46 protein-coding genes and 1 tRNA gene (1 of these 47 running past the window's edge) are annotated in these 57671 nt (G+C 63.9%); 28 read left to right on the top strand and 19 right to left on the bottom strand.

Going from position 1 to position 57671, the window contains the following annotated elements:
- Together AC3WL8_RS21465 and AC3WL8_RS21460 are read left to right on the top strand one after the other, a co-directional pair.
- A protein-coding gene (locus AC3WL8_RS21465; protein WP_340530978.1) for an enoyl-CoA hydratase-related protein crosses the window boundary here: on the top strand, positions 1-526 show its 3' portion. It extends 254 nt beyond the left edge of the window; the window shows 526 of its 780 coding nt (coding positions 255-780); its start codon lies off the left edge, out of view; its stop codon occupies positions 524-526.
- Between the two features lie 26 nt (positions 527-552).
- Positions 553-1389 (top strand): crotonase/enoyl-CoA hydratase family protein, encoded by an 837-nt coding sequence (locus AC3WL8_RS21460; RefSeq protein ID WP_492378769.1) that lies wholly within the window; start codon positions 553-555, stop codon positions 1387-1389.
- A gap of 10 nt (positions 1390-1399) precedes the next feature.
- Here AC3WL8_RS21460 and AC3WL8_RS21455 read toward each other — a convergent pair whose 3' ends face one another.
- From AC3WL8_RS21455 to AC3WL8_RS21445, 3 genes are all read right to left on the bottom strand, one after another.
- Positions 1400-1768: a DUF2784 domain-containing protein gene (locus AC3WL8_RS21455; RefSeq protein ID WP_013958343.1), complete on the bottom strand. Its 369-nt coding sequence runs from the start codon at positions 1766-1768 to the stop codon at positions 1400-1402.
- A 17-nt stretch (positions 1769-1785) separates the two neighbouring features.
- Positions 1786-2706 carry a LysR family transcriptional regulator gene (locus AC3WL8_RS21450; RefSeq protein WP_010812145.1) on the bottom strand — a complete coding sequence of 307 codons (921 nt, stop codon included), beginning with the start codon at positions 2704-2706 and terminating at the stop codon, positions 1786-1788.
- A gap of 148 nt (positions 2707-2854) precedes the next feature.
- The gene (locus AC3WL8_RS21445) at positions 2855-3550 is read right to left on the bottom strand and encodes a hypothetical protein (RefSeq protein WP_211980407.1); all 696 of its coding nucleotides are present in this window, start codon (positions 3548-3550) and stop codon (positions 2855-2857) included.
- 283 nt (positions 3551-3833) lie between these two features.
- Here AC3WL8_RS21445 and gcl point away from each other — a divergent pair, with 283 nt between their 5' ends.
- The 7 genes from gcl to AC3WL8_RS21410 all read left to right on the top strand — a co-directional run bounded on the left by gcl (position 3834) and on the right by AC3WL8_RS21410 (position 15125).
- Positions 3834-5618, top strand: a complete 1785-nt coding sequence (gene gcl / locus AC3WL8_RS21440; RefSeq protein ID WP_013958346.1) for a glyoxylate carboligase — start codon at positions 3834-3836, stop codon at positions 5616-5618.
- Positions 5619-5729: 111 nt separating this feature from the next.
- Positions 5730-6512: a hydroxypyruvate isomerase gene (hyi, locus tag AC3WL8_RS21435; protein ID WP_013958347.1), complete on the top strand. Its 783-nt coding sequence runs from the start codon at positions 5730-5732 to the stop codon at positions 6510-6512.
- 57 nt (positions 6513-6569) lie between these two features.
- A complete protein-coding gene (glxR, locus tag AC3WL8_RS21430) occupies positions 6570-7484 on the top strand; it encodes a 2-hydroxy-3-oxopropionate reductase (protein WP_010812149.1) in 915 nt (304 codons plus the stop codon).
- A gap of 66 nt (positions 7485-7550) precedes the next feature.
- On the top strand, positions 7551-8873 hold the full coding sequence (locus AC3WL8_RS21425; protein ID WP_211980408.1) for a glycerate kinase type-2 family protein: 1323 nt from the start codon (positions 7551-7553) through the stop codon (positions 8871-8873).
- 108 nt (positions 8874-8981) lie between these two features.
- Positions 8982-10445, top strand: coding sequence for a pyruvate kinase (gene pyk / locus AC3WL8_RS21420; protein ID WP_013958349.1), 1464 nt, complete (start codon positions 8982-8984; stop codon positions 10443-10445).
- Between the two features lie 236 nt (positions 10446-10681).
- A complete protein-coding gene (ypfJ, locus tag AC3WL8_RS21415) occupies positions 10682-11566 on the top strand; it encodes a KPN_02809 family neutral zinc metallopeptidase (RefSeq protein ID WP_492378768.1) in 885 nt (294 codons plus the stop codon).
- Positions 11567-11978: 412 nt separating this feature from the next.
- Positions 11979-15125, top strand: a complete 3147-nt coding sequence (locus AC3WL8_RS21410; protein ID WP_492378767.1) for an efflux RND transporter permease subunit — start codon at positions 11979-11981, stop codon at positions 15123-15125.
- Positions 15126-15283: 158 nt separating this feature from the next.
- Here AC3WL8_RS21410 and AC3WL8_RS21405 read toward each other — a convergent pair whose 3' ends face one another.
- From AC3WL8_RS21405 to AC3WL8_RS21395, 3 genes are all read right to left on the bottom strand, one after another.
- Positions 15284-15697, bottom strand: a complete 414-nt coding sequence (locus tag AC3WL8_RS21405) for a hypothetical protein (protein ID WP_013958352.1) — start codon at positions 15695-15697, stop codon at positions 15284-15286.
- Positions 15698-15978: 281 nt separating this feature from the next.
- Positions 15979-16398, bottom strand: a complete 420-nt coding sequence (rnk, locus tag AC3WL8_RS21400; protein WP_010812155.1) for a nucleoside diphosphate kinase regulator — start codon at positions 16396-16398, stop codon at positions 15979-15981.
- 538 nt (positions 16399-16936) lie between these two features.
- A complete protein-coding gene (locus AC3WL8_RS21395; protein ID WP_013958354.1) occupies positions 16937-17392 on the bottom strand; it encodes a Cd(II)/Pb(II)-responsive transcriptional regulator in 456 nt (151 codons plus the stop codon).
- A 204-nt stretch (positions 17393-17596) separates the two neighbouring features.
- Between AC3WL8_RS21395 and AC3WL8_RS21390 the strand changes: the two genes are divergently transcribed.
- Together AC3WL8_RS21390 and htpX are read left to right on the top strand one after the other, a co-directional pair.
- Positions 17597-17950 (top strand): hypothetical protein, encoded by a 354-nt coding sequence (locus tag AC3WL8_RS21390; protein WP_249221211.1) that lies wholly within the window; start codon positions 17597-17599, stop codon positions 17948-17950.
- Positions 17951-18076: 126 nt separating this feature from the next.
- A complete protein-coding gene (gene htpX, locus AC3WL8_RS21385) occupies positions 18077-18955 on the top strand; it encodes a protease HtpX (RefSeq protein ID WP_013958356.1) in 879 nt (292 codons plus the stop codon).
- Between the two features lie 9 nt (positions 18956-18964).
- Here the strand turns inward: htpX and arfB are convergent, their stop codons facing one another.
- Positions 18965-19369 carry an alternative ribosome rescue aminoacyl-tRNA hydrolase ArfB gene (arfB, locus tag AC3WL8_RS21380; protein WP_018310122.1) on the bottom strand — a complete coding sequence of 135 codons (405 nt, stop codon included), beginning with the start codon at positions 19367-19369 and terminating at the stop codon, positions 18965-18967.
- Between the two features lie 162 nt (positions 19370-19531).
- Between arfB and AC3WL8_RS21375 the strand changes: the two genes are divergently transcribed.
- From AC3WL8_RS21375 to AC3WL8_RS21350, 6 genes are all read left to right on the top strand, one after another.
- Positions 19532-20107: a DUF1294 domain-containing protein gene (locus AC3WL8_RS21375; RefSeq protein ID WP_492378766.1), complete on the top strand. Its 576-nt coding sequence runs from the start codon at positions 19532-19534 to the stop codon at positions 20105-20107.
- Between the two features lie 252 nt (positions 20108-20359).
- On the top strand, positions 20360-21499 hold the full coding sequence (locus AC3WL8_RS21370; protein WP_492378765.1) for a tyrosine-type recombinase/integrase: 1140 nt from the start codon (positions 20360-20362) through the stop codon (positions 21497-21499).
- A gap of 27 nt (positions 21500-21526) precedes the next feature.
- Complete coding sequence (locus AC3WL8_RS21365; RefSeq protein WP_492378764.1) at positions 21527-22027, top strand: very short patch repair endonuclease; 501 nt, start codon at positions 21527-21529, stop codon at positions 22025-22027.
- A gap of 184 nt (positions 22028-22211) precedes the next feature.
- Positions 22212-22550, top strand: a complete 339-nt coding sequence (locus tag AC3WL8_RS21360; RefSeq protein ID WP_492378763.1) for a ParC-related protein — start codon at positions 22212-22214, stop codon at positions 22548-22550.
- Positions 22547-23857: a DNA cytosine methyltransferase gene (locus AC3WL8_RS21355; protein WP_492378762.1), complete on the top strand. Its 1311-nt coding sequence runs from the start codon at positions 22547-22549 to the stop codon at positions 23855-23857. Before AC3WL8_RS21360 ends, AC3WL8_RS21355 begins: the two co-directional genes overlap by 4 nt.
- A gap of 6 nt (positions 23858-23863) precedes the next feature.
- Positions 23864-24937, top strand: a complete 1074-nt coding sequence (locus AC3WL8_RS21350; RefSeq protein WP_492378761.1) for a hypothetical protein — start codon at positions 23864-23866, stop codon at positions 24935-24937.
- A gap of 203 nt (positions 24938-25140) precedes the next feature.
- Here AC3WL8_RS21350 and AC3WL8_RS21345 read toward each other — a convergent pair whose 3' ends face one another.
- The 3 genes from AC3WL8_RS21345 to AC3WL8_RS21335 are packed head-to-tail and all read right to left on the bottom strand — an operon-like array spanning position 25141 to position 32794.
- On the bottom strand, positions 25141-30693 hold the full coding sequence (locus tag AC3WL8_RS21345; RefSeq protein ID WP_492378760.1) for a DEAD/DEAH box helicase: 5553 nt from the start codon (positions 30691-30693) through the stop codon (positions 25141-25143).
- Positions 30690-31628 carry a hypothetical protein gene (locus AC3WL8_RS21340; protein ID WP_492378759.1) on the bottom strand — a complete coding sequence of 313 codons (939 nt, stop codon included), beginning with the start codon at positions 31626-31628 and terminating at the stop codon, positions 30690-30692. The genes AC3WL8_RS21345 and AC3WL8_RS21340 overlap by 4 nt, the downstream gene beginning before the upstream one ends.
- Positions 31625-32794, bottom strand: a complete 1170-nt coding sequence (locus tag AC3WL8_RS21335) for a hypothetical protein (RefSeq protein ID WP_492378758.1) — start codon at positions 32792-32794, stop codon at positions 31625-31627. Before AC3WL8_RS21335 ends, AC3WL8_RS21340 begins: the two co-directional genes overlap by 4 nt.
- Positions 32795-34977: 2183 nt before the next feature.
- Between AC3WL8_RS21335 and AC3WL8_RS21330 the strand changes: the two genes are divergently transcribed.
- From AC3WL8_RS21330 to AC3WL8_RS21305, 6 genes are all read left to right on the top strand, one after another.
- Positions 34978-35715, top strand: a complete 738-nt coding sequence (locus tag AC3WL8_RS21330; protein ID WP_492378757.1) for a hypothetical protein — start codon at positions 34978-34980, stop codon at positions 35713-35715.
- Between the two features lie 112 nt (positions 35716-35827).
- A complete protein-coding gene (locus tag AC3WL8_RS21325; protein ID WP_492378756.1) occupies positions 35828-36793 on the top strand; it encodes a DUF932 domain-containing protein in 966 nt (321 codons plus the stop codon).
- Positions 36794-36869: 76 nt separating this feature from the next.
- Positions 36870-37895 carry a YqaJ viral recombinase family nuclease gene (locus AC3WL8_RS21320; protein WP_492378755.1) on the top strand — a complete coding sequence of 342 codons (1026 nt, stop codon included), beginning with the start codon at positions 36870-36872 and terminating at the stop codon, positions 37893-37895.
- Positions 37880-38788 (top strand): recombination directionality factor, encoded by a 909-nt coding sequence (locus AC3WL8_RS21315; RefSeq protein ID WP_492378754.1) that lies wholly within the window; start codon positions 37880-37882, stop codon positions 38786-38788. Before AC3WL8_RS21320 ends, AC3WL8_RS21315 begins: the two co-directional genes overlap by 16 nt.
- On the top strand, positions 38785-39828 hold the full coding sequence (locus AC3WL8_RS21310) for a hypothetical protein (RefSeq protein WP_492378753.1): 1044 nt from the start codon (positions 38785-38787) through the stop codon (positions 39826-39828). The genes AC3WL8_RS21315 and AC3WL8_RS21310 overlap by 4 nt, the downstream gene beginning before the upstream one ends.
- Before the next feature lie 282 nt (positions 39829-40110).
- On the top strand, positions 40111-40284 hold the full coding sequence (locus AC3WL8_RS21305) for a plasmid related protein (protein WP_492378752.1): 174 nt from the start codon (positions 40111-40113) through the stop codon (positions 40282-40284).
- A 24-nt stretch (positions 40285-40308) separates the two neighbouring features.
- Here the strand turns inward: AC3WL8_RS21305 and AC3WL8_RS21300 are convergent, their stop codons facing one another.
- A complete protein-coding gene (locus AC3WL8_RS21300; RefSeq protein ID WP_492378751.1) occupies positions 40309-40656 on the bottom strand; it encodes a helix-turn-helix domain-containing protein in 348 nt (115 codons plus the stop codon).
- Between the two features lie 159 nt (positions 40657-40815).
- On the opposite strand from AC3WL8_RS21300, the gene AC3WL8_RS21295 reads away from it, so the two are divergent.
- The 3 genes from AC3WL8_RS21295 (at position 40816) to AC3WL8_RS21285 (ending at position 46709) form a co-directional block, all read left to right on the top strand.
- On the top strand, positions 40816-41877 hold the full coding sequence (locus AC3WL8_RS21295) for a toxin-antitoxin system YwqK family antitoxin (RefSeq protein ID WP_492378750.1): 1062 nt from the start codon (positions 40816-40818) through the stop codon (positions 41875-41877).
- 483 nt (positions 41878-42360) lie between these two features.
- A complete protein-coding gene (locus AC3WL8_RS21290; RefSeq protein WP_492378749.1) occupies positions 42361-43134 on the top strand; it encodes a hypothetical protein in 774 nt (257 codons plus the stop codon).
- Positions 43134-46709: a DEAD/DEAH box helicase gene (locus AC3WL8_RS21285; RefSeq protein WP_492378748.1), complete on the top strand. Its 3576-nt coding sequence runs from the start codon at positions 43134-43136 to the stop codon at positions 46707-46709. Before AC3WL8_RS21290 ends, AC3WL8_RS21285 begins: the two co-directional genes overlap by 1 nt.
- Before the next feature lie 177 nt (positions 46710-46886).
- Here the strand turns inward: AC3WL8_RS21285 and AC3WL8_RS21280 are convergent, their stop codons facing one another.
- The 6 genes from AC3WL8_RS21280 to AC3WL8_RS21255 form a co-directional block, all read right to left on the bottom strand.
- Entirely contained in the window at positions 46887-47966 is a 1080-nt protein-coding gene (locus AC3WL8_RS21280; RefSeq protein ID WP_492378747.1) for a hypothetical protein, read from the bottom strand.
- 469 nt (positions 47967-48435) lie between these two features.
- Positions 48436-49944 carry a YfjI family protein gene (locus tag AC3WL8_RS21275; RefSeq protein ID WP_492378746.1) on the bottom strand — a complete coding sequence of 503 codons (1509 nt, stop codon included), beginning with the start codon at positions 49942-49944 and terminating at the stop codon, positions 48436-48438.
- Positions 49945-50246: 302 nt separating this feature from the next.
- A complete protein-coding gene (locus AC3WL8_RS21270) occupies positions 50247-50663 on the bottom strand; it encodes a hypothetical protein (RefSeq protein WP_492378745.1) in 417 nt (138 codons plus the stop codon).
- Between the two features lie 13 nt (positions 50664-50676).
- Positions 50677-50970, bottom strand: coding sequence for a helix-turn-helix transcriptional regulator (locus AC3WL8_RS21265; RefSeq protein WP_492378744.1), 294 nt, complete (start codon positions 50968-50970; stop codon positions 50677-50679).
- Positions 50971-51138: 168 nt separating this feature from the next.
- Positions 51139-52212 (bottom strand): hypothetical protein, encoded by a 1074-nt coding sequence (locus AC3WL8_RS21260; RefSeq protein WP_492378743.1) that lies wholly within the window; start codon positions 52210-52212, stop codon positions 51139-51141.
- A gap of 217 nt (positions 52213-52429) precedes the next feature.
- Positions 52430-52505 (bottom strand) — tRNA-Arg (locus AC3WL8_RS21255).
- 460 nt (positions 52506-52965) lie between these two features.
- On the opposite strand from AC3WL8_RS21255, the gene AC3WL8_RS21250 reads away from it, so the two are divergent.
- Positions 52966-53859, top strand: a complete 894-nt coding sequence (locus tag AC3WL8_RS21250) for a c-type cytochrome (protein ID WP_492378742.1) — start codon at positions 52966-52968, stop codon at positions 53857-53859.
- A 73-nt stretch (positions 53860-53932) separates the two neighbouring features.
- On the opposite strand, the gene hemN is transcribed toward AC3WL8_RS21250, so the two are convergent.
- Positions 53933-55411 carry an oxygen-independent coproporphyrinogen III oxidase gene (gene hemN / locus AC3WL8_RS21245; RefSeq protein ID WP_492378741.1) on the bottom strand — a complete coding sequence of 493 codons (1479 nt, stop codon included), beginning with the start codon at positions 55409-55411 and terminating at the stop codon, positions 53933-53935.
- Between the two features lie 174 nt (positions 55412-55585).
- Here hemN and AC3WL8_RS21240 point away from each other — a divergent pair, with 174 nt between their 5' ends.
- Positions 55586-56728: an ABC transporter substrate-binding protein gene (locus AC3WL8_RS21240; RefSeq protein ID WP_211980412.1), complete on the top strand. Its 1143-nt coding sequence runs from the start codon at positions 55586-55588 to the stop codon at positions 56726-56728.
- Here AC3WL8_RS21240 and AC3WL8_RS21235 read toward each other — a convergent pair.
- Positions 56714-57671: sensor histidine kinase (locus AC3WL8_RS21235; RefSeq protein ID WP_492378740.1), on the bottom strand; the 958-nt coding region annotated here is incomplete at its 5' end. The genes AC3WL8_RS21240 and AC3WL8_RS21235 overlap by 15 nt on opposite strands.

Genomic DNA, 57671 nt, shown 5'->3' with positions numbered 1-57671 from the left:
CCACCCGATCATCATGGCGCTGCGCCAGATGCCCAAGCCGGTCGTCACCGCGGTCAACGGCGTGGCCGCCGGTGCCGGCATGAGCCTGGCGCTGGCGGGCGACGTGGTGCTGGCGGCTCGCTCGGCCAGCTTCCTGCAGGCCTTCTCCAAGATCGGCCTGGTCCCGGACGCCGGCAGCACCTACTTCGTGCCGCGCTATGCCGGCGAGATGCGCGCCCGCGCGCTGGCCATCCTGGCCGAAAAGATCGATGCCGAGGAGGCCCAGCGCATCGGCCTGGTGTGGAAGGTCCACGCCGACGACGCGCTGCAGGACGAGGCCGGCAAGCTGGCCCGCCACCTGGCCACCATGCCGACCATGGCCTACGGCATGATCAAGGAAGCCCTCAACCAGAGCTTCGACAACGACCTGGCCGCGCAGCTCGAAGTGGAAGCCACGCTGCAGTCGCGTGCCAGCCGCAGCGATGACTGCAAGGAAGGCGTGGCCGCCTTCATGGAGAAGCGCAAGCCGCAGTTCAAGGGCCGTTGAGCACCCACATCATAAGGAGCCAGCGCATGAGCGCCAGCAGCAACGAACGTATCCTCGTCACCATCGAAGACGGCGTCGCCGACGTCCGCCTGAACCGCCCCGACAAGATGAACGCGCTCGACCAGGCCATGTTCGACGCACTGATCGAGACCGGCGAGCAACTGGCGCGCATGCCCGACCTGCGCGCCGTGGTCCTGTCAGGCGAAGGCCGCGCCTTCTGCGCGGGGCTGGACATGGGCAGCATGGCGGGCATGTTGTCGGACGGTGGCGGCGAATCCCACAACGACAGCATCGGCGCGGGCCGCCTCGGCAAGCGTACCCACGGCATGTCCAATCGCCCGCAGTACGCGTGCATGGTCTGGCGCGAGCTGCCGGTGCCGGTCTTCGCGGCGGTGCACGGCGTGGCTTTCGGCGGCGGGCTACAGGTGGCGCTGGGGGCGGACGTACGCTACCTCGCGCCCGATACCAGGCTGTCGGTTATGGAAATGAAGTGGGGGCTGGTGCCCGACATGGCCGGCATGGTGCTCACGCGCGGCCTGGTGCGCCCCGACGTGCTGCGCGAGCTGATCTACAGCGCGCGCGTGCTGAGCGGCACCGAAGCCTGCGAACTGGGCCTTGGCACCTACCTGGCCGACGACCCGCGCGCCGCGGCGCTGGAAGCCGCGCGCCAAGTGGCACAGAAGAACCCGGATGCGATCCGTGCGGCCAAGCGCCTGATGGCGGTGGTGGAGCGCGGCGACAATGCCGCCATCCTGCAGGCCGAGTCCGATGAGCAGGACCGGCTGGTCGGCTCGCCCAACCAGCGCGAGGCAGTGCTGGCCAATATGCAGAAGCGCGCGCCGCGCTTCGAGCCGGCGGGCTGAAGCAACGCGCTCAGTGGTGGCGCCGTCGGCGCCACCACAGCACATAGACCGCCACGTTGACCGCCAGCACCACCGCGCCGAGCCACAGTTGCACCGCCGGCGTAAGCCCGGCCGGATAGATCAGCGGCAACAGGTAGCGCTCGACAAAACCGCCGCTGTAGCCCGCCTGCCCGGCAGCCTGGCGCAGCGTGTTTTCCAGCGGCGTCAGCGGGCAGATCCAGCCGGACCATTCGATCAGCACGCCCCATGCCGCCGCGGGCAGGTGCAGCCATGCGACACGCGGCCATCGCAATACCAGCAGTCCGCCCGCCACCACGAACAGGATAAACAGCCCGTGCACGATGACCACCAGGTCGGCCAGCCAGGCTGTGATCGGCATCGCGCTCGGCGGCGGCCTCAGTTGCCGCCCGCCGTGTCCATCCAGTAGCCCGGGCGCGCGAACTGCGCCTTCAGGTGCTCGATGAAGAAACGAATCTTGGCCGGCACCGGGCGCTGCTGCGGGTACACGGCAAGGATGTCGTAGGCCGGCAGCGCGTATTCGTCCAGCACCGTGATCAGCTCGCCGCTCTCCAGCTGCGGCAGGATCTCCCAGGTCGAGCGCCAGCCCAGGCCCAGGCCCTCGCCGGTCCAGCGGTGCAGCAGCTCGCCGTCGTTGCAGTCCAGGTTGCCGTTGACGCGCACGGTCACGGTCTTGCCGTTCTGGCTGAAGTACCAGCCGCGCTGCTGGCCGCCCTGCAGGTTGAACGCCAGGCAGTTGTGCTGGGCCAGGTCGTCCAGCGTCTGCGGCACGCCGTACCTGGCAAAGTACGCCGGCGTGCCGCACACCACGCGCTTGTTCGACGCCAGCTTGATCGCGACAAAGTTCGGGTCGATGGCGCCGCCGATGCGGATGCCGACGTCATAGCCTTCGCGCACCAGGTCGACCACGCGGTCGGTCAGGTTGAATGAGATCTGCACTTCCGGGTTGGCCGAGAGGAACGCCGGCGCGTGCGGTGCCACGTGCTTGCGCCCGAACGCCGCCGGTGCCGAAACGATCAGGTGGCCGGTGGCCTTGTGCTTGCCTTCGGCAATCAGCATCTCGGCGCGGTCCAGGTCGGCCAGCGCCTTCTTGCACTGCTCCATGAACACCGCGCCCTGCTCGGTCACGGCAATGCGGCGCGTGGACCGGTGCAGCAGCTTGACGCCGATGCGGGCTTCCAGCGCGTTGATGCGGCGGCCGATCATCACCGGCGTCACGTTCTGCGTGAGCGCCGCGGCCGCCATGCTGCCGTGCTCCACCACGGCGATAAAGGCTTCGATTTGCTTGAGTTTGTCCATCGGATATTCGTCTCCCGGGCGCCATTGTGCGGCATCCCCGGGGATGTGACATCCCTGCGCGGCTGATGGGCAGGATCGCGGCATCCGCATACGGCCGCGTCAGCGCCGCTGCCAGGGGCACGCCGCGTCACCCGGCGCCGGTGCGGAATCAGCCGCCCGGAGCCGCCCGCGCCCTGACCTGCGCGTTCATCTCGGCCGCTTCGCCCAGCACATGGGCCAGCCGCCGCAGCGGGCGGCTGCATTGCACATGCAGGTACAGGTAGCAGGCCGCGCCGGTCACCACCATCACGCCGTAGATCCACAGCAGCGCCCCGGCCATGGCCTGCTGACGCGGCAGCGCGGCCACCACGGCCGCGGCCGGCGCCAGTGCCAGCAGCATTGCCACGGTGCGCGCAGCACCTTCCCACAACCGCAGTTGCAACACCACGCGCCGCTGGCGCGCCTGCAGCTGCGGCGGCGGGATGCGCGCCAGCCGGCGCAGCAGCGCATCCTCGGCCACACTGTGGCGGTCCATCTCGGCGGCCTGCCAGCGCAGCGGATGGCGCAGCCTGGCCAGCACGGTGCCGGCGCGCGTGAGTCCGGCGCCGACATAGCAGGCGGCGGACAGGGCCAGCAGCGCCTCGAAGGTCCGCAGCGACCACGGCGGCACCGGGTGCTTCAGCCACAGCCGCCAGACGGCCAGGGCCGCGCCGCTCAGGATGGTCGCGACCAGCGCCGCGATAAAGCCCACCCACAGCGCGCGCCCGAGGCGGCCGCCCTGCGCCGCACGGTCGGCGGCCGGCCCGGGCGGGGCGGCGGCAAGCGCTTCAAGCAGTTCGTAGGTAGACGGCAGCCTGGAATACATGATCGGCCCGGATGGCGAGGAATCCCGCCATTTTGCCGCACTGCGCTGCGGCGGCCGGCCGGCGCCGGCCCGTACCCACCGCTGCGCTGCGTGCCCGCACCGTCACACCACATATCCAATTGCGTACCCCGGCGTACCCCCGCCGACCGTCCGATCGAGCTTCCAAGGCGATATTGCGTACCCCAGGTATCGAATCAACTGATCTCCCTTCTGTTTATCCCACCCTGCCTGCGGGAATAGGATCGACTCCAACGGAATTCACACCATCACTGGAGACAAGATCATGGCAAAGATGAGAGCAATCGACGCGGCAATCGCCGTGCTGGAGAAGGAAGGCGTGACCACGGCATTCGGCGTGCCGGGCGCGGCAATCAACCCGTTCTACTCGGCAATGCGCAAGTCGGGCAACATCAACCACGTGCTGGCCCGCCACGTCGAGGGCGCCTCGCACATGGCCGAAGGCTACACCCGTGCCGAGCCGGGCAACATCGGCGTCTGCGTCGGCACCTCGGGCCCCGCCGGCACCGACATGATCACCGGCCTGTACTCGGCCTGGGCCGATTCGATCCCCATCCTCTGCATTACCGGCCAGGCCCCGCGCGCCCGCCTGTACAAGGAAGACTTCCAGGCCGTCGATATCGAATCGATCGCCAAGCCCGTGACCAAGTGGGCCGTGACCGTGCGCGAGCCGGCACTGGTGCCGCAAGTGTTCCAGCAAGCCTTCCACATCATGCGTTCGGGCCGCCCGGGTCCGGTGCTGATCGACCTGCCGTTCGACGTGCAGGTGGCCGAGATCGAATTCGATGTCGACACCTACCAGTCGCTGCAGCCGTACAAGCCGGCTGCCTCGCGCGCCCAGATCGAGAAGGCCATCTCGATGCTGAACGCGGCCGAGCGCCCGCTGATCGTGTGCGGCGGCGGCGTGATCAACGCCGACGCGGCGGAACTGCTGGTCGAGTTCGCCGAACTGGTCAACGTGCCGGTGGTGCCGACCCTGATGGGCTGGGGCGTGCTGGCCGACGACCACCCGCTGCAAGCCGGCATGGTCGGCCTGCAGACCTCGCACCGCTATGGCAACGCCACGCTGCTGGCTTCGGACTTCGTGATGGGCATCGGCAACCGCTGGGCCAACCGCCACACCGGCAGCGTCGATGTCTACACCAAGGGCCGCAAGTTCGTGCACGTCGATATCGAGCCCACCCAGATCGGCCGCGTGTTCGGCCCGGACCTGGGCATCGTGTCGGACGCCAAGGCCGCGCTGGAACTGTTCGTCGAAGTTGCCCGCGAAATGAAGATGGCCGGCCGCCTGCCGTGCCGCAAGTCGTGGGTGGCCGACGTGCAGAAGCGCCGCCGCACCATGCAGCGCAAGAGCGACTTCGACAACGTGCCGGTCAAGCCGCAGCGCGTGTACCGCGAGATGAACCAGTACTTCCCGCGCGACGTGCGCTACGTCAGCACCATCGGCCTGTCGCAGATCGCCGCGGCGCAGTTCCTGTCGGTCAATGAGCCGCGCCACTGGATCAACTGCGGCCAGGCCGGCCCGCTGGGCTGGACCATCCCGGCCGCGATCGGCGTGAAGACCGCCTCGCCGGATTCGGATGTGGTGGCGATCTCGGGCGACTACGACTTCCAGTTCATGATCGAAGAGCTGGCCGTGGCCGCGCAGTTCAAGGTGCCGTACATCCACGTGGTGGTGAACAACTCCTACCTCGGCCTGATCCGCCAGGCGCAGCGCAACTTCGAGATGGACTACTGCGTGCAGCTGGCCTTCGACAACGTCAACTCGCCCGAACTGAACGGCTATGGCGTGGACCACGTCAAGGTGGTCGAAGGCCTGGGCTGCAAGGCGATCCGCGTGTTCAAGCCGGAAGACATCGCTCCGGCCTTCGCCGAAGCGCGCGACCTGATGGCCGAATTCTCGGTGCCGGTGGTGGTCGAGGTGATCCTGGAGCGCGTGACCAATATCGCGATGGGCACCGAGATCGACAACGTCAACGAGTTCGAGCCGATCGAAGACCTCGAGGACATCGAGGAAGCGATCCTGAAGGAAGAAGTGGAAACGGCGTAAGCAGCACCATTCCAACATGGAAGCGCGGGCTACGGCCCGCGCAAATCCAGCGCCCCTGCATCACCGGTTCTGCACCGGCAGAACGACAACACAACTAAACCGGAGAGACTCATGACTAAACTTGCGGCCAACCTCACCATGCTGTTCAACGAAGTGGGGTTTCTCGACCGCTTCGAAGCCGCCGCGCGCGCGGGCTTCCGCGGCGTGGAATTCCTCTTCCCCTATGCCTTCCACGCGGACCAGATCGCTGACCGCCTGAACCGCTTCCAGCTGGACCTGGTGCTGCACAACCTGCCCGCCGGCAAGTGGGAAGCGGGCGAGCGCGGCATTGCCTGCCACCCGGACCGCGTCGGCGAGTTCCAGGACGGCGTGGGCGAGGCCATCAAGTACGCCAAGGTGCTGGGCGTGCGCCAGCTGAACTGCCTGGTCGGCATCCAGCCGCAGAACGTCAAGCGCGAGCAGGCCCAGGAAACGCTGGTGGAAAACCTGCGCTTCGCCGCCAGCGCGCTCGCCGCCGAGCATATCGACCTGCTGGTCGAGCCGATTAACACCTTCGACATCCCCGGCTTCTTCCTGTCGCGCACGCAGCAGGCAGTGGACCTGATCAACCAGGTCAATGCGCCCAACCTGTACGTGCAGTACGACATCTACCACATGCAGCGGATGGAGGGCGAGATCGCCAACACCATCAAGGCCAACCTGCCGAAGATCAAGCACGTGCAGCTGGCCGACAACCCGGGCCGCAATGAACCGGGGACCGGCGAGCTGAACTACCACTTCCTGTTCAAGTTCCTGGACGAGATCGGCTACAAGGGCTGGATCGGCTGCGAGTACAAGCCGAAGACCACCACCGAAGCCGGCCTGGGCTGGCGCGCCGAACACGGCGTGCAGTAACGGGTTACCACCTACGCCAACCAAGACAGACTTAATCTCATTCAAGGAGACATCAACATGGCAAACCAACGCAACGTCGGCTTCATCGGCCTGGGCATCATGGGCGCACCGATGGCGGGCCACCTGCGCGCCGCCGGCCACACGCTGTTCGTGCATGACGTCAACCCGGCCCCGCAAGCGCTGGTCGATGCAGGCGTGACCGTCTGCACCAGCGCCGAGGAAGTCGCCAAGCGTGCCGACATCATCGTCATCATGGTGCCGGACACCCCGCACGTGGAAGCCGTGCTGTTCAGCGAAAAGGGCGTGGCCGCCGCGTTCAAGGCCGCCGGCAAGGAAGCCAGCCACAGCAAGATCGTGGTCGACATGAGCTCGATCTCGCCGATCGCCACCAAGGACTTCGCCGCGCGCATCAACAAGCTGGGCGCCTCGTACTTGGACGCGCCGGTGTCGGGCGGTGAAGTGGGCGCCAAGGCCGCTTCGCTGACGATCATGGTCGGTGGCCCGCAGGAAGCCTATGACCAGGTCAAGCCGCTGTTCGACCTGATGGGCAAGAACGTCACGCTGGTCGGTGGCAACGGTGACGGCCAGACCACCAAGGTGGCCAACCAGATCATCGTCGCGCTGAACATCCAGGCCGTGTCCGAAGCCCTGCTGTTCGCCTCCAAGGCGGGCGCCGATCCGGCCAAGGTGCGCCAGGCGCTAATGGGCGGCTTTGCGGCCTCGCGCATCCTGGAAGTGCACGGCGAGCGCATGGTCAAGCGCACCTTCGACCCGGGCTTCCGCATCGAGCTGCACCAGAAGGACCTGAACCTGGCGCTGCAGGGTGCCAAGGCCCTGGGCGTGGCACTGCCCAACACCGCCACCGCGCAGGAGCTGTTCAATACCTGCGCCGCCAACGGCCTGGGCAAGCAGGACCATTCGGCCCTGTGCCGCGCGATCGAGATCATGTCTAACCACCAGATCGCCAAGTAAGCAGCAACCAAGTCGTCCCCGCCCTGCGGGGACGACTAGCTTTCCCCGTCAGCACCAGGACTTTTCATGCTCGCCACCGAACCTCAAGCCGCCCTGCTCTCGCCCCAGCGCGCCGCAGCGCATCCCGGACAGTCCGAAGCGCGCGCGTTGCTGCGCGACCTGTTCGATACCGCGGTCGCTTCCGTCAGCGCCAGCCACTGCCTGCCGCCGCACCTGCCCACGCCGCCCAAGGGCCGCACGGTAGTGATCGGCGCCGGCAAGGCCGCTGCCGCGATGGCGCAGGCGGTCGAGGCGAACTGGCAAGGCGAGCTGTCGGGCCTGGTGGTGACGCGCTATGGCCATGGCGCCGAGTGCCAGCGCATTGAAGTGGTGGAAGCCGCGCACCCCGTTCCCGATGAAGCCGGTGCGCGCGCCGCGCAACGCATGGTGGAACTGGTGCAGGGCCTGACCGCCGACGACCTGGTGCTGTGCCTGATCTCCGGCGGCGGCTCGGCCCTGCTTGCCGCGCCAGCACCCGGCCTGACGCTGGCCGACAAGCAGGCCGTCAACAAGGCGCTGCTGCGCAGCGGCGCCAGCATCGGCGAGATGAACTGCGTGCGCAAGCACCTGTCGGCGCTCAAGGGAGGCCGGCTCGCGCTGCACTGCGCACCGGCACGCGTCGAGACGCTGCTGATTTCCGATATCCCCGGCGATGACCCGACCCTGATCGCCAGCGGCCCGACGCTGCCCGACGCGACCACCTGCGCCGACGCGCTGGCCGTCATCGCCAAGTACGGCATTGAAGTCCCCGCCAACGTGCGCGCCCACCTGGAAAGCGGCGCCGGCGAAACGCCCAAGCCCGGCGATGCCCGCTTCGAGGGCCACCGCAACGTGACGCTGGCTACCGCGCAGCAATCGCTGGAAGCCGCGGCCGCGCGCGCGCGTGCACTGGGCTACGAGGCCCATATCCTGTCCGACTGCATCGAAGGCGAAGCCCGCGAAGTGGCCGAAGTGCACGCCGCCATCGCGCGCCAGGTCGCGCAGCGCGGCCAGCCCTTCAGCAAGCCCTGCGTGATCCTTTCCGGCGGCGAGACCACCGTGACCGTGCGCGGCAAGGGCCGCGGCGGGCGCAATGCCGAGTTCCTGCTGGCGCTGGCGGTGGCGCTGGACGGCCTGGCCGGCGTGCACGCGATCGCCGGCGACACCGACGGCATCGACGGCTCCGAGGACAATGCCGGCGCGCTGCTGTCGCCCGACACCCTGACCCGCGCCGCCGCGCGCGGGCTGTCGGCGCGCGCGCACCTGGACAACAACGACGGCTACGGCTTCTTTGCCGGCGTGGACGACCTGATCGTCACCGGCCCGACCCGCACCAACGTGAATGACTTCCGCGCCATCCTGATCGTGTAGGCCTGCAGTCGCCAGCGCAGTACCGCCGTACCGAAGCAGTCGTTCACCTGAACAGCATTACCCGGCGCGCCACGTGGCGCGCCGTCCGAGAATGGAAGAGGAGACATCATGAGACGCCAGCGCAAAGCGAAGATCGTTGCCACGCTTGGACCTGCAAGCACCGACATCGCGGTGATCCGCGAACTGTTCGAGGCGGGCGCCGACGTGTTCCGGCTGAACTTCAGCCACGGCACGCACGAAGACCACCGCGCGCGCTACGACGCCGTGCGCAAGATCGAGGCCGAGACCGGCCGCCCGATCGCGATCCTGGCCGACCTGCAGGGCCCCAAGCTGCGCATCGGCACCTTCGCCGCCGGCAAGGTCGCGGTGCGCGCGGGCGATGTGTTCGTGCTCGACAGCGATCCCACCCCGGGCGACGGCACCCGCGTCTACCTGCCGCACCCCGAACTGTTCGCCGCCGCGCAGCCGGGCCAGTCGCTGCTGATCGATGACGGCAAGGTACGCCTGTCGATCGAAGCGGTGACCACCGGCACCATCACCACGCGCGTGGTCAACAACGGCACGCTGTCCGACCGCAAGGGCGTGAACGTGCCCGACGCCGTGATCCCCATCCCCGCGTTGACCGAGAAGGACCGCAAGGACCTGGACTTCGCGCTGGCGCTTGGCGCTGACTGGATCGGCCTGTCGTTCGTGCAGCGCCCGTCCGACATCGTCGAAGCGCGCGAGATCGTCGGCACCCGTGCCGGCATCCTGTCCAAGATCGAGAAGCCGGCCGCGCTGCAGCAACTCGAAGAGATCGTGCGCGTGTCCGATTCCGTGATGGTGGCGCGCGGCGACCTCGGCGTGGAGTTGCCGCCCGAGCGCGTCCCCGGCGTGCAGAAGCGCATCCTGCGCGTGTGCCGCCAGCTGGGCAAGCCGGTGGTGATCGCCACGCAGATGCTGGAATCGATGATCGACTCGCCGGTCCCGACCCGCGCCGAAGCATCGGACGTGGCCAGCGCCATCTATGAAGGCGCCGACGCGGTAATGCTGTCGGCCGAGTCGGCCAACGGCCGCTACCCGGTGCCGGCGGTGTCGATGATGAACCGCATCGTCACCGAGGTGGAACGCGACCCGCTGTACCGCAATCTGCTCGATGCCCAGCATGAGACCCCGCTGAACACGCGCCAGGATGCCATCTGCGCGGCGCTGCGCGAAGTCACGCAGATCATCGGCGCCGCCGCGACCGTGACCTACACGTCCTCGGGTGCCACCGCGCTGCGCGCCGCGCGCGAGCGGCCGTGCGCGCCGATCGTCAGCATCACGCCGAACCTGGAAATCGCTCGCCGCCTGGCCATTGCCTGGGGCGTCCACTCCACCGTGAGCCCGGATGTGCAGAGCGTGGATGAAATGGTCGAAGCCGCCACGCGCGCGGCGGTGGCCGAAGGCTATGCCGTGCCGGGTGACCAGATCACCATCGCCGCGGGGATGCCGTTCGGGCAAGGCGGGACTACCAACCTGCTGCGCGTGGCTGAAGTTGGCGCCAGCGCGGTGGCAACCGCACCGGCTGCGCGTGAGGCTGCTTTGGCGTAATTGCGCTGTTGCGTTCCCGTCCCGGAACGTTCAGGTCATGACGAAACCGGGTGCAAACCCGGTTTCTTTGTTTTGCCGCACACCGCCTGCGTTGCCCGTCTCCAGGGTGAGTGGGTGGTGTTTTTTTGTTGTGCGCCTGGATGCGGCTGGCTGATGGCGGAAGCAGCACCAACCCCCGGATTGCTATACTGATTGCCACCCCCTGCAACTCAACCCCCCCCAATCCCGGAGCCCTCATGCGCCTAGATGACGAAGCCGAAAGCCAGAACGTTGAAGACCGCCGCGGCGGATTCGGCGGCGGGTTCGGCGCCGGGCCAAAGACCATTGGCATCGGCACGATCGTCATCGCACTGGCAGCGTCCTATTTCTTCGGCATCGACCCGATGCTGATCATGCAGGGCGCCTCGGTGCTGCAAGGCTCCGGCCCGCAGCAGCAGCAGCAGCAGCATCAGGTGAACCGCCCGCCGGCGACGGATCAGATGACGGTGTTCACGCGCAAGGTGCTGGGCAATACCGAGCGCACCTGGCAACACATCTTTGAAACCCAGCTGAACCGCCGCTATGCACCTCCCACGCTGGTGCTGTTCTCCGGCGCCACGCCCACGGCCTGCGGCACCGGCCAGTCGGCGATGGGCCCGTTCTACTGCCCCGGCGACCAGAAGGTCTATATCGACCTGGCTTTCTATGACGAGCTGCGCCAGCGCTTCGGCGCCAGCGGCGACTTTGCCCAGGCCTATGTGATCGCGCACGAGATCGGCCATCATGTGCAGAACCTGCTGGGCGTATCGGACAAGGTCGACAGCGCGCGCCGCCGCATGGGCGAGGCGCAGGCCAACCAGCTGTCGGTGCGCATGGAACTGCAGGCCGACTGCCTGGCGGGTGTCTGGGCCGCCACCGCGCAGCGCGCCAACCAGCAGCTGCTGGAGCCTGGCGATGTCGAAGAAGGCCTGAAGGCCGCCGCCGCGATCGGTGACGACCGTCTGCAGCGCCAGTCGCAGGGATATGTCGTGCCGGAGGCCTTTACCCACGGCTCCAGCGAGCAGCGCGTGCGCTGGCTGCGGCGCGGCATTGAGTCCGGCGATATCCGCAAGTGCGATACCTTCGCCTCGCGCGACCTGTAAGCGCGAACTCCACCCCCGACGTCTGAGGGGTGCCGGCAATGTGACGTTTGCGTTGTCCGGACCCTGTTCCCTGTCTATAATCGCCGGCAAGGCCGCATGACGACGGCCAGTCGCCGGCGTCGATCCTCACCGATCCTTCCTGCCGCAGCGCCGGGTTCTCCCCACAGGACCCCTGCAAGCGCCGCGGTGCACGCCGGCCCCGGTCGACGGGCCACGCGCCCCCTGACCGACAGGCGACCCGACCCGCGGCCAGATCGGCACCATCAGCAACATCGGCCCAGCTTTGCCGCGACTTGCCGCCTCTTGCCGCTGAGCCTTGCGGCGTCTCCACACCCAAGCCGTTCCGTTCCAACCGCACCGGAGCCACGGCCGATCTTCACTTGCCGTGCGCCCGTGCCAGCCCTGACCTGACATGGCGTCGTTTTTTCTGAAGCGCCCGGCGTTTGCCTGGGTGCTGGCCATCCTGACCGTGGTAGCGGGCCTGGTGGCCCTGAACCGCATCCCCATCGCCCAGTACCCGGCGGTGGCGCCGCCCACGGTGATCATCTATGCCGATTACCGGGGTGCGTCCGCGCGCACGGTGGAGGACCGCGTCACCGCGGTGCTGGAGCAGCAGATGCATGGCATCCCCGGCCTGCTTTACCTGGATTCCAGCAGCGAGGGCGGCACCGCCACGGTGACGCTGGGCTTCCGCCAGGGCACCGACCCGCAGCTGGCGCAGGTCAACGTGCGCAACCGCGTGGCGCAGGCCGAGCCCTTGCTGCCCGAGGCGGTGCGCCGCGGCGGCGTCTATGTCGACCAGGCCAGCAGCAGCGCCTTCATGTACGTGTCGCTGGTGTCCGGCAGCGGGCAGCTGGACGAGACCGCGCTGGGCGACTTTGCCGCCGGCTCGGTGCTGCCGCTCCTGCGCCGCCTGCCCGGCATCGGCAAGGCCGAACCGTATGGCGCCGAATACGCGCTGCGGATCTGGTTCGATCCCGACAAGCTGCATGCCTTCAACCTGACCACGGCCGAGGTCGAGGCCGCCATCCGCGCGCGCAACGGCAACGTGACGCCGGGCCAGCTGGGTGCCGCGCCTGCGGTGCCGGGACAGCCGTTCCAGGCGATCGTGCGCCCGCCCGCGCCGATGAGCGATGCACAGGCGTTCGGGCGCATCGTGGTGCGCGCGGCCACCGACGGCTCCGCCGTTCTGCTGCGCGACGTGGCGCGGGTGGAGCTGGCCGCCAGCGACTATCGCTACGGCTCCACGCTCAACACGCGCAATGCCGCGTCGATCGGGCTGAAGCTGGCCGACGGTGCCAACGTGCTGCAGACCTCGCGCACCGTGCGCGCGGCGCTCGATGCCGCCAGCAAGGGCTTTCCGGGCGACGTGCGCTATGAGATATCGTATGACGGCGCCACCTTCGTGCAGGCGTCGATCTCGCGCGTAGTGCTGACGCTGGTCGAAGCCACGGTGCTGGTGTTCCTGATCCTGTACCTGTTCCTGGGCAACCTGCGCGCGACGCTGATCCCATGCATCGTGGTGCCGGTATCGCTGCTGGGCACGGTCGCCTGCCTGTACGCGCTGGGGCTGTCGCTGAACGTGATCACGCTGTTTGGCGTGGTGCTGGCGATCGGCATCCTGGTGGACGACGCCATCGTGGTGGTCGAGAACGTCGAGCGCATCATGCGCACCGACGGCGTGGGCGCGATGGAGGCCGCGGCGCGCTCGATGCGCGAGGTCTCGGGCGCGCTGGTGGCGGTGACGCTGGTGCTGTGCGCGGTGTTCGTGCCGATGGCGTTCTTCGGCAGCGCGGTGGGCGTGATCTACCGGCACTTTGCGGTGACGCTGGCGGTGTCGATCGCGTTCTCGCTGTTCTTTGCGCTGACGCTGGCGCCGGCCATGTGCGCCAGCCTGCTGCGCCACAGCGCGGCGCCGGCGCGCGGGCCGCTGGCCTGGTTCGATGCGCGCTTTGCCGCCTTCACCGGGCGCTATGCCGGCTGGGTGCAGGCGCTGCAGCGCAGGCGGCTGCGCTGGCTGGCGGTCTACCTGGCGTTGACGCTGGCATGCGGCTACGCCTTGTGGAAGATGCCCAGCGGCTTCCTGCCGGAAGAGGATACCGGCGAGATCGTGGTCGATGTCGAGCTGCCCGCCGGCAGCACGCAGGCCGACACGCGCCGGCTGGTGGCCGGGCTGGAACAGTGGATGCGCGACCAGCACTACCCGGTGCATTCGAGCTTTGCCGTGCTGGGCTGGTCCAGCGGCGGCAGCGGCGAGCAGCGCGCCAGCCTGTTTATCGGCCTGACCGACTGGAAGGCGCGCGGGCGCAAGCACACGGCCCAGGCCGTGCTGGAGCGGCTGTCGGCCGGGCTGGAAACCTGGCCGGGACGCGGCGCGGCGCAGCTGTTTGCGTACAACAGCTCGGCGCTGCCCGAACTGGGCAGCATCGGTGGCCTCGACATGCGCCTGGTGGCGCGCCAGCCGGTGGGGCGCGAGGCGCTCTTCGCCGCGCGCGACAAGCTGCTTGAGCGCGCCAGACAAGACCCGGTGCTGGGCGAGGTACGCGCCACCACCGGCCAGCCGGTGCCCGCGCTGGACCTGAAGATCGACTACCGCAAGGCCGAGGCCTTCGGCGTCGATGCCGATACCGTGCACCACACGCTGTCGGCCACGCTGGGCTCGCGCTATATCGACGAAGTCGCGCGCGAGGGCCGCGTGCGGCGCGTGATCCTGCAGGCCGACGCGCCCTTCCGCATGCGGCCGGATCAGCTCGCGCGCGTGCACGTGCGCAACGCACAGGGCGCGATGGTGTCGCTGGCCGCGTTCGCCTCGCTGGAATGGGGACGCGGCGAGGTCACGCTCGAGCGCTTCGACGGCTTCAGCTCGGTGCGCATCAATGCCGAGGTGGCGCCGGGCTACACCACCGGCGCGGCCATGACGCGGCTGGCCGAACTGGTGCGCGAGCTCGGGCCGGAATACGACGTGCGCTGGACCGGGCGCGCCTTCGAACAGGAGCAGACCGGCACGCAGGCGCCGTGGCTGTTCGCGCTGTCGCTGCTGTTTATCTTCCTATGCCTGGTGGCGCTGTATGAAAGCTGGACCCTGCCGCTGGCGGTGATCGCGATCGTGCCGACCGGCCTGATGGGCGCGGCCGCGGCGATCTGGCTGCGCGGCATGCCCAACGACGTCTACTTCAAGGTGGGCGTGGTGGTGATCATGGGGCTGGCGGCCAAGAACGCGATCCTGATCGTCGAATATGCCGAGCAGTTGCGGCGCAGCGGTGCGGGCACCATGGGCGCGGTGGAGGCCGCCACGCGCGCGGCGCGCCAGCGGCTGCGGCCGGTGGTGATGACCTCGCTGGCCTTTGTGCTGGGCGTGGTGCCGCTGGCGATCAGCACCGGCCCGGGCGCGGGTGCGCAGCAGGCGGTCGGCACCGGCGTGCTGGGCGGCATGCTGGGTGCGACGGTGCTGGGTACGCTGGCAGTGCCGCTGCTCTATGCAGCGATCGCGCGCAGGTTACCGCGCGCGCAGCCGGAACCCGGACACGACGCGACCGCCACGCAGCCGCCTTCGGCATGAGGGGCATGCCTGCGCGCTGACGCGGTCACGAGCCGACGGAAGAGAAAAGCGCCTGCCTGGCGAAGAGAGAAGGAGGAGGAGGTCAGCCGGGCAGGCGGGAGAGAAAACTTGCGGCCACCGCAGTGGCCGCACGAGGTCTTTGGGAAGACCTACGAGGATCAGACGCGATAGCCGTACAGGGAACCGTCACCCGAGCGGGAATTGTCGAGCGCACGATCGGCAATATCACCGGTGAAGGTGTGCGTACCTTCGCTGAAGGTATCGAACTTGCCTTGCTTGGAGATCTCGCCACTGAAGCTATGCGAGCCTTCGGTGAAGCTGTCGAACTTGCCGTCGCGGCGCGAACCTTCCGAGTACGGGTCGAAGCGGCCGGTGCGGGCTCCGTCCGTGTACGTATCGAACTTGCCTTGCTTGGCGCCGTCCGTATACACATCGTACTTGCCGGCCTTCAGCGCATCGGCATACACATCAAATTTGCCAACCTTGCTGGCAGCGGGGGCAGCCAACGCCACAGCGGACGCGGCGACAGCCGCGAACACGAGCGCGCCGCCAAGGATACGTCTGGCGATCATTTGGGACTCCTTCAACTGATTTCGTCGTTCTTTCTTGTATGGACCGGGATGAGACTCCGGCCGCTCTGCAATCTATGTTGCGATGCGAGCACGGACTGAAGATTAGTCACAGTCCACGCAAGCAGAAATACCGCTGCGACGAATGGTGCGTTGCGAGTCGTGAAACGACTGGCTTGCCGATGAATGGTGTCGATGGATCGCCAGGCACACGCGGCGCAGGACGCGCCGGCGTGGCCCCGGCAGCACGCCTCAGGCGGCCGGGATGCGGCTCGGGATGCGGCTCAAAGCGTGTACTGGCCGCTGGCTTCCGGCTGGAACGCGATCCCGGCGACACTCACCTGCTGCTCGCGGCCGTCGGGCAGCCGGTAGCTGACGGTCTGGCCGGCGCGCGCGCCCAGCAGCGCCTGGCCCACTGGCGACAGCACCGACAGGCGGCCGGCATCAAAGTCGGCCGCGTCGGGGTACACCAGCGTCCAGTTGCGCGGGGCCTGCTCGCCCGGCAGGTTGCAGACCAGGCGCGTGTTCATGGTGACCACGTCGGTCGGGATCTCTTCGGGCGCGACGATGGTGGCGCGCGCCAGCAAGCTGTCGAGCATGTCCTCAAGTTGCGCCGAGCCGGCGCGGCTGGCGATGCGCTCCAGGCGGGTCACGTCGAGTTCGGTCAGGTACAGGGTGGCGGTATTCGTTTTGGTGGCCGTCATGGCGGGTCCTCCGGCAGTCAGGTGGTTGGCGCGGCCCGGCCAGCATGGCAGGCGGCGGCGGTCAGGTCTGGCAGGTATGGCGTTTGCGCGGCAGCGCGGACATCAACGAATCCGGCGCGGGCCTTGCGGCAGTGGCCGGAAAAACTGAAAACGCTGGCTCGGGCCCGGTTCGGCCCGGGCCTCGCTGTGGAGACGAATCAGGCTGGGAACCGGGCGGAATCAGGCGGTGCGCTGATCCGGCGGGGAGAGACTGCGCGCGTGGCGCGCTGGGGAAGGATGTTGGCCGTGGCGATCGCGCACGCGTGCGCGCGGCCGGTCCGCATCAGGCGGACAGGCGCATCGGGCATCGGCGTCAGGCGATCAGTCATGGTCATGCAGAATGTTTGATAAGGGGCAGCGGATGGTTCTCTGAACAGGCGAGCCGCGTAAGTCGTTGCTCACTACATCGCTCACTGGCTGCGCTGCCGCCGGGGCCCGTGCACCGCAGTGGTGCGATCACGGGAACAGCCATCGTAGCACAGCGACGCGCCTGCGCGCCTCACCCGTTGGCAGCATGCCCAGCCTCGTGCGCGCCCGCATGGCATTCACAGGCCGCGCCGGCCGCGGCCTGCTGCAGGTTCTGCAGGATGCCGCACTCACTGGCGGGCTGGTGGTGGTGGCAGGTCTCGCGCAGCGCGCGCAACTGCCCCTCAAGCGCCTCCAGCGCCACCCGCTGCGCATGGATCTGCGCGATCTGGCGGTCCAGCAGCGTATTGATGTCGTCGCAGTCCTGCGACGGATTGCGCTCGAACTCACGCAGCCGCCGTACATCCGACAGGCCCATGCCGAGCGAGCGGCAGTGGCGCACGAAATTCAGCTGGACCAGGTGGCCGTCGTCATAGCGGCGATAGCCGTTGGCCTCGCGCCGCGGCGCGTCGAGCAGGCCTTCGCGTTCGTAATAGCGGATGGTCTCAACATCGCAGCCGCTGGTACGGGAGAGTTCGCCGATGCGCATAATCCATGGTCCTCGCTTTGTACCCTGTAACTACTACAGGGTTAGTGATAGTGTAGGCCAGTCCGGCAGGTCTTGCCAGGGTGCCAGATGCAGCACTTATTGAACGGGTGACGCCGGCGTGCGACGAGCGCTGCGGGCGGCGCCTGCGCCATGCCGCATCCTGTAGAATTCCTTCCACATCTACCGATAAACCGTCCCCCCTTCGTGCGCTCCCTCCGGCTACTCCTGCTGGTCATGATGCTGGCCTTCCTGCCCCTGCCGGGCTGGGCGGCAGCGTTCGCGCACGCCGTGGTGGCCACCGGCGAGATGTCGGCCGCGCCAGCGGCCGGCATCGGCAACGACGACGCTGCCGGAACCGCCGCAACGGGCGAGCCGTCACCCGCTTCCGAAGCCGCCGAGCCGCAGTGGCAGCCCGGCGCCGACCTTGCCGAGCAACTGCTGCCGGCATCTCCCTTGCGCCTGGCCGCCTGGGGCGGCCGCGCCGGACCGCCGCGCTATGCTGGCGCCCCGCTGCCCGACCCCGATCTGCCGCGGCTGCCGCGTCCGCCGAGCGCCTGAGTCCCACCGGCGCGGCCTGGCCGTGCCCCGCCTGTTCCTGCGTGCCGCGCCTGAGCGTGCGGCGCGCGTCTGCGGCCCGTCCGCATCCTGGCTGTACCGCCCTACACACCACTGCTCCACACACACATGAAACGCGTATTGCTTTTCCTGGCGACCAACCTCGCCGTCATGCTTGTCCTCAGCATCACCGCCAGCGTGCTGGGGGTGAACCGCTTCCTGACCGCCAACGGCCTGAACCTGGGCACGCTGCTGGCGTTCGCCGCCCTGATGGGCTTCGGTGGCGCCTTTATCTCGCTGCTGATGTCCAAGACCATCGCCAAGTGGTCGACCGGCGCGCAGGTCATCACCCATCCCAGCACCAGCACCGAGTTGTGGCTGGTGCAGACCGTCGAAAAACTGGCGCAGCGCGCCGGCCTGCCGATGCCGGAAGTCGCCATCTACGATGGCGAACCCAATGCCTTCGCCACCGGCGCGACCAGGAACAGTTCGCTGGTAGCGGTGTCCACCGGCCTGCTGCAATCGATGTCCCATGAAGAAGTGGAAGCGGTGCTGGCGCACGAGGTCGCACACGTGGCCAACGGCGACATGGTCACGCTGACGTTGATCCAGGGCGTGGTCAACACGTTTGTGATCTTCCTGGCGCGCGTGGTCGGCTACTTCGTCGATTCGATGCTGCGCAAGAACGATGAGGAATCGAGCGGCCCGGGCATCGGCTACATGGTCACGGTGGTCATCTGCGAAATCGTGTTCGGCATCCTGGCCAGCATCATCGTGGCCTGGTTCTCGCGCCGCCGCGAATTCCGTGCCGATGCGGGCGCGGCCGGCATGATGGGCACGCCCACGCCGATGGTGGCGGCGCTGCGCCGCCTGGGCGGCCTGGAGCCGGATGGCCTGCCGCAGAACATGCAGGCGATGGGCATTGCCGGCGGCAAGTCGTGGATGGCGCTGTTCTCCAGCCACCCGCCGATCGAGCAGCGCATTGCCGCGCTGCAATCGGCGCGCTGATACCAGACGCTATTCGAACACCCGGCCGCGCAGCGACTTGACCTGGCCGCGCTGGCTCTTGCTGTCCAGCCGGCGCCGGCGCGAGGCCAGCGTCGGCCGCGTGGGCCGGCGCACGCGCGGCGGCGTGGCCACGCTGCGCACCAGTTCGTGCAGCCGCCGCACCGCTTCGTCGCGGTTCTGGTCGAGGCTGCGGAACTGCTGCGCCTTGATCACCACCACGCCGTCGCGCGTGATGCGGTGGTCATGCAGCGCCAGCAGGCGCTCCTTGTGGTCGGGCGCGAGCGAGGAGGCATGCACGTCGTAGCGCAGGTGCACGGCATTGGACACCTTGTTGATGTTCTGGCCTCCCGCACCCTGCGCCCGGATCGCCGTGATCAGGTATTCGTGATGGGGGATGACTAGGTCGTCGGTCATGGCCGTATCATAGCAAGCGCCTCTGCGCCCGCTGCGCGGCGACGATCGCATGCCGGAGCCCGCGCCGGGAAGCGCCCCCGGCTCCCGCCGGAACGAACTGACGGTGGCCGGCCGCAGGTCTTCGCCTACACTTGCTGCCTCATACCAACACTCGGCAAAGATATGCGAAAAGCGGGTCGCATCAAATCGTGGCATGCCGAGAAGGGTTTCGGCTTCATCAACGTCCATGCGGACACGAAAGATGTCTTCTTCCACATCACGGCATTGCAAACGCGCGCCGTGACGCCCAAGCCCTGCGACCGAGTCAGCTTCGTACTCTCCAGGGGGAAGGATGGACGGATACAGGCGCTTGACGTCGCCATCGCCGGCGCGCCCAGGCAGGCCGAAGAGGCAAGCTGGCTGCCAGCGCTGGCCGGCCTCGCGGCCGTGGTGGTCATCACCGCCTGCGCCCTCGGTGGCTATCTGCCCCGGCAGGTCGGCATCGCCAGCCTCCTCGCCAGCATCATCGCGTTCCTGGCCTACGCGGAGGACAAGGCGCGCGCCCGCCGCGACGCATGGCGCATCCCTGAAGCCCATCTGCACCTGCTCGCACTCTGCGGCGGCTGGCCAGGCGCGCTGGCCGCCCAACATCTGCTTCGGCACAAGAACCGCAAGGCGGCGTTCCAGGCAATTTTCTGGGGAACCGTCGGGCTGAACATCGGCGCGATGGTGCTATGGAAGACCGCCCTGGCTGCATGACGGTATCGGGCTTCGGCCCGGCACGCGTGTCCACGACCGGCGTCACCGCACTACACATCGGGAAGAAATTTGGCACGCCCGGCTGGGATCGAACCAGCAACCCCTGCCTTCGGAGGGCGGGAAACGTCGTCTATTGGGGACCGGGCACGTCTCGCAGGTATTTGTAAGTCATTGATTATCCATGATTTTTTATCCATTGACGTCTGGGGATGTGCGGGATAGGATTTTCGTATCATTTCCGTATGAAAAATCATGCCCACTCCGATCAACACCAAGACCGCTCGGGACAAACTTGCTGCGCGGCGCGAACCCTATTTCTCACGCATTCAATCCGGGCTTTATGTCGGGTTCCGCAAACTCACACAGGGCGAAGGTACATGGGTCGCGCGCCGACGCAATGAGAATGGAAAGCAGGAGTACCGCGCACTGGGTACCTTTGCAAGTTACGACGATGCGGTGAAGGCCACGATTGAATGGGCCAACGCTCTGGAGTTCGGCGTCATAGCTAAGAGTCTGACCGTGAAAGACGCATGCGACCACTACGCCAAGCACCTCGGCCTTCATAAGGGTGCAGCAAGCAAGGCCGACGCTGAAGGCCGCTTCAAGCGGCTCGTCTACGAAAACAAGATCGCAAAAGTCGATCTTTCGAAACTTCGAACATCGCATCTCAAGGACTGGCTGGGAGACCAGATCAGCGCAATTGAGGACGGTGCCGAAGACGAAGATGATCTGCGTCGCGCAAAAGACAGTGCGAACCGGAATCTTGCATCCTTGAAGGCGGCCTTGAATCTTGCGCTGCACGATCGGCTGGTGGCGACGGACGCAGGCTGGAAAACGGTTTCAAAGTTTAGGGACGTTGGCCGCAGGCGCCAATCGTTTCTGCCTTCCGACCAGCGTACGGCCTTAGTCGAAGCGTGCGCACTGGACATCCGGCAGCTCGTCAAAGCCATGCTTTTCACCGGAGCCCGCCCAGGGGAGCTTGCCAATGCGTGTGCCAAGCACTTTGACCGGCAACAGGGAACTCTCGCACTTGACGGCAAAACTGGCTATCGGATTGTTTCGCTTTCATCTGCGGCCATTCAGTTCTTCGAGGAACAAATGAAGGACAAGATTGCCGGCGCCCCAATCTTCACGACCGAATACGGTCAGCGTTGGAACAAGGATTCTTGGAAGAAGCCGTTCAAGCATGCAGTCAAGGCGGCGAAGCTACCAGCCTCGGTTGTTATGTACTCTTTGCGGCACACGGCCATCAGTGAAATGATCGCCAGCGGCCTAGACAGCTTCGAGGTCGCACGAATGGCCGGCACCTCAACGGAGATGATCGACAAGCATTACGGGCATCTTCGACATGACAGGATGCGCGCCAAGCTGGATGCGATCGAGATTTTGTAAGCTTTTGTGCTTTTAGGGGCGGTAGCAATGGCTGGATGCGCTCACAGAGCAATCAGTCAGAGTGACCTACTTGCTTTGCGCACTACATGCGCCGATCCAGATAACCACCGCATCGTGGACACCGTTAGCAAGGCAGTAAGGTCTCGGCTAATGAGCGGGATCCGAAGTCAGAACACCCGACCCGAGTTGTTGGTTCGCAGCGCCCTACATCGGATGGGCTACAGGTTCCGAATTCACCGCAAGGATCTGCCCGGACATCCCGACATTGTCTTGCCACGTTACCGCACTGTTCTTTTCGTACACGGCTGCTTTTGGCATCGCCACACGTGCAAACTTGCATCGATCCCCAAGACAAATTCGTCCTATTGGGAGCCCAAGATTGCTCGAACGCAAGAAAGGGACAAGGCAGCCAAAGCTGAACTCGTGAGGCTGGGATGGCGCGTGATCGTCATCTGGGAGTGCGACACTCGCGACCCTGAAAAACTCCGACAGGTGATCGAAGCGACACTTCGCGCACCGAAGAGCTGAACTGGTGAGCCTAACACGGGCCGGCCAGACGTAGTCTGATGGGCCTCGCGAGCCAAGGCCCAGCCTATCCATCGTACCAAACGCTCTTCTTAGATTCGGCCAGAGCCCTTGCTGCGCGAGTCTGCTCGACAGATAACGCTATTTGCAGGTACGATCTAACTTATTTGCCGACCGGACCGGTACGGTGGAAGACACGATAATCGAGGCGACGTTCCGCGAACTGCTGCTAGCAGGGTCTATTGACTCGGTGGCAGCCATTGGCCGCGAAGGCGGATTTGCTGTCGCAATCACCTATGGCGGCGTTCAGCGAATTCTCGCCAGTGCACGAGGCAACGCTCGCGTGTTCCCCAACCTCACAACACTTGCAACATTTTTGCGAAGACTAGGTGCAGCATCATTCACCGTCGATTCCCAAGGATATGTGCCCGCTAGGGTCCGTAAGCCACGCCCAGATCGGGCAACTGCGCTGCGCAAGACACGAACTACCCCGCGACAGGGAAGCCTGCTGGAGGAAAAAAAATGATTCCGTTCAAGGTGGTAGACCTTTTCGCCGGTGCCGGCGGTCTGTCGGAAGGATTTCGGCAAGCGGGTTTCACCATTCTCGCTGGCTCAGATAACGACCCAGACGCAACAGCAACGTACGCCCGAAATTTCCCCGAGGCGACTGTTATCACTGGCGATATCCGCTCGGATGACATAAAGGAACGCATTCTCTCAGTAGCGCGCAATGCGGATGTGCTAGTGGGCGGACCACCATGCCAGGCCTTTTCACAGGTCCGCAACCACACGAGGATGATCGACGATCCCAGAAACAGCCTCTACCGGGAGTTTGTCGACGTGCTTAAGCAGACGCTCCCCCCTGCGTTCGTCGTCGAAAACGTCACTGGAATGGACCAGATGGGTGTTCGAGAGCAGATTGCCTCCGATCTTTCCCTCGACGGCGAGTACATTGTGTGTCCGCAAGTTCTCGACGCTGCCGACTTCGGCGTTCCCCAAACGAGAAAGCGGTTGATTTTCATTGGTGTACGAGCGCGCATGGGCATGGAAGTGCCCGTGCTGAGCGGGTCGGGCGCAACGGAGTCTATAACGCTGACAAGATTCACCGGCAAGCGCAGGCCTAGATACCAGGTAGTCGTTCAGCAGCACATTAGAAGTCTGCGGACAGGTGAAGCTCTGGCTAATTTCAATAACCTATCTGCGGTGACGGCCGCCGAGGCGATCGGCGACCTAATCAGCCTACCTGTCGGAAATCGTATCGACGTTGTTGCATACACTGAGCTTCCCAAGCCAAAAAGCGCATACCAGCGCGCGATGCGGGAGGGCACCGGGAAAGTCGTGACAAATGTTCAAGTTCCGCGGATCAATGCCGATACCGAATTACGTCTGAATGGGATCCCCCCTGGTGGAAACTATAGGGATCTTGAGGAAGAACTTCTGGAACGGTATCTGACTGGCCAAAGGTGGGGACAAGATAACGGAACTGGCCGGCTGTCCCGGCGCCACTTTTACGCGTATCGTCGCCTGCATCCTGACATATGGGCATGGACGCTCAACACCAAGGGTGACTCTGTGTATCACTACGCCGTCCCTCGAGCGCTATCGGTGCGAGAGTTTGCCCGTCTGCAGTCGTTTCCAGACCGTTTTGTCTTTGATACCGACTCCCGCAAAGGGCCACTCGAGGGTCGCCACGATGGTGGACCGGCCCACTCGCGGTATCGGCAAGTGGGCAATGCTGTTCCACCGCTGCTGGCTAAGTCCGTGGCGGTTAGCTTGCAGGAACAGCTCAATGCTTGCCTGCAAAAGCAACCGCGTCGAAAAAAAGCTGGATGAATCATTGTGACGACCGAAGAACAAGAAGATAGCCAAGCGGAATCGGTAAAATCAGCATTCGGTGCAAAAAATCGCGCCCGGCTGATTTCTAAGTACTTTGCGGAACGCGACGGTGATAGTTGCGTTGCGAGCAACGCTTGGGCGCATGTATATCGCCTGCTGCTTTGGATCGACCAGACGACTGGACTGGCGCATTGCTACGAGAGCGACAAGAGCCAGCCAGGGAAGCCGTGGTACGCCCGCTCACTTGCTTTCCACGATTGGCTTTCCACTACATTGAACGCTTCACCTTCCGATCTCGCGTTTCGTATCGATTGGTTGTTCCTCCGGGCAACTGAAGACCTCGCCGCTGAGGTCGTTCGCCGGGCGGAAAAAATCGAAAAAGCTACTTGGCAACAGCGCCTCCCATATGAGGGGAAAGGCTTCCCGAAGCCAGGCGAGGATCCAGAGCTGACGACCATAATTACAACTGCACTGGGTGATTACCTCGAAGCACCTCCTCCTCACGAAGTATGGCAGAAGCTCGTACAGCAGATTCGTCAATATCTGACGCTCGAAAACAAACGCAAGAATCTGGTCGGCGAAGGCTTCGAAGATGTACTTGCGGAGATTGTGAGGCGGACGAGTCCCGAGGGTGCGCTACAGGTCCATGCCCGCCGGCTTCTGCAGGACATCCCGGGCTTTAACCCGCCAAAGAAAAATGAAAAACCCAATAAGGTCGATTTGGCGATCGTTCGCCCCTCCATGCGTACGTTGGTGACCGCAAAGTGGAGCGTGCGAGCCGACCGCGAAAAACAATTTGCCGCAGATTTTGGCGAGTATGTGCAGGCGGAATCCGATGGAAAGCCTTTTGAATACGTCTTCGTCACAAACGAATTCGACCCGGCGCGGCTCATGCGAGCTTGTGAAAAATTGGCAACGAACGCCCCAATGTTCACTCACGTTGTGCACATTAGTACTGACGCCCTGAAGGCTACCTATAAAGGTAATAACGAGCCGACTATTAAGAAGGTTCTCGAACTTATTGAGGTAGGTCGACTCATCAGCCTCGAACGTTGGCTAACGTCGCTACAAGAGTGATTGAATGCTAAAGGCGCGCAATACGGATGGCCGCGCGCGCAAGACTGGTTCAGCAGCAGGACTATGAAGCATGTGCGGGAGCGCGCTCCCCGCTCCCGGCAATGCCGCTCCAAACGAGTTCGACAGTTAGAAGCGCATAACTCTTGAATTCAATTGGAGCGGACTGCAAAACGCTCTGACTGAGAGGGACTTCCCTCCCCCCTTCAGAACGGCCGCCTAAGCACTTCGAACAACGACCTCGTTCGAACCGTCATTCCTGCCGCCCGTCCCTCTGCGATCGCCGCTTCGAGCTGGGGGTGCCGATTCGCTGCATCACAGCTCCAAAGTGGATGAGCGATGACCTCAACCACATTCCCATGGCGTCCACCTTGCAAGCCAGCCAGTGTGGTTTGCCGCCATCCCTGCGCTGCAAAATACGGCGCCGCTGCCAAAGCGTCCAGTCCCTGCCAGTAGGCCGCAGAGAAGTCGATGGCAGTGCCAGCGTTTAGCGCCAGGTTCGCCATATCTAGGGCAAGTCGCCAGTCAAGGATGTTGTGGTAGGCCAGATTGCTGAAATCGCGCAGGCAGTCCGGGCACGATGTATGGCATAGCCTGGCATGAGCCGGACTACCGTGCGCATCGGCGGTTGCGACCAGAGGCGCGAAGAAGCTGGAGTCGCCGTGCCCGCACACATATTCGAGCAGTGTTTGTACCTCCAACGCCGTCCCCAGCCTTGAGCTGTAGCCGGCACCGTTCTCCAGGCTGTCAGACATAAAGACTTGGCCAATGACACCTCCTGAACCATCGGGTAGCGTGCGCAAGCCAATTTTTAATTCTCGTTCATGTATGTCGAGCCTTACTGCGGCGGCGCGGCGAAGCATGAAGCCGAACGAATAGAGCGCCGCTCTACCGGCTACGTCGAGAGGCGTTGCTCTAACGCCCATAGGCCACGCCCGGACCCCTAGCAACATCACGTCCGTGGCTTTGATTGAGGCGAGCGCCCGCCGGTCCACTACACCGCCATTCACGAATCTCGGGTTCGGGATGTCCACCTTTTCGAACGCCTCCAGTGTTGCCCACGTTTCTTCGTTCGCCAGGCGCTGAAAGTCGAAGAGCCTCCCGTTGTTGTCATTGACGACATAGATCGTATCGGTGCCACTCCAAACTTCAAAGTTGGCGGCTGGCGTCATTGGGACGTTGCGCACGCTCATCTTCGGGCGCGAGGCGCGAGCGGTCCACTCGAAGACGCCATCGAAGTCGCGACTCGTTCCGCCGTAGGCAGTGCGGAATCCGCGCGGCTGCGACAAGTTGACCAGCTCATAGTCTGGTTGCCCAGCGCCGCATACCGAGCAGGTGGCCCGCGGCTGCGGTGACCCGTCCACGGCTTGGCATCTCTTGCATAGGCCTACCGGAAGTGGCTGGCCTAGCGGGTTTTGAGCTTGGATCACCGCGTTGCCGCGCGGCTGGTAGTCCACCACGCCTACTGCGGTGTGAACAAGGCCATCCTTGATGGTCTCCGAGCCAGGTGCGAACTGGCTGATGGCAAGGTCCAGCTCTCGGTCGACAACGTCTTCCGGGGGCCATTCGTGCACACCGGCCCTGGGCCGGTCATGGAACAGGTATCGTACGCGAGTGGGGAACCCGAACATCGGCAGAATGCCCTTGTTCGCCAGACGCTCGCTGAGCGAAATCTGGGGTAGCTGCGGGTCGGTGGCGGCGTTGGTGACTTGTGCGATCAAATCGATCAACACGTAATCCAGGATCTCATTGCGCCGCGCCTGCAGCTCGCGCGTCGTGTAAGCAAGCAGCACGTCGACGATATGCTCGACGGTGGCTTGATTGCCTTGAATCCAAGTTGAGACCAACTGCTCTGTGATTTCTGCTCCACCTGCGCGCGTGGCAGGCACAGCAAGCCAATCACTAGCATTGCCAAACTCTCCATGAACGCTGTCGCCGCCACGACCGTTGAAGAGCCCAAGCGACAGGAAGGCTTGCCGCAACACCTCCTTGGCCAGCACCCGCTTGAGGATGCTTTCCTGGCGCATGTCGACGTACGGCTGCGGTGGGGCCTCGGTCGTGATGCGCCCCGGGCGCTGGAAGTAGTAGTCGTCGTGGCTGCGGCCCCGGCAAAGTGTCAAGGCCACGGAAAGTCCGGCACCGCGCCGCCCTGCGCGACCGACCCGCTGCTGGTAATTGAAGCGCATTGGTGGCATGTTGGCCATCATCACAGCCAGCAACGAGCCAATGTCGACCCCGGCCTCCATGGTCGTGGTCACGCTCAGGAGATCGATTTCGTCCGTGATCGGGATCTCTCGCGGAGGTGGAAGCACAATGTTCTGGAAGAGCCGCTGCCGCCTCCGGCTGTCGCTCTTGCTGGTTTGTCCAGTCAGCTCTTCGCAGTTCAGCCGGAACAACGCCCCCGCTTCAGTTGCCAAGTAGCGGTAGTAGTCGTGGCCTTCGAGAGCAGCGGATATTGGTTCCGGGTCGCCCAACTGAGAAAGGCACTCCGTGCAAATGCCTCCCGAGCGCTGCAGATGGATTCGCCTGCATTGCTGACACTCATAGCAGTGCGTTCCAGGACGCTGGAGACATAGCGCGAGCGTCTGGAGGATGAACTGATTGATGACGCCGGTGCCTTGTAGATAGTTCAGGACTTCCGTTTGAAGTGTCGCTGCGACGCGGTTGTTCTCACGGGCCACGGCCTCTATGTATCGAGACAGGTACCGAGGTACGTTGGTCTGGCCCGTTGCAGGGTGTGTCGACATTCGGCGGCGAGCGCCAAGAAGCCGAATCAGACCGTCCGCTGTTTGCTGCACAAGGTCGTCCGCGGCTGGGTGAAGGATGCGGTCCGTCGTGACATAGGCAAGCTTTAGCGATTCGAGGCTGCGGCGGCCAGATGCGAAAACGACGTTCATCGTCTCGAGCTGGGAATGCTCATTGATGAGCGCTAGGTGCTGGCGCTGTTGCGCCTCTAGGTCGGCAGGCTGCTTGGCTTGAGGCACCGCACCGAGCGTGCCCCAGGCGTAGAGATCTCTCCAACTACCTTGTCTGGCGTCAGGGTCTGTCCACATGACGGCTTTTGTGAATCCACCGGGATTCATGCCGCGTAGGAGCAGTTGCGACGCTGCATCGCCGGCGATCGGCGTCAGTGGATATGGGCCCTGGATCGCACGAGTCAGGATTCGCTGTGCGAGCTGCTCATTTGTGAGTGGTGGGTGTGAGGTTGAAACCCGGGATCTCATCACCGGATTGGCGGCCATCACTATCACGGCGGCTTCGCCTGGGCGCCCCGCTTCGAAAGCCTGAGCCGCCGCCGCCTCTTCCCGCGTTACAGACTGGCCCGTTGCTTGGGCATGCAATGCCAGCGCGCCGGTGCCCTGTACATCGAGCGCCTCCGAGAGGGCTTGTCGCACGGCATCTCTGTAGTGCGAGAACCGCATTCCCGCGGAGAGCTTTGCGGCATCCTGGCGACTGTCTGAAAACACAACCAGTTTCCGTGCCTGTCCTCTTCCTTCAGGCGCGATATCGCGAAGCAGGGTGTCGGAAAGCACCTGAGCGATCTTCTGGAAACCGGTGCGCAACGTGCGGATGGATGAGCCGATCTGCCGGTTCGGTGACCACCAATACGAGTCGCACCGAGGGCACCGCGATGGGTGTGCTTCGTTGGCGCTCTCCTTAGTCGGCGGTGTTGCGCCGTGCATGTCAGGAACGTGATACAGGTAACCATCGTTACCGCCCATCTCAACTCGACCGTCCGAGTTGCTTAGCGTCGCACTTCGCCACTCGCGGCGCACACTTTCCTGGGTCCACGACGGCGTAACTGGCGTACCACCTTGCGCGGGCCAGAACACGGCATAGCTGAGGTGATCGCGGTCCAGGGACGCCAGGTCCGGGGTTTGTTCCAAGTTCGGATGGTCGGCGCTGAGGTACCACTCGTTCGGGTTGTCGCTCGGCCTGCGATACCCGCCGAACATCACCTCGCCGCAAGCCTCGCAGTAGAGAAGCTCAAGGACTCGCGACCCGCAACCGCAGGTAAGGGTCGGTATGTAGTGAAGAGCGCCTACAGGCACCGGGTTCGTCCTCGGAGCCGGAACCTGTGTGCAAGCCGGGTCAGTGCAAGCCCACAGACCTTGAAGGTTTCGGAAGAAGAGGTGCGCCCTGACAGGAAGCGGAGCAGCCCCGTCTGGCGCTTGCGCCGCGGCCAATCCTGCCAAAAGACCTTCGACGACGTCCTCCGCCTCTTGAAGAGGTGCTGCGGGAAGCATCCTTTGAGCGATGTCGCTTGGAAAACGCGGCTCCAAGTTTGAAGAGTGGGCCGGATCCGTCGCGCATGCGAGTCGCAAGGCTCCCGCAGCATCGATGTGCGTCAGCGCAGATGCCAGAACTTCCCGCGGGCCAGCCGTTGCGGGTAGTGCCGGGGCACCTGTCGCCGCATGGAATTCTGCAGCTGCGGCCGGGGCGACGGTAGTCTGCCCATCCAGCGCGGCCTTGAGCTGCAACAGCGAAGCAGCGTTGGCCTGCACCGCCGCGAAGGCGTCTGGGTTCAGCGGCCGCGCGACACCTCCCACGAGATCGAACCTGCTCTGATCTCGTCCGAAGAAGGATTGAAGGTACTGCCTTCCGGCAACATCGTCGGATATGGAAGCACTCGACGCGATGATGCGCAGTTGGTCCGAATCGGGCGTGAGGCCGAGCCGGTCAAGCAGGACACGTATGAGATATGCGACCTCGGTGCCAGGCGTGCCGCGGTAGGTGTGGAGTTCGTCAACGACGAGGTGGAAGACGTTGGCCGGGTCGGCGTCCAGCCACCGGCGCGTCTGATCGAAGATCGATGCCTCGAAGCTGCGCATCAGCATGATGTTCAGCATCGAATAGTTGGTGATCAAAATGTCGGGCGCGTGGTCTTGCATGTCCTGCCGTGACCACATCTCCGCCCCTTCCATCCGGGGGAAAAAGGGTTCGGCCTCGTGGCCAGCCACTTGGCGGGCCTCTTCGTGAAGGTCGTGAAGCTCCCTCCTCAACTTGTTGTCGTCGCCGCGCCCTCCCGGGACGGGCGTCCGGCCCGTATACCGCCCGAAATAGAGATGGTTGCTATGGCGATTCAGGCGCAACCACTCTCTAGCGGCGTTAGAGTCGAATGCTAGGCGCAGTCGCATCAGCTGGTCCTCAACCAATGCGTTGAGCGGGTAGAGGACAAGTGCGCGGACCGCAGGCGGGCGGGTCTCGTGCGCCCTTTGAGGAATGCGCGGCAACCATTGGTTCGCGCGCCCAGGCATGCGGTGGTTCCACCAGTCCCACAAGGGATGTCTTTGGTTGGGCGTTTGCCATGACCCAGACTCGCGCACGAGGCTTGCAGCGATAGGGAGCAGGAAGCATTCGGTCTTCCCAGAGCCTGTGCCGGTCGTCACGACGACGTCTCGACCGTGAATAACTGACTTCTCGAACACCTCTCGCTGATGGGCATAGAGATGCCTCGATGGCCTGTCTGGCGGCGCTACCGGGAACAAGCCCCTTGAGACAAACTCGACTAGGTCCACTACCAGTTCGGGTGACCAAGTCGAAGAGAGAAGCGACTGAGCTGCTTCACCAAACGTCTGGCCCGATGAGACGTACGCCGGTACTGGTTCGATCAGCGGCTGGCGATAGAGGCGCCCGTCGACATCTAGGAGTCGACGGCGCTCGGCCAGAAGTTCTGGATAGCGAAGGTCATAAGGACTGTCCAGGTACCTCAGGTAGGTTGAGCGCAAGTTCCTGAAGACGGCAATCGGGTTGCTCACTGTCTAACCTCCTGGCGCATCAATGAAGCAGCGGTCAAAGCAATTGGGGGAGGGACATCGTCGTAGTGCACCGACCCTCTCCCAGCGATGACCTCATACCTTGGCGGTCGGCCTGAGCAGAGCGCGAGCGCTCGTTCAATGAGAAGAGGAGGCCGGCATGTAGCGGGCACTGTCAAACGCTCTTGCTTTGCGTCGTACTTGATCACCTGACGCCGCCGTAGCTTCATGGCCAAAAACTTGCCTGTCTGTGGCCCGACACTCATTGCCAGTCCTGTTGTACAGAAAAGGTGATGCTTCTGATATCGGTGCTCGAAGCGGAATAGCTGGTGGAAGGCTGCCGCGACATCCGAGTGCGTAGCTGCCACCCATCGCAGCCCATCGGTACAGAACCGCTCGATCTTCCAACCCGTTCCGAGAGGCACAGCAGTAGGTACTCTCAAGTGCTTGGCGTCGATGGGCGGAAGACAAGCGAGGAGTGCCTGCGGCGCGTTTCGCTGGACGATAAGGCCGGCCTGCGCTGCGGCAGCACTAAGCGCACTGATGTCCGGAGCACGCAGCAGAAGTACGTCTGGACATGCGGACTGCGGCTCGACCTCGAGAGCAATAGAGCTCTTGCGTAGACGTTCGATGAGGGCACTGGAGCGGGCGCCTACGACAACGCCACTCCATCCATCGCGTCGCCGGGTCGTCGCTACGACTGGCGGTGCAACGCGCCACTTCATGCTGTTGTCGACGATGAAGAACTCGGCGTGGCCAAGGCGCTGCAGGTTGAACCGCAGTTGCTGGTGCAGGGGGAACACTTGATTCTCTAGCGCTTCAATGGCATCTGACTCTTGTTCGCCTTGAGCGGTGAGCCGTTCGATCGCCGAGCGAAATTGCGGCCAGGAGCCAGATTGCCTGGCGGACATCCACAGCAAGATGAGATTCGCGCTCATGCCTTGCTCCTGGCGAGCGCGCGGGCTCTTTCTCGGTACAACTTCCAAAGGTCGACGATAAGCTGCTCATGCGGGTTGACTGCCAACCCCTTACGCGCTGCAGCGAGGATTGCAGAAGACCAGGCGCGTTGAGCCAGGTCGTGTCTCCGACCCCGCCCTGACCCGTGTGGCGCTCTGACCGGCGATCCTTGGTCCACTGTGCCGGGGCCGCTGCGCAAGTGAATGACACGCGCCGTGCGCTTGTCGCAACGCAGCGCAGCTGATGGGATTGCCCATACCGGCTCAAAGTTGGGAAACCCGATGCACAGCTTGTTCAAGGGGTCGCTGTGAGGTCTACAAATCTCGATCTCGCCAGGTGCCTCTCCAATCAGGATGGCGTTGCTAGCAGGAACTACTACGGCACGACCAGCCGCAGGGGCTGCTCTGGGCGCTTGAACCAGCGCCCCACATATTGCTGGGCGCTGGAAGTCGTCCACGCCCGATTCCTCACCGAGCGACCAGGTGTGAGCTGTCCACGGTTGCCATTCCTCTCGCTCTTCTTCAATCGTGTACGCCCGCGTGCCAATAGAAGTCGCAACCGTGTGCTGCCCAATTGCGTCCCAGCCGTTCGCAACGAATGCACCCGTGGCGTCCGCGATGGCCCCGTGGCCATCGATGAACAGCGACGTCACCGATGCTTGGTCACCGCGCACTCGGATCTGAGGTGGGAAGCCGGCAAGCCAACTATTGCCTTCGAGGCGGATCCCGCCTTCAAGTGATAGCTCCGCTTCCGGCAACGGGCGCAGGCAGTCCAGGATGTCGCCCTCCTGCGAGCCTGGCACAGAACGACGCGGGACAACATCGCGTAGAGCAACCCAGTTCTCCGGCACCCCACTTTCGCTACCAAGTACGGCAGGCACCGGAGATCCTGCTTGTGCGATTGCAGCCAGCACGTCGTCTTTCCTCGCTACAAGGCTCAAGACCACATGCTTTTCGTTCAGTATCAGTCGCTGGGTGTTCACGTAGCCACTTAACTGCGGTTGCGCGCAGAGCACATAAACTGCACGCCCGCCCAAGGCCCAGCTATATCGCTCGCCACCGCTAGTGACGGATTCCCATGCAACGCCATGCGCCAACAGGTCACCAAGGCGAGGTGTGACCACGTCTTCGTACCAGTCGTCTTGCATCTCGGAGATCTCGAACGAACCGCCAGGCCCCGAGACGCGTAGATTTGGTGGCATGCCTTTGGCTCGGCGGGGGAGCAATGACACGCGGCAGGACCCACCCTTGGCAAATAGCACGCGAACATCCACCGGGCACCCACGATCGCGATCACGGGAACCAGCAGTTTCGTGCCTCTGGTATGGGCGGACTCTTGCTGGTTCGCGCTTAACTGGCCGGTATTGGCGCTGTTGCTTCGCAGTAGCAAATGAAGGTTCCCAGTCGCTACCCGCTTCAGGCGCTGCAACAGATTCTTCGGATCCTTCGCCCTCTGCCTTTTCCGTAGGCGCTTCTGCTTGGAACGAATCCTTAACCTCGACATTCATCGGCGCCGCGTCCGGTACGTCCAGTGGCCAAGCCGATCCTGGCAGCGCTTGTTGGATGAGACCCTCGTCCGTCGCACGGGGCTCCTGTGTCAATTCACTGCCGGTACGCGTCTCGGCCTCAAGAGCGGCAGGTATTGTCTCGGCCGTTGTCGCAATGTCTTCCAGACCTCCTATGCCTGCTTCCAAAATGATTGACGAGTCATCGTGCAGCGCTTGGCCTGTGCCGAGGCTCTCGCGGTTCTGCGTTGGGGCGTGACCCTCTCGGTCCTTCGGCGTCTCATCTGAAATGACTTCTTCACCAAGACCAGTTGCGGTCAGCACCGCTGCGGGCCCCAGCAAGTACTCGGCGCCTGTAGGGGGAGGTTCTGGGGAGCAAGGCTCCTCGCCAAAGGCACCCGACGGTACCACCTCGGCCTCCGCAGCCTCCAATCCCGGCGCCTCCGGCGTTATCGGGTTTCGCGCTTCGGGAACGAGTGGGATTTCCGCCTCAAAAGGAAGGTGGGGTTCGGGAGTGACGGGTGCATCCTGCGGCGCGGCGTGGTAAGACGCTGCATCGGCTACAGCCGCAGCGTCAGTGACGTTTAGCGGCTGAGGAGGGACTGCAGGTTCCGCAGGCAAGCTGAGAGGTCGTACCTCCGGGCCTGTTATGGCCACAGCATCTTTGCTCTGGCGCGCGCCATCATCCGCCTCATCGACAGCGTCGGTTGTGACAGCGTTGAGCGCTGCGCCTGCTGGGTCTGGGACTACGTCCGTTGGAGAACCTTCCTTCGAAGCCATGGGTTCACGCGCTTCGCTTGGCTGTGCATGGTGTTGCGGCTGGCTTGGCAGCTTCGGCACTGGCGTCGGTGGTATTGCCGCAGCCTCAACTCGCTTCTCGTCAACCCGTAGTCTCAGAAGTTCTTCTCGCCGCTTGGCGTGCTCGGCAAGACGAGCCGCTAACCGTGCAAGTGCGATTTCGCGTTCTTCGCTTGCGCGGCGGCGCCTATTGGCCTCGTCGGAAACGCGCGCACGCACTTGCGCTCGACTACGGGCCACTGTGACTGCCTTCTCGCGAGCTCGCTTCTCGGCTGCTGTACGGGAAAGAAGAATCCAGACGACGATGCCTGCGGCGCTAGCCACGGCAGCCAAGGCAAGGAGCAGCTGCGCGCCGGACAGCGTCACGTTGCGCTCCAAATTAGTAGATGGGGCGTGCAACGATAGCTTCGCTGCGCTTCAGGCGGCACGCCCGGCACACATGGCTTCTGTCCATGAACCACGAGCTTGACATGCAGAGGCCTGCGCCGCGGTGGAGGCATCACGGGCTCCAACGCATCGTGCAGCTCACGGCGGCGATACATGGCCGTCTCAACGATCACGCCTGTACGCTTGAGTATGCGGAATGCATTTCCGTGAACGAGGAAGCTTGGTCGTGGGTTAGCTGTTGTTGTCGCTGAAGGCTTGGCGGACTTGGTTTGCCCCAAGGCCGACTGCGCACACACAGCATGTCCCTCCGACAAGCCGCGAGCCACTAGGTCTTTTCCGCGTTCCTTCATATCTCATCGCTATGTAGGTCCCGCCACTTACCTCGATCGTCCGGCAATCTTGCCATCAATTTCGCGTGTCGGGAAGGGCGCTATTGATTACCTCAAAGCGCGAGTCCTACGGGAAGCCAGTGTCGTTCACTGGGTCCCGCCTTCGCGGGGACGACGTGTCGCTGCTGCTGTCGTGAATTTAGCAAACATCAGGATTCCATTTTTTTCAGTCCTATATCACCTTCCCGAGCCGGCAACAGACCGCCGCTCCGCCCGTGCAATCCCGCGCGGGCGCACCGCTTGGGAGAATCCATGACCGCTACCCCTCCAGCCACGCTCGTGGTCTGCCTGATCGTCGTTTGCGTCGTCCTCTTTGTGCTCGGAGTGTATTGGTTGCGCCGCACAAGGCATCAGCTCCAGCCGCGCCGAACCCGTCCACGCGAAGCCGCTTGGCGTCCCGATCGCCGGTCGTTCGACCCACAGGACGACGAATGGGAAGCGATGGCGCCATACCCGGAGCAAGCCACGCGCGCCGTACACCAAGCCCGCTTCACGGGCCAGGCCCGACCCGGCACGTCAGCCTTTCGCGACGCTCGCGATCCCACTCCGGCCGATACTCCGCATCCAGTCCACGATCTCCACGACGAATGGGAATCGTTTTGTGAAGAATCGCAACCGGACACCACGTCGGCTTCTTTGCCTGCACGGGCGACCGCCCCGCATGTCCACTGTCCACACTGCCGTTCGTCTCGCATTGACATGTTCAACCGTGCGCGCAAGGCGGGCAGCACCATTGGCAGCGTCGCGGGCGCGACGAGCGGCATGGCGATGGCGCTCTCCGGCGCCGAAGCGGGTGCCGCGGTCGGCGCGATTGGCGGCCCGCTTGGCTCAATCTTCGGCGGGCTTGCCGGCGCCGTGATCGCCGGCTTGGTCGGCAGCGCCGTCGGGTGCGCAGCGGGCTCAGCCGTCGGCGCTGCCATCGATGAGAATATCCTCGACAACTACCGCTGCCTTGCCTGCGGTCACGCCTTCAGCGTTCAGCACGACTGATCTTGGCTGCCTTTCGTCGGATTCCGGCATCGCTGTTTCCCCTTTTACGATTTCACACATCACCCGGCCTTGGCCGGGCTTTATGCATTCGTCAGTTTTCAAGGAGTTCACCATGCATCTCGTCCAAACCATGGCCTACGTCGGCCAAGAGCCCTGGCACGGCCTCGGCAACCGGCTGGGCCCCAGCCAGCCGATCGAAGTATGGGCTGACCGCGCCGGAATGAACTGGCGCATCGAATCGGCCGAAGTCCGCTTTGTCAGCGGCACGGCCGGAATCGGCGCGATTCACGCCTTCCCCGATCAGAAGGTGCTCTACAGGTCAGACACCAAGGCGCCCTTGTCGGTGGTCTCCAGCCGCTACCAGGTGGTCCAGCCCGCCGAGATTTTGGAGTTCTACCGTGATCTGACGGAGGTCGGCGGCTTCGAGCTGGAAACTGCCGGGGTACTCAAGGAAGGCCGCAAATTCTGGGCGCTCGCCAAGACCGGTCAGAGCGGGCTACTCAAGGGTAAGGACAAAGTGAACGGCTACCTTCTGCTCGCTACCGCCTGCGACGGGACACTCGCGACCACGGCCCAATTCACATCTGTCCGAGTCGTCTGCAACAACACGCTGCAAATTGCGCTCGGCGACGGCACCGGCGTCGTCAAGGTCCCGCATCGCAGCCAGTTCGACGCCCAGGCCGTCAAGCGGCAGCTTGGCATTGCCATCTCGTCGTGGGACGCCTTCATGGCCCGCACCAAGGCGCTGGCCGAGCGCCAGGTCACCGATTCAGCCGCCGAGACGTTCTTCCGCCGCGTGCTGACCTATCCGGCGACGAATCCGGGCGACCCAGCTGCAATTGCTGTCAACGAGCGAGCGATCAAGGCGGTCGAGCGGCTCTATGCCGGGCGCGGCAAGGGGGCTGGTCTGCCGTCCGCGGCCGGCACAGCCTGGGGCCTCGTTAACAGCATCACCGAGTACGTCGACCACCACCGACGCGCCCGTAGCGAAGATCACCGTCGCGATGCGGCCTGGTTCGGCCAGGGCGCCGCGATCAAGCAGAAAGCTTGGGATGAGGCGCTCAAGCTGGTTGTCTGATTCCTTTCGTCTTCGTCATACCCAGCCCGGTCGAGCTTCGGTTCAGCCGGGCTTTTTGCTCTTCGGGAGACACACCATGTCAGAAGCCATCCGGGTCCGGCCCTCTAAGGGTCGGCCAGCACTGCGCTTGGTCGAGACCCGCGGCCTGAGCCGCACCGACTGGCTCGCAGTTCGCCAGACAGGAATTGGCGGCTCCGATGCCGCTGCCGCAGTCGGCCTGAATCCCTACAAAAGCCAGCTGGAACTGTGGCTGGAGAAGACAGGTCGGGATACCGGGCTGCCAAGGCCCGATCCGAACGACACCACGGAACCCGTCTACTGGGGGACGCTGCTGGAACCCATCGTCGCAGCGGCCTATACCCACCAGACCGGCCACCGGGTTCGCAAGGTCAATGCCGTGCTGCAGCATCCGTCCGTGCCCTTCATGCTCGCCAACCTGGACGGAGAGATCGTCGGGGCGCCCGAAGTGCAGATCCTCGAATGCAAGACGGCTGGCGAGTTCGGCGCCCGGCACTGGCGCGACGGCGTACCTGAATACGTGCAGTTGCAGGTGCAGCACCAACTGGCGGTCACCGGCAAACAGGCGGCGGATGTTGCCGTGCTGCTATGCGGCCAGAAGCTGGAAGTGCACCGCATCGAGCGCGACGACGCGCTGATCGGCCGGTTGATCTTGCTGGAGGGGCGGTTCTGGCACTACGTCACGGCCGACACGCCACCGTCGGCGGACGGCTCGGAATCGGCAGATGCCGCCCTGCGCTGCCTGTATCCGCAGGACAACGGCCAGACTGTGGACTTCGCCCAGGACCGCCAGCTGAACGTCGCCTTCGCTGATCTGGTGGTCTTGCGGGCCGAGATCGCCATGCGCGAACAGCAGGAAGCGGGCCTCAAGCAGACGATCCAGCAGGCGATGGGTGATGCCTCACGGGCGCTGTTCGAGACGGGAGAAGTCATTTTCAAGCGTGGCAAGGACAGTTCCGGTGTCGACTTGAAGCGTTTGCTGGCTGATCACCCCGACCTCCAGACGCCTTACGCCAACACCAAGCCCGGCGCGCGCCGGTTTCTGATTCTCCCCCTGGGAGGTACCCAATGCTCAAAGGCTTGACCATCACACCGCCCGTCATCGGGCGGATTTCCATTGGGCGCGTAGTCGAAAAGAACGGCAAGCGCCTGCCGGAGAAGGACGACCAGTTCACCCTGACCAGCCAAGTGCAGAACCGAGAGGGCTGGGTCTTGCACCCGCTGGACGACGCTCTGCGCAAGGCCGGCAACAGCAAGCTGCGCGCAATACCCGTCCGAATGCTCTTCAACGATCCGAGTCTGAACCTGCGTGCCGAATACACCTTATTCGACCGTGAGACGGGGCGGCCGGTCTGCGTCGGCAACGGCGAAACCTGCAAGCGGATGGGCAATGACGGACTTGCCGTGTTGCCATGCCCGTCTCCAGACGGCTGCGGATTCGGCAAGGCGGCCGGCTGCAAGCCATATGGCCGGCTAAACGTCGTCATTGGCGATGACGACGAGCTAGGGTCGTTCATCTTTCGCACCACCTCGTACAATTCGATCCGCGCGCTAGCCGCGCGTCTGCATTATTTCGGCGCGGTGTCGGGGGGACTGCTGGCCTGCCTGCCGCTGGAATTGAAGCTGCGCGGGAAATCGACCACCCAAAGCTATCGTTCGGCCATCTACTACGTGGATCTGGGGGTACGCGCCGGCAGTTCGCTGAAGGCGGCCATCGGGGAGGCGAGGGAGCTGGATGCCAAGCGCCGTGCGGCGGGCTTCGACCAGACGGCGCTGGACGAGGCCGCCCGGCTGGGGTTCAGTAACGGGGCGTTCGAGGACAGCGACGGGGAATGCGCCGCAGTGGCCGAGGAGTTCTTTCCTCAGACGACTGGGAGAGGCGGCGAACGTCCCAGTGGCGAGGTGGCTACCGCCGCGCCGAGCTTACGCGACAAGCTGGAGCGGAAGGCTGAGGCATTGGCGGATGCGGCGCCATGACCGCCACCGACGACGCCAGGCCGTTGCATTACCCGTCTCGGGGCGCGCTTGTCCTGGCACTGGCGGCCACCGGCACGGCGCTGTGCTTGTCGACGCTGGCCGGCTGGCAGCGCGGCGGCTGGCTGGTGGAGCGCATGGCGTGGGTGGCCATCGGCGCCGTGCTGGTGCTGAGCGCTCACCTGTTGCCTGCCCTGGGTCAGACCACCCAGCCGGCGGTGCGCCGGGTGGGAGGGCTGCTCTGGGCGGCGTGCATGGTGGCGGCCGGCTATGGTCACGCGACATTCTTCCTGTGGTCTCAGCAACATGCCGGGGAGGCGCGTGCAGCGGCGATGGCGTCCGTCGCGCCGGCCAGCGTTGCCACCGCAGTGTCACCGCCGGTCGCACCACCAAGCCGTTCGCTGTCGACAATTGCCGCGGAGCGTACGAAGGTCGTCACGGCGTTGGTCGCTGCCCAAGCCAGACGTTGCGCTGGCGACTGCGCGGCCCTACAGGCCAGGCGGGCTGGCTTAGGGGCGAATCTGGAGGCGCTCGATGTCGAGGTGGAGGAAGTCAGACGCCGGCAAGCCGACGAAGACCGGCACGACGAAGCGGCGCGTCGCGAGACCGCCCGCCGTGACTCCGTTCGTCATGACCCAGTCATGAACGCGCTGGCGGCGTGGCTTGGCATCACAGCGGCCGGCGTCGAGTTCCTCGGAGCGCTGGTCCTGGCGGCGGCGCTCGAAGGTGTCGCCTGCTATGGCTGGTTCCTGGCACTCACCACCCATTTACCGCTTGTAATCGAGCCGGTCACGGGTAGTCACGTAGCCCCTACGGGGGCTGAGCCGTCCCTAGCTGCTCAAGTTATGGTCGGTCACGGGACCGTAACGCCACTAGCTACCCCGGCGGCCTCCCCCCGCCATGCTGGCCCCAGCGCCGAACTGACGAAGTTGCGTCACGCCATCGCCGCCGGCCAGCTTCGTCCCACTGTGGCAGACATTCGGCGCCACCTTGGTTGCTCCCAGGCCAAGGCATCGGCCCTGCGCCGACAGCTGGTGGCATGACGACGCGCCTCAAGAAAGCCGTGGCCGGCTGACTCGGTGTCGGCCGAGTGACCGGCCACAACCTTCCGCCGCCGACCTCCCACGCTTCAGAACTATTCCTATTCCGCTATCACTCGCCCGAGCTGGGCGTGTCCTCTATTGGAGAAACGATTGATGACTGACTCGCACATCCCGGGTGGGGATCTCCCCCGGTTTAGCCTTGGCCGCCTGCTGGCAACGCTTGGTGCTCTGTCCGCATAGAGGGCTGCGAAATCGCATCCGATTGCCCTGATCGTCCGCCACATGAGCGGCGACTGGGGCGAACTGGATGAGGAGGACCAGCAGCAGAACGAAATCGCCCTCATCGCGGGGATGCGTCTGTTGTCCAGTTACACCTTGGAGACGGGCAAGAAAGTCTGGGTGATTACCGAAGCAGATCGCACGGTCACGACCCTCCTGCTCCCAGACGAATATTGAGGCACCCAGGTAGCCGGGCGCAAATCAACGGCGGGCCAGCCTTGCCGACAGTTTCTCGACCATCTCAACGAGCATGGCCCGGTCGTGGCTGCTGACTTTCGAAAGCAGCCGGGCCAGGTGGTGGGCCTGATCGCTGGCCCGGTTGGTGGCTTCCGTCAACAGGTCGGATGTCTCGCACTGAAAGACATCGGCCAGCTCGGCAAGCCGCCCGATGGTCGGCATCACCACGCCCCGCTCCATGCGGGAAACTGCCTCATTGCCAATTCCCAGCCGTTCCGCCACCTGTTCCTGCGTGAGATTGGCGGCAATGCGCTGCCTGGCGATCGCCCGTCCCACCACGCCGGCCAACTGGTCCATGTCTGTTTTGCGCATGCCCTCTCCAATCCACCTAAATGGTTGGGCATCGCCTTCTTGACATGAAGTGCCTTATAGGTTGAATTTCGACCTATAAAGTCGTTAACGAAACTTGGCGTGTTCGCCTACTAACGGGTCTGGTCCCGTATCTTCACTTCAATAACAAGGAAAAACGCAATGAATTCAAAGAGCTACCACAACAGCCTGGCGCTTGTGCTCTGTAGCGCAGCCATCCTGGTCCTGGCGGGATGCGGTAAAAGCGAGATACTCGACTTCCACAATGCCCAGGTCGTCAACGGCAAGGTCTACGCGAGGAATGCGAACACACCCTTCTCAGGTACTGTGACGAACGTGCCAAATATGCAGGTTCTCTCCGCTCAAGAGGGGATCGCAAAGTTCGGCCGTGCAATTGGCATTAATGTCCTCGCATCCCTTGGAAATTTGCAGGCTGCACCCGGCATGTTGCCCGATGGCATGTTGTTATCCGTGCTATTCAAAACGCTCTGTGATGTTCATGTAAAGGACGGAATCCTTGATGGCAAAGCGACATGCAAAGCCCCGCAGTCCGAAAATGTGCACGTTGAAATGGGCTTCAGTGCCGGACGTCTTGACGGGACACTGAAGCTCTTCGATCCTCGCGATAGCAAGCAACTCGTCTCCGAGGTGACATTCAAGGAGGGGCAACCCGATGGAAAGCAAGAGATCTACAGTCCCAACACGCGCAAGCTCGTCCATAGCGCCTCCTGGTCGAATGGGGTACTTCACGGCAAAGAAGAAGGCTTTGACGAGACCACGGGCAAGCGCATCCTGCTCGCAACGCTCGTAGATGGGAAGTACGACAGCACGTTTACCCGCTACGCGCCTGATGGTGAGCGAGTGATTCGCCGCGGCACTTACGACAAAGGGCAACCGGTCGGCGTCGACGAATCATTCGATGCGCAGACTGGGAAGCAGACTGGTCGCGCCGAGTACGTGAATGGCAGGCTTCATGGGGTCGTCAAGCAATGGGACGCTAGCGGAAACCTCATCAGCGAGAAGACTTATGACAACGGTGTCGAAGTTGCCGCATCCGGCGGTGGCACGAGTGCATCGGGATCGATGCCAGTGGCAAGCGTCGATGCCTGTGTCGATGGCTGGACGGCTGCGTACAGGAAGGAGAAGGGAGAGGGTGCAATGATTGCAGCGGACCAGATTGAAGAATGGCAGTTGTGGTGCAAGGCGGGGAAGCGTTCCAGCTAGTGGATACAGATAAGTGGTGACCCGACGCCCCCCCTATGGGCCCTATGGGGGGTATTCGCCGGGCCATCTTTTTTTGGATCTTTGCCCAACTACTGGGAGAGCGCAGGGCACCTATTGGGACTTTTGGGGCCGTTCAACGGCAGCGAACGCGAGCGGCGGTTCGGTGCGATAAGCGGCGGCTCGAAAGGAATCAGGATAATATCCGCCAGTACTCGGACACGAATGTCGGCTTCTTTCCGTAAAGCGCCGTTTGCCTTCCCTATAGCTGTTGGCATCTTTGTTTTACGATAGACTTTCCAGCGATCTTTAGCATTTGAACAGCCATCGGGATTCGAGAAATTGATTCGTTCGAAACGCCTTCAACTGACTCAGTTAAACACGTGGCTCGTAAGCGTTCCGCTGCCTGGTGGCAATTCTCAATACACGCTCAGTGTATGGAAAGAGGAACGCAAGTCCCTGCTGGCTCCATTCAAGGACGAAGTTGTGGCCTATTTCGACGAAGCCTTCGAGGATGCGAGGAGGAGCCTCAGGGAGGGGTTCGAGGACGATCTCAGCTCATTCAACGACCCCGCCTCGGATCCAGCGGCCAACTTTCCGCGACTCCTCCACCGAGTCACGCAGCAGGGATATCTCGGCGAGGCGCTGGGAGCCCTCGCTGTCGAGCACTGGGGAGCTGCCGGCCATACCGACTGGCAGGTGCCAGCCATGCTCTTCCGGTTCCACACGGTCGAACTCCAGCATTTGGCGTCAATCAACGAGCGTATCGTGAGAGGGCTCCCCTTCAATCAAGATGACGCCGCGGGGATGAGACCGGGCCGCACTGGTGACGATGCCCTCGCCTTTCGCATGAACGACTCGGGTGTGATAACCGACGTGCTCGTCATTGAGGCGAAGTGCGTCGGAACGAACAGTAACCAGACGATCGCCGAGGCGCATGCGAAGCTCTCGACGGTGTTACTTCGGAACAGCGGTTTCCGGGAGCTCATCAACATCTTGAAGAAGTACGACACAGACGAGGCTCGAAAGTGGCGGGCGGCACTCCTCGACCTCTGGCGCAGTGGCCACACAACGGCAGGGCGATACGACTGCGTCTCGTACGCCGTCGGTGCGCGACCGGAAAAGCCGAAGAGTCGGAAGAGCTGGATGGATGGGGCCAAACGCCATCCCGCATACAAGTTGACTCACCCGTTAGTTGGGCTCGAGTTTCAGATCCCTGATCTCGAGGGCGTGGTCGACATCATCTACAGGGGCAAGTGATGGCCGACGAGGTAATTCTCGATATCGCCCAGGCGGTCCGCAAGGAGAGAGCCGGTCCGGCCCTTCTGTCCGTGCATGCGAAGCTCTACAGCCAGCAGCTACGGCGCGATATGTCCCGACCGGGACTATCGACCTTCTCGCAGGCCGACGCGGAATTACTCCTCGACGAGGCAATGCTACTCGTCGAATGTGGCCTGATCGAGCGTGAGGAGGCACCGGGTTCGAGCTGGCGGGCATCGCTGCAGCGCGCCGCCCAGATCGTCGAATGGCTGTCCCAAGAGGACATCAGACCAGCTGGATCGCCGTTGCACCTGATCGCCGCAGCGATCTACCAAGTGGCCGACCTCCCAGCGATGGCCCTCGGGCACCTGCGCCGAGTGCCCGTCAACGAGCATGGCTCCGAGATCCTGAGGAACTTCCTCTCCGGTGATTTCCCCGGTGCCCTGGCCGCAGTTGGCCGCTACTGGCAAGACGAGCACGATGCCGAGTCGCCGCCCTCCAATGGTTCACAGGTAGAGGCGGACCTAGAGCTAAGCCGTCTCTCCGAACAGCATGTTGTGAAATGCATTGGCACGGTCTGCGCGTACCTGCGAACGGGAGGCCCTGTGCCAATTGAGCGCGCCCTGGCGAAGCTCGACCGCCTAGCTCTTGCCTTCCTTCATAGCCGCGAACCCTACTCTTTCCTGCTGGCACGGCTAGTCGCAGCTAGTGCACGCCGATTCGCAGAGACCTGCCTGTGGCCTCACGTGGGGCGGCTGCGCGCAGGTTCATCGGAGAGGGCCGGTCAGGCGCTCGTGCAGTTTGCCCGTGCCGCGTTCTTGAACAGGCGCGCACTAGTGTGGCCTGCACAGGCGGATGGGATCAGGCGACTCCAGGAAGAAGGGTCGTTCGTGCTCTGCACGCCGACAGGCTCGGGCAAGACCACGATCGCGACCCTCGGTGTCGTCCAAGGCCTCTTCGAGGAGCGGGATGGTCCTATCTCACTTGCAGACATCGGTCCTGGGAACCTGATCCTGTACCTCGTCCCATCTCGCGCCTTGGCGGCTGAAGTGGAGCAGAGATTGTCGGAAGACCTCAGGGGCATCGACGCGCGCCCGGTGGTGGTAACCGGTCTGTACGGCGGGGTGGACTGGGGGCCGACCGACGCCTGGATCCAATCCGATGACCCGGCTATCGTGATCTGTACGTTCGAGAAGGCAGACGCCCTGATCCGCTATCTTGGAGTCCTGTTCCTAGACCGCGTGCGGCTCGTCGTGATCGACGAGGCACACATGGTCGAACTCGATCCGGTAAAGGCAGCCGAACTGGCCGGCGGCACGTCGCGCGCGCTCCGTCTGGAGCAGTTGGGAATGCGCCTACTCCGTGCACAGGACACACACGGCTTCAGGATTATCGCGCTCTCGGCGGTTGCCGCGCAGGCCGCGCCCGCGATAGCGCGTTGGCTCGGCGGAGGCCCGGACGCTCTCCCGGTCACGTCGACCCATCGAAGCACCCGTCAGATGATCGGCAAGCTTGAGGTCTCCCCACGATGCGCATTCTCGATTCATTACGACCTGATGGACGGGCAGAGCCTCCGCTTCGGTCATGGGACAAGCGAGGAGACTCCGTACGTCCCGGCCCCCTTCGGCCCTATCCCGGGGGGCATGCCCATTGGTGGTCCCGAGGTTCGCATGCGAGGCCCGACGCTGTGGGCAGCGCTCAACTTGGCTAGTGAGCGGAGCGACGGACTACGCCCGTCGGTGCTTGTCTCCATCACCCAGAATGTCGGCGCGTTCGCCAAGACCTGCGCCGACCTCATGGACCAGTGGCAAGGCGAGGAACTGCCCGCCTACAGTGCGATCGATGAGAAGGATGAGGCCTGGACGAGGTGCCTCGCCAGCGCGGCCGACTACTTCACCGAGCTGTCCGTCGAGTATCGACTACTAAAGTACGGGATCGCAGTGCATCACGGCCAGCTTCCGCCGCTGCTGGCGCGCAGGCTAAAGGTGGTCATCGACCGTGGTCTCGTTCGGGTCATCATTGCCACGTCTACCTTGTCGGAAGGCGTCAACATCCCCGTGAACACCGTGCTGATCCCGAGCCTTTTTCGCAGTACCAGCCCCATGTCACGCCAGGAGTTCACGAACCTCATCGGGCGCGCCGGACGTCCGGGCGTCTCTACGGAAGGGGCCGCACTCGTAGTACTGCCGGAGGCGGAACGAGGCCGGGCCGGGAGAGAGGCCTGGAACCGGCAGCGGCAAGCATATGACAAGCTCATCAAGGAGATACTGAAAGCGGGCAACGCACCCGCTGACGGAACGGCGAGCGCCAACAGCCCGCTTCAGAGCCTATTGGACGCGCTGCGCAAAACATGGACTGAGTTGGACGGAAAAGGAGCATTTGAAGAGTGGCTCGCCCGCGCAGCGGTGATCGGAAAGGAAGCCGAGGACACCGCCGGAGGTCTGCTCGACCTGCTCGATCCGCTAGACGCCATCCTGATCGCCGCACTGCAGGAGGTCACACAGCTGAAAACGGCGGAGCTTGAGCCGGCGGAGATTGAGATCGAGCTCTCCCGCATCTGGAGGCACACGTACGCGGCAGCCGCCGCCGCGAGCGAAGAGGTGCTCAAGCTGCGTTGGCTTACGAGAGGGCTCGCCATCAACCGGTTGTATCCCGACGCCGCGCAACGCCGAAGAATATACAAAACCAGCCTCGCGCCCCGATCGGCAACGGTGCTGCTAAACATCGCAGACAAGCTCCGCGAGCTTCTGCAGTCCGGCGCGGACTACGCACGACGCAGCCAGGAGGAGCAACTGGACTTCATCGCGGAGGTTCTCGAATCGCTCTCCGCAGTGCCTGCATTCAGGATCGAACCGCAGCTGAAAAAGAATGTGAGCTGGCGGCTCGTCCTCCAATGGTGGCTCGCAGCTGGAACGCTCCAGCGTAAGCAACGGCCGCGTCCTGACGACTGCCCGAAGTGGTTCAAGTTCGCCAACGACAACTTCATCTATCGCGGAAACTGGGGTCTGGGGGGCCTGGTTAGTCTCCTGATGGACAACGTCGACAGGGGTGGTCCGGTGCACGCGCTCGAAATCGATGACTGGCCCAGGAGCGGGCTCCCATGGATCGCGTTCTGGCTAAAGGAGCTGGTGAATTGGGGCACTCTGGATCCCGTCGCTGCCTTCCTGCTGGCGCGGGGCAACGTCGTTGACCGCCAGGAAGCGGAATCCGACGCGAAGCTCTACTACGAGGAGAGGTCGACCGGGGCCGACGCAAACGACCTCCTCGACCCGAGGACGATTCGGAATTGGATGCAGAGCCGTCGCGGGGCGGCGGAGGCGGCAGCCATGCGGGCTACCATCGCGATACCGGCCGAACTCGCGCGCCCAGCTGATGCCTTCTTGGTGGAGAATGTCTCGGTCTTTCCGGTACCATCAGTCGGCGGACTGGCGTGGCTCGATCCCGCCGGCCATATGGTCGCAAAATCCGAAAGATCCGAAGATTGGCTCGACAGTCCTAAACATTATGACTTCGACCTGCAGGTGAAGACCGCGACTATCGTGGGCTCGGCTTACCTTCGACATCGCCACACATGACAGCGAGCCCTCCTGACGGCCCGCAACGTCATCGAAAATTATCAAGGCAGCTACCCCTTATGGCCCCTTGAAGCTGCCATCCTAGCCGCTTCGGAAGAGCACCCGATATCGAACTCTCGAGCCATTCAGACTTCCATAGGCCAAGCGAACTCAGCCTTTCGGAGCCCACCCAATAGGTTAGTCGATACGCGGCCGTCCAGGCTTTATCTTTTCCGGTACGTGACTAGTACCGGACGTCCTCGTGTGGTCACCGTACTTCATCATCAGGTGCTGGGCGGATTTGGCGAGATAGCGAATGTTCTCGCGCAACGCCTCACGCTTCGCGGTGTCGGTACGATCAATCATGCCAGTACCGATGCCGTGCCCAAACAACTTGTGCTTCCACTTCTGCGCATTGCTGTTCCAGTATGAGCCCTTGCCTCTCGTGATTACATTCACCCAGTATTCGCCGATCAGCTGCGCAATGTGCACGTCAGCCCGTGAACTCGCCGTATAGAAGAGGAGCACGTGCAGGTGCAGCCCCGTGTCTTCGCCCTCCTCGATCTTCCAGACAAAGCCCTTGATCCCCTTGAGCAGACCATTCATGCGGCGGTTCCTGAAGAACCCTTCACGGTGTCGCTGGATCTCCTCAAGGGTAATGCTCTTTCGATACTGCTGGTGATAGCCAAGGTGTAACGACAGGATCAGGTGACGGGACTTCCACCTAAACATTTGAGCTTCCAGCGCAAGCCCCTTCGCCTCGTTGCGCTTCGCGTTCGTTTCACGAGAGCGAAGTCGCGCCTTGAACGCCGATGATCGGCACTTCTCTCGCACCTTTTCGATCATCGCGTTAAAGAGGTCAGCATGGACTCGCCCAGAGTCTGCATGAACCTGCCATGGCTCACCAGGCATGAACTTTCCATCCAGCATGCCGAGCGCCTTGCAGGCGTCGTAAAACGCTTTCACTCGCAACGTATAGACGGTGCTACAGGAGTGCCCCTTCAGGAACGATCTCATGCGTTCGTAATACTTCGTCGCCAGTGTAAGCGGTTGCACTGAGGTTAGACCCTGCCATCCCCATCCAATAAAGAAGCCAAGCTCTTCTGTTTTCTCTATTTCACGCACCATCTGTTCGATCTCATACAGACAGAAGGGCAGGGAGCCATAGTCCTGATGCACGGTAATCTTGCTGCGACCTTCAATCTCCCTTTCTTCCATGTTGAGATCAAAGTCAACCTGCTTTAGCAAGGAAATCAACTCATCGATACAGTCTTCCATTCTTCTCTTTCTTATATTAACTAACATTAAGCTTCGCATTACATAAGAACCGTAAGTGTGGTTTTGTAGAATGCGCGTGGCGCCCGACGGCGCGCCCAAGTTAATCGCCGTGAAACGTTCATTAATGTGCCCTCGCCTCACATACAGAGCTATGCACGCGGCAAAAAAATACGTGCGCGAGTAATACATGTGTTGGCACAGAGAGATGAAGTAGAGGGAGTCAAACTCTTGCTGATTCAAAAGACGTTTCAGGAACGACAGACAGACAATTCATCAGCCGATGCATCGGCCGACGCTCGCCGGTCAACTCGAGGCCTCAGTGCTGGCTGTAGCGAGCCGGCTACGGTTGCCCTCCGTGGCGGCGTACGTCGATGATCGCCGCATTGGAGCCGGCAGGACGGCGTAACTCACATGGTCGCCAGGAGGAATGGCACTACAGGCTCTACATGTAGAGCCTGTAGCACGCAACTCAGGTCCTTCGCATCGGAAGGAAGAGGTCGCTTCGGCCGGGAGGGAGAACGGCTCGTGCTCTCTGCCCGAAGAACTCCGGATTCAGAACAATGCTGAGGCGAGGACCGTACTTGACTCGCTGGATCTTTCCCTGAACCTCCAGGTACTCGAGCGCGGTATCGACGCGCTTCTTGTCGGTACGGAATTCGCTCCCACCCGAAACGTACTGTCGTAGGATGCGCGTGCTAACCTCCATCTGACCGGACTTCTCGACGTAGTCACGTAGCCAGCGCTCCACGTTTTCCGCATCACACTGCTCGACCGGGATATGCAACGCTCCGAACAGGTTCAGATACTGCGCCGTATACGCCTTACACGCTATGATCGCCCGACGCATATTGGTGAGTGACACTTCCGTCGACGTGTCGTCATCAGAAATTTGGAGCACCACTGCAACGCGAGCGATATTTTCCGCGCACTTGGCTGCATAGCCCTGAATCGCTTCGAGGCAGCCGTTTGGCTGCATGGCTTCGGCCAGCCACTCGTATGTTGCATTCCACTGTGCTTCCGCTCCCGGGGACATCGGCAAAGGTATCCGGGTAAAGTCGCCAGCCTGTATCTTCTTGGCATAGCGGCACAACAGCCTTGTGATGCGTGCGTGATAGCGACGACGGGCTTCTCGCGAGACCTCCTTATGACCTGACGCACCTCGACGATCCGCCGCACCTGCGCGAACGACCAGGAAGCGTGGCAAGAACCCGAGATCAACCGCGTCGACGCCGTGACGTTCGATGTATTTTTGAAACGGGCGATTCTGCAGGGCGAGAATCAGCGTCAGACGTGTGGCGCTCAGCGTAAAGCTATCGGAGGTACTCCGGTCGAGCGAGATGCCAGAGCCGTCCCAGGATTTGTCGATTTTCGCGAGGAACGGCGCAAGCAGACCTTTGAAGAATTCACTAGCCTCATCGTTCACGATTGCTGCTGACGGCGAGCTTTCGCTCATGCCGCGCCCCAAGGCCGACCACGTCGTATCCTCGTAGATTAGCTGTGGCGGCAGATTTTCTTTTTCTTCGCGGCCGATAATATCCCGATGCCTCAGCTTGAGGGACTCGAGTTTCTCGGGCTTATCCCCCGCCTTGGCCATCTCCCTTTCGCAAGCTTTCAGCTCAATTTCCCACGTGCGACGTCTGGTGCGTGCATCGCTTTTGCCTTCTGCGAGCGCGGCGCGCTGAGCCGCATCGAAGTCTCGGTAGGGCTGCGCCAGCTTTCGCATGACAGTTGTTTTCCGAGCCCCGGAGTTCGCGAGCACCAGTACAAAGAGCCCGCAAGAAGATGGCTCGCAATTCGGGCGCTGCTGGTCATAGAGCCCTTGCACGGCAAGGGCCGCAAAACCAAGTGCCAACGTCGCAATCATCGCACGGTCTGCTCCGGTTTCTTCCCATATCTCGTTGATCAGATCGTGCAGGAGCGGCGGCAAGGTGGTGCCAACATCGGCATCACTCTCAGCGAGTCCCCATTCTGGAGACATCGGCTTGGCAAGGGCCGCCGTTGGATAAGTCGGCGGACCGCTCCACCGCCTGAATGGTCTATGCCCGTACATGTCATTTCCCGAAATAAGAGGCGCGCATCTGCGCGCCCAAGTAGGAGAGAAGCGTCCCGGCATTCAAGGTGCCGGGACAAACTTGATCACGCTTGTCAGGCGCTACACTCAAAGCTGGTAGCGACTCGGCCGGATACTGTGATCGATCGATGCTCCGAAATCGGGCACCTGATAGCGGTCCAAATTCGGCGCCAGTGGATACGGCGGCTACCGCAGCATGGTGACGGCAATCACGCAGCCTCGTGCGCAGCATGACTACGGGCACCGCCCGACATGTCTGTGGTACCGGACATGGTCGCCACAGCATTGGCCGGCTGCTCCACCGGCGGCGGCAACACCGATCCGCAACGATCACAGCACACGCGATCGCCACGTTCAGAGAGCGTCGTGGCCTCAGCTTGAAGCAATGCTTTGAATCGTGCCGGATGCAATTTCAGGCCGAGACGCTCAAGTTCCGCCAAGATCCTCTTCTGCGGAACGTTGCGCGCGAGCGTGCGCACAATGTCGGGATACAGCTTTTTGAACAACTCACTCTCTTGCAGACGTTTGCCGGAGTCGAGCGCGTTGAGTGCTTCTCCAATTGTTTTCAGGTCTTTGTCGGAAATCGGCAGTACCGCTGCGGTTCGCTTGATGGCGGGATGGATCATTGGTCATCCTCCTTTAGTTCGCGGCGCCGCTCGAATGAACGCGCAGCGCAATCCAAGCGTCGACTTCCGACTCGAGAAAGCCAATTGCGCGGGCCGTCAGCTTGATCTTGCGCGGGAAGCTCGGATCACGCGACATGATTACGTACAAGGTCGCGCGAGACAGCTTCGTCCGCTCGACCAACTGCTTCATGCGTAGAATGTGCAGCGCCTTGTCGAACTGTCGCGCCAACTGGCTCGCGTCGGCGGACGCTGCATGGGAGGGGGGAATGGTTTGCCGCAATGCGGCATCTTTGGGCAGGCTAAACATTGTGTTCTCCATCGATTGTGGGAACGGGCCGGTCTGGACCCGTTCGCCGGTTCCGGCTGTCGCCGTGAGCGATGGAGAATGAGGGCGGCCCTAGGGGGCCGCTCAAGTGCATCCGTAAATGTCTTTTGCGATAAGGCTTTGCAGGGGGGCCGGGCGGCCCCCTCCGGACTACTTGCCGGCCGATATGGATGTGAGATTCCTGGGATTCGAGGGGCACACCTCCCATTCCCTGAGCTTCTTGCGGACTGTGCGTTCGTCTATTCCAAATTTTCCCGCGCAGTCTTTGGTTGGGCTCCTTCCAACAGCGGCTCGCTCGCGATGGTAACTATCTAGCTCTTGATACTGTTGATTCGTCCAAGGAGGTCTGCGGCCGAAACTCTTGGCCAGATCTACCAATGAAGTACCCATTTGGGCCTCTGCACCCGGCCCAATAGCCACTGGATCAGGTCGCTCCAGTGGCAACGATTCAGACACCGGTTGCGCTGGATCTATCGACCTCGATGCTTTGACCGCGGAACCGACCCCCGTTTCCTTACATGCAAATCCATAGCGCGTCAGGTAGTCAATCGCCGATTGACGAGGAATGAAGCTGCCGGGGCCGAGAGCCTTTACCGGAATGTGAAACGCATTACAGGCAACCAGCCTACCGCTGGAAACCTCATCCCTCAGCGCCTGCCGAAATTGCACGTAAGTGTGCTCCTGCCTCTGGCGCTGCGCTTCAACGTCACGCTCAGTGAGTAAGATCGGCTCCCAGTGGATATCTCCAGCCAGCTTGCGATAGGCCGCCATGAACTCGGTTCGCCTGTCAGCAGAGATGGGATGGCGCAGTTCGGGCAATTGCGGCAGCAGTTTGGCGAGGCGCTGGCGTTCCTCGCTTGTTAGCTTGCACGGGAGCAGTAGCTCGGTCGCCGCGGCGGCCTTAACGCCCGTCGGCGCCCCAGACAGCAGATCAGGTTGCTCAGGCTCCCTGGCCGTCACTCGTATTGTTTGCGAAAACTCAAAAGTGGAAAGAAACGAAGCAAGCGGGCTCCCGCCCAGCTGCAGTTCGTCTTGCTGGGAGGCTCGTGGCAAATCCGCTCTTGGGAACCCGCCAGAGAGAATGGATCTCGCCAACTTGCCCGTGACGCAAGCCATGCCGGTCGCCCCGGCTTCGGCCACCGGGTGTGCCGCCCGTGCCATTGCACGAGCCAAGTCCAAGTAGTCGATCAACACGCCGGCCGGCAACTCAACGTGATCTGTCACCCATTCCTCCCACGCAGTAAGCAAAGCCCGGCGAGACTATATGGCAAGATGGTCGGCCGGCACAGTCGGTCTGCCCCCTGTTCTGCATTGGCGGAACCAGCCAGGTACGCGACCAGTATCGGCTAGTCACCCACATCACTTTTCCGTACAAATTCCGTACGAAACCAAGTGATCCTTGCTTGTTTTCGGCCAACCATTTGATTTTATTGCGGAAATTTGGCGCGCCCGGCTGGGATCGAACCAGCAACCCCTGCCTTCGGAGGGCAGTACTCTATCCATTGAGCTACGGGCGCACAGGACGGTTTTGCAACCGGTTTGTGGGTACAGCGGTTGCGGCGGGCGAGTGCCGCCGCAGGAAAGTCGCATAGGATACCGCTTTTGCCCCGTGCCGTCCATGCGGGCCCGCCATGGGCTTCAGGGAACGTCTCGCAACCGCCGCTTTTTGGCACTGGCGGGGGGCCTTTGGCGCTATAATCGCCAGCTATTTGCGTCAAATCGTGCCCGCCACACCGCCGATGCAATGAGTCGACCGGGGTCAAGGCCGCGCGGCTTGTTGTCGGCGACAATCAGGCCCGGTCCGGGAGACAGTCCGCAGCGCGCAAATAACGACAGACCCAAGTCAGGCAAGGGCCGCAGCCAGCACGGGCGGTCCGGATGGGGCCGGACAGCGGTCAGCAAATGACCAGACCGGGCCAGAATAAGCACGCCGAGCGTAAGCGGCCAGAAGGTTTCCTGCAAAACTGAGAGTTCTGTATGAGCGACGTCCACAACGAACACGACGAACACGAGTCTCCCATCAAAACCCCGAAGCAGCTGATCGCAGTCGTGATCGCGGCTTTCCTGGTGCCGATCATCGTGATCATTCTGCTGGTCAACTTTGTCGGACACGGCTCGACGGAAAGCGCCGGAGCTGCCACCACGGCGGAAGCCGTCAACGACCGCATCAAGCCGGTTGCCTCGCTCGAAATCAAGGATCCCAACGCGCCGCGCGTCTTCAAGACGGGCGAGCAGGTCTACAAGGAAATCTGCGCCGCGTGCCACGCTACCGGCGCCGCGGGTGCACCCAAGTACGCCAACGCCGGCGACTGGGCTGCGCGCATCGGCCAGGGCTTTGACGGCCTGATGAAGTCGGTGATGAACGGCAAGGGCGCGATGGCCGCGCGCGCCGGCACCACGCCGGACGACTACGCCGACTACGAACTGGCCCGTGCCGTGGTTTACATGGCCGATGCCGGCGGCGCCAAGTTCCCGGAGCCGGCTGCCCCGGCTGCCGCCGCGTCGGCGACCGCCGCAGCCCCTGAAGCAGCCGCCGCTCCGGCCGCCGCTGCCGCGCCTGCACCGGCAGCGCCCGCTGCTGCGGCCCCGGCAGCTGCTGCCGCCGCACCCGCTGCTGCTCCGGCCGCTTCGGCCGACGTGGGCAAGAAGGTCTACGAGCAGGTCTGCGCCGCCTGCCACGCCGCCGGCGTAGCCGGTGCGCCCAAGTTCGGCGACAAGGCCGCCTGGGCGCCGCGCCTGAAGGAAGGCATGGACGCGGTCCACAACTTTGCGCTCAAGGGCAAGGGCGTGATGCCGCCCAAGGGTGGCTACGCTGGCCCGGACGCGGACGTGATCGCCGCCTCGGACTATATGGCCAGCGCCGCCAAGTAAGTCCTTCCGCTGCAAACGAAAAGCCCGCGCAATGTGCGCGGGCTTTTTTTCGTCCGTACCGCCTGCGCGGCCGCTACACCACGCGCGAGTACCGCGGCACGAAGCGCACCGGCTGCGCGCCATCGTTGGCGGCAGCGGCCCGGGCACCAGCGTCCGCGGGCCGCGCGGCATCCTCGCGCAGGTAACGGTCGAACACCATCGCCACGCGCCGCACCAGCAGCCGGCCCAGCGGCGTCACGGTGATGCGTTCCGGCGCGCATTGCACCAGCCCGTCCGCGCCCAGTGCGGCGAGGTCGGCCAGCTCAGGCGCAAAGGCCGTGCTGAAGCGGATGCCGTGGCGCGCTTCCAGCGCCGGGATATCAAGTACCCCGTTGCACATCAGGTCGCCGATGATCTCGCGCCGCAGGTGGTCGTCGGCGTTCATCGCCACGCCGCGCGCCAGCGGCAGGCGGCCGTGGTCGAGCGCGCCGTAGTACTCGTCCAGCGTGCGTGCATTCTGCACGTAGCGCCCCGCGATCGCGCCGATCGCGGAAATGCCGAGCCCGACCTGGTCGTAGCCGGCGTGCGTGGAGTAGCCCTGGAAGTTGCGCTGCAGCCGCCCTTCGCGCTGGGCCACGGCGAGGTCGTCGTCGGGCAGCGCGAAATGGTCCATGCCGATATAGACGTAGCCCTCGGCGGTCAGCCGCTCGATGGTGGAGACCAGGATGTCGAGCTTCTCGCCGACGGGCGGCAAGGCATTTTCGTCGATGCGGCGTTGCGGCTTGAACACATGCGGCAGGTGCGCGTAGCTATAGACCGAGAGCCGGTCGGGGCGCAGCGCCAGCACCTGCTCGATGGTGCGGCCAAAGCGCGCCGCGGTCTGGTGCGGCAGGCCGTAGATCAGGTCCAGGCTGACCGAGCGGAAACCCAGCGTGCGCGCGGCATCCACCACGGCGCGGGTCTCTTCGAAGGGCTGGATGCGATGGATGGCCTGCTGGACCTCAGGATCGAAATCCTGCACGCCCAGGCTGACGCGGTTGAAGCCCAGTTCGGCCAGCAGCGCCATGCGGGCGTGGTCGACGCGGCGCGGATCGATCTCGATCGAATGCTCGCCCTCGGCCGCCAGCTCGAAATGCTCATGCAGCAGCGCCATCACGCGGCGCATCTCGTCAGGGTCGAGGAAGGTCGGCGTGCCCCCGCCCCAGTGCGACTGCAGCACCTGGCGGCGCGGCCCGAGCCGGCCTGCCACCAGCGCCATCTCGCGGCCCAGGTAGTTGACGTAGCGGGCGCTGCGGCCATGGTCGCGCGTGATGATCTTGTTGCAGCCGCAGTAGTAGCAGATGTTCTCGCAGAACGGGATATGCAGGTACAGCGACAGCGGCGCCGGCGCATCGGCCCGGCAGGCGGCCAGTGCGTCGTGGTACAGCGACAGGTCGGGGCCGCTGCGGAAGCGGTCGGCCGTCGGGTACGAGGTATAGCGCGGGCCGTTGCCGTCGATGCGGCCGGCCAGCGCGCGGAAGTCGGATAGCGCGCGGCGGTCGGGCGCAGGGGAGGTCATGGCAGACGGGGTCATGGGGGCGCGGGGGTATGGGTGTGTGACGGCCCATCGTAGGGCCGCACCGCCGCTGGCGCGTTGACCGCCGTCAAGCGCGGGCCTTGGACCTGCGGGCGGCGGGCGTCACATTGGTGTCATGTGTGGCGGATACGCTGCGCGCCACCGCCGGCCTGCGCGTCACCTGCCCCTGCAATGCCAACTCCCGACCAGACTCCGATGTTTCCGCCGTACCCACCGCTGCGCAGCCACCTGGCAGCGCCGGCCCGGCAACGGCGCCGCCTGCTTGCCGCCGCCGGCGCGGCACTGGCCCTGCCCGCCTGGCCAGCGCTGTCGCAGACGCAGGCGCAGGCGCGCCGCACGGTCGTGGTCGGCCACCTGCTCGACCGCGGCGGCGCACAAGCCGACCTTGCGCGCGACTACCTGGCCGGGGCCAAGGTCATGTTTGACGCCGTCAACGCCGGCAACGGCCCGGTGCGCATCGCGCACGTCGTCCGCGATGCCGATCCCGACCCGCACCGCGCGCTGGCGCAGGCGGTGTCGCTGGCCGATACCGACCGCGCCGAGCTGCTGTTCGGCCCCGGCGACCGGCTGTTGCCGGCGCTGGCCGCATCGGCCGAGCTGGGCCGGCGCGGCGTCCAGATCGTGGCGCCGCTATCGGGCCTTGGGCTGACGGCCGACAACGTGTGGTTCACCCGCGCCGACTACCAGGCCGAACTGGACGCGGCGGTACGTCAGCTGCGCAGCTATGGCCTGACCAGCATCGCGCTGGCCCTGGCGCCGGACTTCGCTGCCCCCTCGCTGGCCCGGCTTGAGGCGCAGACCGGCGCGCGCGCGGTGCCGCTCGACGCCAATCCCGATGCCGCCGCCCGGCGCATCGCCGCCACCCGCCCGGGCGCGGTGATCGTGGCGGGCGATACCCTTGCCTACGCGGGGCTCGGCCGCGCGCTGGCGGTGCAGGGCTGGTACGGTTTCCTGGTCGGGCTGTCGTCGGTCAGCGCCACCGCCGCGCGCGAGATCCTGGGCGCTGGCTACAGCGGGGGCATGGTGCTGACCCAGGTCGCGCCCGGGCCGCAACAGGCCACGCTGCGGGTGGTGAAGGAACACGTGGCGCGCATGAAGCAATACCTGGATGAGCCGCCGTCGCCGGCCACGCTGGCCGGCTATATCGGCGCGGCGTGGCTGGCGCGCGCGCTGGCTGGCCTGCGCGGCAGCGGCGCGGCCGAGATGCGGCGGGCGCTGCAGGGGCGCGTGGACGTGGGCGATTTTTCGCTCGACTTCACGCACGGGCAGCGCGGCTCGCAGTACGTCACGCTGGCGGCGTCAGCCGCGCGGTAAGGACAGGCGCGCGCGCAGGCCGCCTTCAGGGCGGTTGCTCAGGGTCAGCTCGCCGCCATGGCGCGCGGCAATGTCGGCCGCGATCGACAACCCCATGCCGACCCCGCCGGTGGCGCGGCTGCGCGAGGATTCGACGCGGTAGAACGGCTCGAGCACGCGCGGCAGCTCGTTGGGCGGGATGCCGGGGCCGTTGTCGCAGATGTCGATCAGCACCCGCTGCGGGCTGTCGGTCAGCACGATGCTGGCCGCGCCGGCGTAGCGCCGCGCATTTTCCACCAGGTTCACCACCGCGCGCCGCAGCTCGGACGGGCACGCCAGCAGCGGCTGCGCCTGGCCGCCGAGCGCGACCTCGTGGCCGGTCTCGGCGGCATCGTCGACCACCGCCTGCAGCAGCGCCAGCACATCCACGCGCTGGCGCGGGCCGCCGGCTTCGTCGCGGTCGCGCAGGTAGTACAGCGTGGCATCGATCAGGCCGTTCATCTCGGCTAGGTCCTGGCGCAGCCGGTAGCGCACGTCACGGACATCCGCGCTGTCCATGCGCTCGATGCGCAGGCTCATGCGCGTAAGCGGCGTGCGCAGGTCGTGCGACACCGCCGCCAGGAAACGCGATTGCTGTGCCAGCTGCGTGCGGATGCGCTGCTGCATATGGTTCAGCGCCTGCGCCGCGGCACGCGCTTCGGCCGGGCCGGCGCGCTCGTCCAGCGGCGCGGCGTGCACGTCCTGCGCCAGCCGGCCGGCACCGCTAGCCAACTCCTGCACCGGGCGCGCCAGCAGGCGCGCGCCGGCCCACGAAGCGGCCACAATCGCCGCCACCTGGAACAGCAGGCCCAGGTGCGGCGGCCAGGGCCAGCGCGGCGGCGGCCGGGGCGGCATGCGTTCGCCGGACACCCCGGCGGGCGCGCCTTCCGGCCGCGGCCCGGGCGGCCACGCCTCGGGCCGGGGC

This window comes from Cupriavidus sp. FW305-F7, assembly GCF_058782875.1.
Note: the sequence above shows the minus strand (reverse complement) of the source record. Positions and strands in the feature narration are given on the sequence as shown.

What these genes read in the sequence shown, in the direction of transcription:
- AC3WL8_RS21460 (WP_492378769.1), top strand. Translation starts at nt 553, where the DNA reads ATGAGCGCCAGCAGCAACGAACGTATCCTCGTCACCATCGAAGACGGC.
- AC3WL8_RS21455 (WP_013958343.1), bottom strand. Translation starts at nt 1,768, where the DNA reads ATGCCGATCACAGCCTGGCTGGCCGACCTGGTGGTCATCGTGCACGGG.
- AC3WL8_RS21450 (WP_010812145.1), bottom strand. Translation starts at nt 2,706, where the DNA reads ATGGACAAACTCAAGCAAATCGAAGCCTTTATCGCCGTGGTGGAGCAC.
- AC3WL8_RS21445 (WP_211980407.1), bottom strand. Translation starts at nt 3,550, where the DNA reads ATGTATTCCAGGCTGCCGTCTACCTACGAACTGCTTGAAGCGCTTGCC.
- gcl (WP_013958346.1), top strand. Translation starts at nt 3,834, where the DNA reads ATGGCAAAGATGAGAGCAATCGACGCGGCAATCGCCGTGCTGGAGAAG.
- hyi (WP_013958347.1), top strand. Translation starts at nt 5,730, where the DNA reads ATGACTAAACTTGCGGCCAACCTCACCATGCTGTTCAACGAAGTGGGG.
- glxR (WP_010812149.1), top strand. Translation starts at nt 6,570, where the DNA reads ATGGCAAACCAACGCAACGTCGGCTTCATCGGCCTGGGCATCATGGGC.
- AC3WL8_RS21425 (WP_211980408.1), top strand. Translation starts at nt 7,551, where the DNA reads ATGCTCGCCACCGAACCTCAAGCCGCCCTGCTCTCGCCCCAGCGCGCC.
- pyk (WP_013958349.1), top strand. Translation starts at nt 8,982, where the DNA reads ATGAGACGCCAGCGCAAAGCGAAGATCGTTGCCACGCTTGGACCTGCA.
- ypfJ (WP_492378768.1), top strand. Translation starts at nt 10,682, where the DNA reads ATGCGCCTAGATGACGAAGCCGAAAGCCAGAACGTTGAAGACCGCCGC.
- AC3WL8_RS21410 (WP_492378767.1), top strand. Translation starts at nt 11,979, where the DNA reads ATGGCGTCGTTTTTTCTGAAGCGCCCGGCGTTTGCCTGGGTGCTGGCC.
- AC3WL8_RS21405 (WP_013958352.1), bottom strand. Translation starts at nt 15,697, where the DNA reads ATGATCGCCAGACGTATCCTTGGCGGCGCGCTCGTGTTCGCGGCTGTC.
- rnk (WP_010812155.1), bottom strand. Translation starts at nt 16,398, where the DNA reads ATGACGGCCACCAAAACGAATACCGCCACCCTGTACCTGACCGAACTC.
- AC3WL8_RS21395 (WP_013958354.1), bottom strand. Translation starts at nt 17,392, where the DNA reads ATGCGCATCGGCGAACTCTCCCGTACCAGCGGCTGCGATGTTGAGACC.
- htpX (WP_013958356.1), top strand. Translation starts at nt 18,077, where the DNA reads ATGAAACGCGTATTGCTTTTCCTGGCGACCAACCTCGCCGTCATGCTT.
- arfB (WP_018310122.1), bottom strand. Translation starts at nt 19,369, where the DNA reads ATGACCGACGACCTAGTCATCCCCCATCACGAATACCTGATCACGGCG.
- AC3WL8_RS21375 (WP_492378766.1), top strand. Translation starts at nt 19,532, where the DNA reads ATGCGAAAAGCGGGTCGCATCAAATCGTGGCATGCCGAGAAGGGTTTC.
- AC3WL8_RS21370 (WP_492378765.1), top strand. Translation starts at nt 20,360, where the DNA reads ATGCCCACTCCGATCAACACCAAGACCGCTCGGGACAAACTTGCTGCG.
- AC3WL8_RS21365 (WP_492378764.1), top strand. Translation starts at nt 21,527, where the DNA reads ATGGCTGGATGCGCTCACAGAGCAATCAGTCAGAGTGACCTACTTGCT.
- AC3WL8_RS21355 (WP_492378762.1), top strand. Translation starts at nt 22,547, where the DNA reads ATGATTCCGTTCAAGGTGGTAGACCTTTTCGCCGGTGCCGGCGGTCTG.
- AC3WL8_RS21340 (WP_492378759.1), bottom strand. Translation starts at nt 31,628, where the DNA reads ATGAGCGCGAATCTCATCTTGCTGTGGATGTCCGCCAGGCAATCTGGC.
- AC3WL8_RS21335 (WP_492378758.1), bottom strand. Translation starts at nt 32,794, where the DNA reads ATGCAAGACGACTGGTACGAAGACGTGGTCACACCTCGCCTTGGTGAC.
- AC3WL8_RS21330 (WP_492378757.1), top strand. Translation starts at nt 34,978, where the DNA reads ATGACCGCTACCCCTCCAGCCACGCTCGTGGTCTGCCTGATCGTCGTT.
- AC3WL8_RS21325 (WP_492378756.1), top strand. Translation starts at nt 35,828, where the DNA reads ATGCATCTCGTCCAAACCATGGCCTACGTCGGCCAAGAGCCCTGGCAC.
- AC3WL8_RS21320 (WP_492378755.1), top strand. Translation starts at nt 36,870, where the DNA reads ATGTCAGAAGCCATCCGGGTCCGGCCCTCTAAGGGTCGGCCAGCACTG.
- AC3WL8_RS21315 (WP_492378754.1), top strand. Translation starts at nt 37,880, where the DNA reads ATGCTCAAAGGCTTGACCATCACACCGCCCGTCATCGGGCGGATTTCC.
- AC3WL8_RS21310 (WP_492378753.1), top strand. Translation starts at nt 38,785, where the DNA reads ATGACCGCCACCGACGACGCCAGGCCGTTGCATTACCCGTCTCGGGGC.
- AC3WL8_RS21305 (WP_492378752.1), top strand. Translation starts at nt 40,111, where the DNA reads ATGAGCGGCGACTGGGGCGAACTGGATGAGGAGGACCAGCAGCAGAAC.
- AC3WL8_RS21300 (WP_492378751.1), bottom strand. Translation starts at nt 40,656, where the DNA reads ATGCGCAAAACAGACATGGACCAGTTGGCCGGCGTGGTGGGACGGGCG.
- AC3WL8_RS21295 (WP_492378750.1), top strand. Translation starts at nt 40,816, where the DNA reads ATGAATTCAAAGAGCTACCACAACAGCCTGGCGCTTGTGCTCTGTAGC.
- AC3WL8_RS21285 (WP_492378748.1), top strand. Translation starts at nt 43,134, where the DNA reads ATGGCCGACGAGGTAATTCTCGATATCGCCCAGGCGGTCCGCAAGGAG.
- AC3WL8_RS21280 (WP_492378747.1), bottom strand. Translation starts at nt 47,966, where the DNA reads ATGGAAGACTGTATCGATGAGTTGATTTCCTTGCTAAAGCAGGTTGAC.
- AC3WL8_RS21275 (WP_492378746.1), bottom strand. Translation starts at nt 49,944, where the DNA reads ATGTCTCCAGAATGGGGACTCGCTGAGAGTGATGCCGATGTTGGCACC.
- AC3WL8_RS21270 (WP_492378745.1), bottom strand. Translation starts at nt 50,663, where the DNA reads ATGATCCATCCCGCCATCAAGCGAACCGCAGCGGTACTGCCGATTTCC.
- AC3WL8_RS21265 (WP_492378744.1), bottom strand. Translation starts at nt 50,970, where the DNA reads ATGTTTAGCCTGCCCAAAGATGCCGCATTGCGGCAAACCATTCCCCCC.
- AC3WL8_RS21250 (WP_492378742.1), top strand. Translation starts at nt 52,966, where the DNA reads ATGAGCGACGTCCACAACGAACACGACGAACACGAGTCTCCCATCAAA.
- hemN (WP_492378741.1), bottom strand. Translation starts at nt 55,411, where the DNA reads ATGACCCCGTCTGCCATGACCTCCCCTGCGCCCGACCGCCGCGCGCTA.
- AC3WL8_RS21240 (WP_211980412.1), top strand. Translation starts at nt 55,586, where the DNA reads ATGCCAACTCCCGACCAGACTCCGATGTTTCCGCCGTACCCACCGCTG.